Here is a 57,671-nt window from a genome sequence, read left to right on the forward strand (position 1 = left end):
CTCGCCCAAATGGATCCCGTGATCGTGGCCAGGATGCTGAATATGAAGCCGAGCTCAGCCGATGTTACCGATTTGACATCTGCCTTGATGTCTTTCTTTCGCAGATACGAGATACCGTACCACATCGACATAAAGAACGCGAGCACGGCGAGCCACGACATCGGGACATGGAAGAATATGATCCGCGCTTTCGGGCCGAGGCCCGGTATGTCGCCGATCGGCATGGCGAACCCGAACGCGACGACCGCGGCGATCCATATGCCCAATCCAATTTTCATCCAGTTTTTCATCAATCTCTCCATACGAAGTCAAACAGAACAATCGCAGCTGTTGTAACGACCACCGAATATGAAAGCATAATTTTAAAATCGTCAAGTGCTTCAACGAGTCCCGCGCCTTCAACAGATAGTCTTGTCGCGTCAATAACGCTCATCAAAAGCGGAAGTAGAATCGGGAACGAAAGAACGGGGTAAAGGGTGCCTTTCGAATTCGCCTTCGAGATAATGGCTGCGATGAACGTTGACGCCGACGCGAGTCCGAAACTCCCGAGCAGAATGGTCACCACGAAAATCAGAGGCGCCCGCACCACAAACGAAGGCATCGTCAACATATAGACGATGACGATCATTGCGTTGAGAAGATAAATCAGAAGGGCGTTGAAAGACAATTTCCCTACAAAGACAGACAGGGGAGTTGCCCACAGCTGGAGCGTCATTGTCGTGCCTCGCTCTTCTTCGCTGACGAAGGACCGCGACAGTCCGCTCATGGCTGCAAAGAAAATAATGATCCACAGAATTCCGGCGGATAATCCCGGTGAAATACTTTCACCGGCAGTAGAAAACAGTATGATAGAAAGCGTAACGACGACGAACATAATGAGCGAATTAAGCGCATATCGGGTTCGCAACTCACTATGGAGATCTTTGGTAAAGACTGCAGCGGCACCTCTCATGGAATCCAAGATAATTTTACTGCGAATTATCTTCAAGGAAGCGAGTGCCGACACAATTTAGAGTACCTCGTTGCGCATGACCTGATTCAGCGTCTAATTGTGAATCCCAAAACTAAATGCGCTTGGTGATTAGAGATGAGAATTCGTCATGTTCGTCGAGCCGCCATCTCGGGCTTCAAAAGCGCTCTTTCGTTGGAACGGGATCACTCGGGAACTGGTTACACCCATGATGTAATACAGTCACAGACTTCAGGTATTTCTTGTAGACCTCGCCGCGAAGTATTAAATTTACACGTTTCGGAGAGGTGCGAGAGTGGTTTCCCGAAGGTCCGAAGGACTCCTTTGGAGGACTCCTTCGGAGGAATCGGCCGGACTCGATCTCGAGAAAAGAGCTTGTGGGACGGTGAAGAATGATGTGCGACAAATTCTGTGAAATGATGAGGGAGTTGTGTTTTCTACATATATTCTCCAAAGCCTGAGAGATTCAAGCTATTATTATGGACAGTGCAAAGATATTGAAAGACGACTTAAAGAACACAATAGCGGCAGATCTCAGTACACGAAGGGTCATGTGCCGTATGTTCTACTATATTTTGAGGAGTTCGAGACGAGGAAGGAGGCAGCAGCAAGAGAGAGATTCTTCAAGTCGATAGATGGCTACATATGGCTGAAGCATAAAGGGATCACGAAATAGAAGATTGGAGAGGTGCGAGAGTGGTTGAATCGGCCGGTCTCGAAAACCGGAATGCCCTTCGGGGTATCGAGGGTTCGAATCCCTCCCTCTCCGCGGCTCTTTTTGGCGAAGGTTTTTCCGGAGAGGTGCAGGAGTGGCTTAACTGGCACGCCTGGAGAGCGTGAGTGCAGGCAACTGTACCGTGGGTTCGAATCCCACCCTCTCCGCATAGTTTTCATCTCGGTCTGAGGGGTTAGCCGGTAGTAATTTTGTAAATGTGCTCGCCTTGCAATAATGGACTGGAACTCAAAATAAGTCGTTTTTACCGTCATGAGGGTGAGACAACCGCAATTCTTGATTTTTACTTTGGACGGGAATATCTTCCATCAGGCTGACAAGACATGAGCACAGACGAATTCGATTACACATTCGACGACGAGTACGACGAATTTGAGAAGCGCAATATCAACGAGGAGATAAAGCGGCTTCGAAGGGAAGAGCCGAATTTCTCGAGCATTGCAGCGCTCGAAGAAATAGTCGACTATTTCATGAGTCAGGAAAAATATGAAGACGCTCTCTTCTTCGCAAACAAGCTCATCGATGTCATGCCGGCAAGCGCGGAGAACTGGTTCAGACGCGGCGAGATCAGTGAGGCTCTCGGCAAGTTCGACGATGCGCTCCATGATTATGGAAAAGCACTCGAGTACAACCCGATCGAAGTAGACGCCCTCATCGGAAAGGCAAGCTGCCTCCAGGTACTGGACAGATTTGAAGAGGCTCTCGACACGGTTGAACGGGCGCTGGACATCGACCCCGGCAGTTACGAGGCATTGATGAACCAGGGGATTATACTCGAGAAGCTTCAACGCTATGATGATGCGTCAAAAGTTTTCAAGTACCTGACTGAACTCGATTCGTCGGACAAAGACGCCTGGTTTGAGCTGGCGTACTGTTACGACTATCTCGATTTGCCGGAGAAATCGATGAGGTGCTACGACAGGGTGATCGAGCTCGATCCGTATAACCACAGAGCCTGGTACAACCGCGGGATTGCATTGAACGCGCTGGGGAAATACCAGACCGCGGTCGAAAGTTACGACATGGCGATCGCGATCGACGAGAAGTTCGGTGCCGCATGGTACAACCGGAGTAATGCCCTCCTCAGCATGGGCAAGCTCCGCGAGGCGATCGAAAGCTATAAAATAACCTTGAAGTACGAGCCTAAGGATGTTGCGAGCTGGCATAATATGGCGACGGCTTACGAGGAGCTCGGCGAGTACAAAGACGCAGTGAGATGTTATACCGAGGGTTTGAAAATAGATCCCGAGCATGTCGAGTCTCTGTTTGGTCGGGCGGTTTGTTACGATGCGCTCAGCATGTACAGGAAAGCGCTCTCGGATTTCAACCGGGCTGCGGAGCTCAATGACACTGACGCAGATGTTTGGCATGCAAGAGGAGATGTTGAGTTTACCCTGGAGCTGTTTGCTGACGCGGTTAGGAGTTACACCAGGGTGACGGAACTGGACAAGGATAATGTCGACGGATGGCTGGATCTCGGCGACGCTCTTGTGGAATGTGAGAAGTTTCAGGAGGCGCTGAAATCTTACGATAAGGCTATTTCTCTGTCGCCTGAATGGGGAGAAGTGTATTACCAGAAGTGCAAATGCTGTCTGGAAATCGGCTCTTTCCCTGAAGCCATCGCCTGCGCGAGAAAGTCACTCGAGTTGGAGCCTCATAAAATAAATACATTCTTCCAGGATTTCGGGCAGATTCAGCATTCGAATCCTGAAATACTTATTAAGTTCGTATTCCCGGTGTATGAGTGGTTGGTGAATGAAAAGAAGTACAAAGAGTCACGCTAGACTCGTAGGCATAATAGGCCACCCGATCTCCCACAGCTGGTCGCCAGAGATCCACGAGACAGCATTCAAGCTCACAAAACAGAGCTATTCTTATCTCGCGTTCGACGTTCTGCCGAAGAATTTGCGAGAAGCATTGAGAGGAATGGTCGCTCTCGGAATTGTCGGCCTGAATGTCACGGTACCGCATAAAGAAGCGGTTATCGCGTTCCTCGACGAAGTCTCTTCGGATGCCAGACTGGTTGGCGCAGTGAACACGGTATATGTAGAGAACGACTCCCTTGTAGGTCATAATACAGATGTCGACGGAGTGGTGGAGGCCTTGAAACCTTATCGTGATGAGCTCGCCGACCAGAGCGTGACGATCTTCGGTGCGGGCGGGGGCGCTCGCGCGGTGGTTTACTCTCTTCTCACTTATTTTCACCCGGCCCAGATCTTCGTTATAAACCGCGACACGTCGCGTGCTGAGCTGTTGAGAAAGTTCTTCCTTGATTCGCAGAACTATCCGCACATCAAAGTAGTCGAGCTCCATAATCCTGAAGAGGCGAGCGCCATTGAAATGAGTCGACTTGTCGTGAACGCGACGCCGGTGGGTATGACCCCGTCCACCGATGAAAGTATGCTCAGCGGAGATTACAAAGACTTCGAGGGGAAGATTTTCTTCGATCTCGTGTACAACCCCGTCATGACTCAATTCCTGAAGATCGCGAAACGGAAGAACGCGATCGTGGTCAACGGCATAGAGATGCTGTACAATCAGGCGGCGAAGGCGTTCGAACTGTGGACAGGCATACCGATGCCGCTCGAGAAAGTCCGTGCGAAGCTTGATCGGAGATTCATGGGGACGAATCTCGAAAAGGTCAAGGCCTGAGTCAGGACTTTTTACCTGCCATCAGCGCGTCGATTATCACCAATGCGTCATCCAGAGGATGAACCGAGAAGGGATCCGATTCTCGCCGCGTGACGCTCGTCGCCAGCCTCTGTGCCGCCGCGCGGACATTACTCGGGAAATCAACCATGCCGGCAATTCTTACCAGCACTTCCGAGGTGCTCATCGGCCCGGCCGGGTTTCGAGCAAGGGTGAATGCTTTTCCTACGGCTCTCCTCGCGCACACCCGTGCTTTCCCCTCGTTCCCTTCGTCGAGTGACTGCCGCACCAGCGCGAGCTCGTCAAGAACGTCCTGCGGCAAGTCAGGCGTCACCGTTGGCACCCCGCGCATGAGGTGAAAGGTACTCGGAGAGGTATTTAGCCGTGTACGACTTCTTGTTCTCAATGACGGTATGTGGAGATCCTTCTGCGACGATGTACCCTCCCATGTCCCCACCCTCCGGCCCGAGATCGATGATCCAGTCCGCACACTTTACAACGTCCAGATTATGTTCCACTACTATGACCGTATTGCCTTTGTCGACGAGCTTCTGGAGTAAGTCGAGAAGAATTCTTATGTCCTCGAAGTGAAGGCCCGTAGTAGGTTCGTCGAGTATGTAAAGCGTTTTTCCGGTCGCGACTTTTGAAAGTTCAGTTGCAAGTTTCACGCGCTGTGCCTCTCCTCCCGAAAGTGTGGTCGAAGACTGACCAAGTCTGATGTAGCCCAGGCCCACTTCATTCATGGTTCTGAGTTTCCTGTTTATTGCAGGTATGTCTTCAAACAGGCTCATCGCATCTTCGACGGTCATTTCGAGAACGTCAGCGATAGTCTTGCCTTTGTATCTTACGTCAAGTGTCGCCGCGCTGAAGCGCTTGCCGTTGCAAACCTCGCACTTTACGTAAACGTCGGGTAGGAAGCTCATTTCGATTTTCCTGAGTCCATCTCCTTCACATGCGGGGCATCGTCCTTCCTGGACGTTAAACGAGAATCTGCCGGGCCTGTAACCTCGTATCTTTGATTCGGGAAGCTGGGCGAACAGATCACGTATGGCCGTGAATACACCTACATAGGTCGCGGGATTCGATCTCGGAGTCCGGCCGATCGGCGATTGGTCGACATCGACAACTTTGTCAATCAGATCCATTCCGGATATGGATTTGTAGGGAAGGGGTTGGTCAGCAAGTCGGTAAAAATATTTTCCCAGAATCCTGTAAAGAGTGTCGTTGATCAAACTTGATTTCCCCGAACCGCTTACGCCTGTAATGCAAATGAACGAACCTATAGGAAACTTTATTTCGATGTTCTTGAGATTATTGCCTGTCGCGCCTTTCAAGACGATGAACGAACCGTTCGGTGTTCTCAACTCCTTTTCCGGTCTGACGGGTATCTCCTTTTCATTTCTAAGGTAAGCCGCTGTGAGTGAATTTTCCTTCTCGGAAAGAAGCTCCGAAAGGGTGCCAGCTTTCACCAGTCTCCCGCCGTGCTCGCCGGCGCCTGGTCCAAGATCAACGATGTAATCGGCATTCTCCATCGTTTCCCTGTCGTGTTCCACGACGATAACCGTATTACCAAGATCGCGGAGTGCTTTAAGTGAATTGATCAGCCGCAAATTGTCGCGCTGGTGCAGACCGATCGAGGGTTCGTCAATCACGTAAAGCACTCCTGTCAATTGCGATCCGATCTGTGTGGCGAGCCGGATCCGCTGCGATTCACCTCCCGACAATGAACCCGAGGACCGGTTGATATTCAGGTAGTTCAACCCGACATTTAGCAGAAACCTCAACCTCGTCCGTATTTCGTGGAGAATCGGCTGGGAGATCTTCTGGGCCCTTCTGTCAAGTTTGAGGTCTTCGAATTTAGTCGCAACCTTATCAAGCGAATCTTTGACCACCGCACCAATAGTGAGTTCCTCTTTTGCCGCATCGATGATCCTGACGAATCTGCTTTCCGCCCGAAGTCTCGATCCGTTGCATTCGTTGCACTCGGTAAGAGGGAGGTTCGCTTCAACATTCCGAAATTCATTTCCGAAATACACTTCGAAGTCGAGATTCTGGAGCATCGGTATCAAGCCTTCGAATTTTGTCGCGAGATTTGAGATCGACACTCCGGAGAATTTCACACCCTTCGTCGAGTTCTTGGGATTCTTCCCGAAAAAGAGGAGACTCCGGACCTCCGAGTCGAATTCTTTGAAAGGAGTATTCGTATTGACCTTGAACGGCTCAAGGACGCTGTTCAAAAGGCTCAGGAGGAAGAAATCTTCGCGCTTCGGAAATAGGAGCGCGCCATCGGTGATCGAGAGGTTCGGATCCACCACGAGCGCATCTGATGTGATGTTCCTGCTCAAGCCCGTGCCGTTGCACGTCCTGCACATTCCGAATTTGGAGTTGAATGAAAAAGAATTGGGTGCAAGGTCAGGATAACTTCTCCCGCATTTCGGACACGACCTGAGGCGGCTGTAAAACTGATCTCGTTTCGTGTCGTGATCGAATACGATTATTCTCCCGCTTCCTCGTTCCAGTGCAAGCTTGAGAGATTCTCTCAGTCGCGTGAGCGCTTTCTTCTGTATGCGGAGTTTATCGATGACCAGCTCGATGGTGTGAGTGCCGTATCTCGACAACTCGAGCCCGTCCTTCAAATCGCGCAGACTCCCATCCGTTCTGACCTGCACGAATCCTTCGGCGAGAAGTTCCCTAAACAGCTCGCGGTAATGGCCCTTTCTGCCGATCACAAGAGGGGCGAGAAGCAATATGTTTTTGCCGTTGAAGTCGGACATCAGTGACTGGAGAATTTGATCTGGAGTTTGTTGTTCGACCGGAATGTTGCAGTCCACGCAGAACTGGGTTCCCACTTTTGCGAAAAGAAGTCTGATATAGTCGTAGATTTCCGTAACGGTCCCCACAGTCGAGTGAGGATTCGAACTTATTGTCTTCTGGTCGATGGCGACTGACGGACTCAACCCCTCGATGAGGTCGACTTCGGGCCTCTCGAGTATCTGGAGAAATTGCCGCGCGTAGGCCATCATGGTTTCAAGGTATCGGCGCTGCCCCTCGGCATAAATCGTATCGAATGCGAGGGAAGACTTTCCGCTTCCGCTCAGGCCCGTGATGACGATGAACTTGTCGCGAGGTAGATCGAGATCGATTGATTTGAGGTTATGTTGTCGCGCGCCTCGAATTATGATCTTGCTTGTATCGGGGATCTTCTTCATCTGAACCGTGAATTTATCCAGAATGATATAGAGATTCAATCCGGAAAATCGAGACCATCGTCGCAACGAAAATTTGAGGCTCAACTCAACGCCCCGGGAACAATCAATGGTCACTCTTCTTGGCATAAGATGCCGGAGCAGTAGTTCAATAGAGCTCACAATTTGTTAAATTCATAAAATATGAAGTCTCTCGATTGTGCAATCTTTTACGAGTGGGAATACGACCGTGACTTTGTGTCCATGCTTGAAGAAAAACTCCGCTCGGCGGATTTAAGTCATGAAGTATTCACGCCCGCAGATTTCGAACAAGTCCGCGCAGGATTAGATCCTAGCCAGCTCTCCTTCAAGACTGTAATTGACAGGGCTTCCGACGTTGACGAGCGATGCGAAGCGGTAATGGCATTTGTAGCGGCGCACGGGACTCGCATAATTAACGATCCGGTCAGAATGCGTCATGCAATTGACAAAGCATCGATGCATCTCGAATTCATTACCGAAGGTATTTACGTGCCATACACCATCATTGTGTCTCCGTTTAATGCCGAGGAGGAAATACGGTTAAGCCTCAGCGAGCTCGCGAAGTTAGGACGACCGTTCATAATAAAGCCAGCAAACACGACAGGTGGCGGGATCGGCGTCGTCACGGGTGCCGAAGATCTTCATGACGTCATCGAAACTCGCAAACACCACAAGGACGACAAGTATCTCCTGCAACAGAGAATAGAACCTGTGGCCATCGATGGGCGAAGGGCATGGTTCAGACCGTTCTACGTCTTTGGCGAAGTGTTCATATGCTGGTGGGATGACCTGACCCATATTTATATTGCAGCGAGTAATGCTGAGATCGAAAAGTTCGGTCTGAGAGAAATGGAGAAAGTCGTGAGGAAGATACACAATGTCTGCCGTCTTGATTTTTTCTCCCCTGAAATCGCTGCAACCTCGGAGGGGAAATTTATTGTTATAGATTATGTGAATGACATGTGCGATATGCGCCTCAAATCAGCCCATTATGACGGCGTGCCGGACGAAATTGTAAATCTAGTGACGGACCGGTTAGTGTCGGAAATAAAAAGTATTGCGGGAAGAGAATAAGTGGAAGACACCGAATTCTTGCCTCACGAAAGCGGGTATAACGACGCGGTGTTTTCCGTGGTGGATGTCGAAACGACGGGAGCGACGGCGGCGGATGACAGGATAATCGAGTTTGCCGCTTTCAAAGTGAGAGGCGGAAAGATCGTGGACGAATTTTCGACGCTCATCAATCCGGGCCGGCATATTCCGAACTTCATCAGGAACATGACCGGGATCAGCAATGAAATGGTTTACGGAGCTCCGTCGTTCAGCGGGACGGCCGTCAAGATCGCAGAATTCCTGCAGGGCACTGTCTTCACCGCTCATAACTCACCTTTCGATTACGGATTTGTGAAGAGCGAGATGACAAGGGCGGGGATAGATTTTGACATGCCCCAGCTCTGTACCAGGAAATTGAGCTCCAGGATACTTGCAGATCTGCCGAGGAAGGCGCTCGATCAGGTGTGCCATCATCTTGGCATCAGGATAAATAACCGCCATCGCGCGTTCGGTGACGCGCGCGCAACGGCGCATTTGCTCGTTGAACTTCTCGAGCTGATTGTAGAGAAGCATGAAATTGTCACGCTGGAAGAGTTGCTGCGTTTTCAGAGCATTCCTCACAGGATCGATCCGCATAAGAATCAAAACGTTTTTCGAAAAGCAATGGCAACGGCACCCAATGCTCCAGGGGTATATCGCGTGCTCGGCCCCTCGGAGGAAGTCATTTACGCAGGGAAAGCCAAGAATCTAAAAATGCGGATGGCTTCATATCTTACGGAAAATGCGAAGGACGCCGACAAAATACGGAGAATGCTTAGAGAGGCCGTTTCAGTCGAATGGGAGAGAACATCGTCTGAGCTGCATGCGCTGCTCAGGGAACTTCAGCTGATACGACGACTCAAACCGCCCTTTAACTCACAACTTGTCAATTCACGTCGTTTCCCGTTCATCAAGATTTCATCTTCGTTGGATTTCGACCGGCTCGATGTGGTCTATGAATTGGAGGAGGAAGGGAAATACTATGGCCCTTTCGAAAATTCTTATGTAGCAGAACAGGTTCTATCAGCGGCCGACCGCTACTTCAAACTCGTGAAATGCGATAATGAATTCGTGGAACCTTTCGACCCCTGTCTCTATTTCTACATCGACCGGTGCATGGCCCCGTGCAGGGGGGACATCACGAACGATAAGTATAGCGAAGAGGTCCGTGCCGTGGAAGAATTCCTGTCGGGCTCGTTCGATAAACTCACTAATGATCTGAGGCTTCGTCTCGATGAACTCTCGAAAAAACTTGAGTTTGAAGACGCGGCAGAACTGCGCGATCTGATCGCAGTTCTTGAGAGGACATCACTTCGTCTCAAGCTTATTGACGGACCGGTAACAAGGGCAAACTTTCTGTGTGGATGGCTTAAGGGCGAGTGTTATGAGCTTTATAGGGTCAAACGCGGCCTCGTTACAGGCCCGGCCATAGTGCCTGCGGGAGAACTGGTGAGCGGCCTTTCCACACTTCTCAACGAGTCTTCCGTAATTTCAGGCGACTACGTTCCATTGCGGATCCTCCTGAACCACTCGCTCAAGGAGCAAAGGGGATTCATCAAGATTGGTCTTAACACTCATCAGGATGTTGAAGAGCTTGCCGCGAAAATAAAAACCGCTGCCGTGTAATCAGTCGACAGCGGTTCAAAATTAATTGGAGATAAATCGGGGCTAACTAAAGTTGCTTCAGAAAATCCTTCGCTCTTGTAGCGTATTGCGATTTCGGGTCGACTTTCACGAGCTCCTCCCAGGTCGCCCGGGCCTTATCTTTGTCTCCGAGGCGAACATAGGTCATACCTAACATCAGGTACGCGGCTCCCCGCTTCCAACTTTTCGGGTAACTGAGTGCGGTGTTGAACGCGTCCAATGCATCATTGTATTTCCTCATGGCGTAGTAGCACTCACCCAGCCAGTAATGGGTGTTGCTCAGCATTGAGCTGTCCACAGAACTCGCCGCCAGGTTTTTCAGGTCCGCGACCGCATCTTTGTATTTGTGCGACTTGAATGCCGCGAGCGCGCCGTCATACTTCCGTTGGAATTCCGATTTCGTGGTCACTGTTGTTTCGGTCATCGATTGTTTTTCGACTTCCGCTCTCCTGGCGATTAAGTCTCTGTTGATTTGCTTCTGCACCGTCAGTTCGGAATCGAGGGAAGTGGCGCGGTTCTGCAAATCGACTAAGTCCCCCCACTGCTGACTGCTCTGACCAAGCTTGGATGTCAGGTCCGCAACCTTGGCATTGAGCGCCTTCTTGTCTTGCTCTAGCTGAGCGTTCGACTTCCTCAAGCCGGCGTTCTCCGTTTGCAACCTCTGATTATCTGTCTTCACGGAATCAAGCGTCGCTGACTCGGCTGTAGCCTGGGCTGCCTCTTCACTTGTGCCACATCCGCTCAAGAACAAACCAGTTGCAAGCAAGACACTTACGAAAATGAATGATGCCCCCTGCAGTAGAAGTTTCATATATTTTCCCTCCTCGAAGTTTTGGTTTGCGAACTCGAATGAAGTTAGAACAGCACCCCCTAAAAGTCAAGAAAATATGTCAATCACAAGGTGGACAAGGAAATGGTACACGCATATTAATCGTCAGAGTGGATATTTGAATTCCCGTGTCACCACAATTCGTTAGTCGCGGTGTATGTTGGCTTTTTTCTGTTTGAATAGATAGATTCTAACGATGATTCGCAAATCGGACGATCCGGACCGTGGCACGGGCAGTGGTTTCCTCAAGTATGAGTTCCACGTTTTAAGGAGCGCGAGGGAAAATTACGGGATAGAGGATCCATTTTTCGGAATTACGGGCGACGTCGTTTTCTCGAACCCGCAAGCAGCACAGAAGTTTGCGTCAGCCGTCAACGATAAGAAGAACTCCGAACGAGACAAAAACCGATCAGCCGCTAATCTGGAGACGAAACAGCTCAGCCCCTCGGAGCTGAACGCACTCGGGTTGATGCATGAGATACTTCATTTCATTGTCGACGCCTACGTGAGCGATGCGAATCCCTCCGCGTTTCAAAATCTCCAGAACTGGATTTTTGAAAGGATAGGTCCGGCTCAAGCGGAAGGATGCTGGGGGGAATTCGTCACGATGTATCCACCAACACCGGTCTACAAATCGCAAATCGCTCCCGTCGAGTACCTGAGAGGGAAGACCGCCGGAACTGATAACAGACATATCGTCCTCGCAGAGCTAATCCTGCTTTGGTTGGAGAATCGAAATCCTGCTTACGATCCGATCAGGGAGCTGATTGACGATTCCAAATTGAAAGCGAGGACGAATTATGAAAACGTTCTTGACGACACCAGGAGATTCTTCGAAACTCAACCAGGGTACGGTCCTGGTAACGATTCACTTATTAACATGCTCCTCGCTCCGATCGAGGCTCATCCTGAATCTATAGCGGATCAACTTCAGTTCATCGTGACGAAGTGGAGAGAAATTCTCGCGCGCTCTCCCTACCTACTTCGCTTGCTTGGCGCAATCGACTTTATCCGTGAAGAAGGCAAATACTATCTGATGCTCGCGCAGGCGAATGCGGATAAATTGAAAATACCCGGAGTTCGCCAGTCACAGTTTGCCGGTTTTGGCGACACGGGGTCGGCTCCGGTGCTGGAGTTTCGAGACTTGGAGCCGGAGAATTTTAGTGCTGATCTCAACTGGATGCCACGGCTTGTGCTCATTGCGAAAAATGCATACGTGTGGCTCGATCAGCTTAGCAGGAAATATGGCCGTTCGGTTTATCGTCTCGATCAGATCCCGGATGAGGAGCTCGATGTTCTTGCCGACAGAGGATTTAGCGGGCTCTGGCTCATAGGAATCTGGCGGCGAAGCCATGCCTCGGAACGAATCAAGCATTTAAACGGCAATCCGGATGCGATCGCGTCCGCCTATTCACTCGACTCATACGACATTTCGGACGATCTAGGGGGGGAAGAGGCGTATCGTAATCTGCGAAATCGTGGTCTAAGCCGGGGGATAAGGCTTGCGAGCGACATGGTGCCGAATCATATGGGAATAGACTCTCCCTGGGTAATCGAGCACCCCGATTGGTTTCTCAAATCTGACTTTCTCCCTTTCCCAGGCTATTCGTTTAACGGACCCGATCTAAGCAGCGATCAGCGCGTAGGTGTTTTCCTCGAGGACGGATATTGGTCCAAGCGCGACGCGGCCGTGGTGTTTAAGCGGCTCGACAGATGGACCAATGACGTCAGATTCATTTATCATGGAAACGACGGCACACACATGCCATGGAACGATACCGCTCAACTCGATTTCACGAAACGCGAGGTACGAGAAGCAGTCATTCAGTCTATTCTTCACGTCGCACGACTCTTTCCGATTATCCGCTTCGACGCCGCGATGGTCCTGAGCAAAAAACATTATCAAAGACTTTGGTTTCCTGAACCCGGGACCGGCGGCGCCATTCCGTCTCGTTCTAATTTTTCGATGACCAAAGAACAATTCGACAGCGTCATACCCGTTGAATTCTGGAGAGAGGTAGTTGAAAGGGTCCAGAAGGAAGCTCCCGACACACTTCTGCTCGCGGAAGCATTCTGGCTTATGGAAGGTTACTTCGTCAGGACACTGGGTATGCATCGTGTCTATAACAGCGCCTTCATGAATATGCTCAAGCGTGAGGAGAATGCGAATTACAGGCAGGTACTTAAGAACATACTCGAGTACAACCCGCAGATACTCAAGCGCTTCGTAAACTTTCTGAACAACCCGGATGAGGAAACCGCTATCGCGCAGTTCGGAAAGGACGACAAGTACTTTGGCGTTTGTATCATGATGTGTACTATGCCCGGCCTTCCGATGTTCGGTCACGGGCAGATCGAAGGGTTCACCGAAAAATATGGAATGGAATATCGTAAAGCGTACCGTGACGAATCTCCCGACGACAATCTGGTGGCCAGGCACGCCCGCGAGATATTCCCTCTCCTCCGAAGACGGCAGGAATTCAGCGAGGTTGAGAATTTTCATCTTTATGATTTTTATTCGGGCAATATTAATGAAGACGTTTTTGCGTACAGCAACAATTATGACGGACGTCGCAGCCTGGTGATCTACAATAATCGATATTCTCACGCTGCCGGCTGGATAACGAAGTCGGTGGGCTTCGTCGATCACGGCGGAAGAATTGTTCAATGTACGCTTGCCGATGGTCTGTCGCTCAGCCGGAGCAGGAAGAGTTATCTGATATTCAGAGATCTTTTGAGCGGGCTCGAGTATGTGCGCTCGACAGGTGGTATCAGGAAGGAAGGTCTTTTTATTGAACTTGGAGCGTACAAGTGCAATGTCTTTGTGGATTTTCGGGAAGTTGAGTCTACTGCCGACAGGCCGTATGATGAATTCTGTACGACTCTGGCCGGCAAGGGCGTCGGCGACATCGATGACGAGTTGGTAAACTTCAAGCTTAGGGAAGTGCATACTGCGATCTACGAAGCTGCTAACGCCGGCAGCCTGAGATATCTGACTGAGCCGCTTGGAAGAGGAGGCTCAATCCAAAAATGGAATGCTGCGCTGAAACAGAAAACCGAGCGACTTGCAGAAGCGGTCAAGAACTATCTCCGTTCACGAGCCGGGACAGAGGGCTGGGTTCAGGAGAAACTCAGACTCTTCAAAATATTGACATCAATCCCAACGGTCACTACGAGTACTGCTACAAAACGCTATTTCAAGAATTGGACGTCAAGCAATCCGGATCCGACGCTTCCAGGTTTGAGATTGACTTTGATTTGGATGTTCATCTCAGGTATTGAAAAGCTAAGTGATGACAAATCGATAACCGCGTTGAGTCTCACACATGACTTGCGGCTTGATGCTCAGATCAGGAAATGCTTCGGAGAACTTGGCGTAAGTGACGGCCTGTTACAGTATGAGATGAGAATTCTAAATGAGATTCTGGGTGATTTGGGAATAGAGGATCATCTTGAGGCAAGGCTTGAGGTTACACTGCTGACGCTGCTCCGGCGGATTACGACGCAGGACCTTCTTGCTGTGCACGAATATGAAGGTTCACGCTGGTTCAACAAAGAGAGATTCCAGGAGTTGTTGAGTCATGTCGCCATCACGACGGCCATCACCATGTCTGCACGGCACCGTGGTGGTTCTCTGGAAACATATTTGGGCGAAGCGCTGGATGAGTCAGCCAGCTCCGCATCAAAGCTGGAAAAGGCAGCATCGGAGGTAGGTTACAAGTTCGATGAATTTATGGGTACGCTCGAGCCAGCAATTAATGAATCGAAAACATCCATGAAGAGATCGCGCTGAGTTGCCTGAATGATATCCTGCTCATTCTCCTTGAGAATTCCGGGATGAGCTTGGAAAATATCTGCGGCCCGCGATTGACGGGCAAAGGAACAGCATCTCTCCATATTGCTTTTTCGCTTCGAAAGTGAAAACTTGTTGAAGCGGCCAGATTGAAAAGTGTAACGGAGCCTTGGCGCGAATGCGAAGTTTTCCGTGGCGAGCACGAACTACCTGGAATGATTTAGCGCAAACCGTCTCGAGGGCATGAATTAAGTAAACAGAAAGGAATTCTTGTGCAGTCAGATCTCAGTGAATCCTCGCAGAAAAGTTATTTCGTGTCCATAAGTATAATTGGACTCCTCTTTTTCATATTTGGATTTGTTACCTGGCTTAACGGATCCTTGATACCATTTCTGAAGATCGCCTGTGAGCTCAACCAAGCCGAAGCATATTTGGTTTCACTCGCATTTTATATTTCATACACGCTCATGGCACTCCCGATGTCGGCCGTTTTACTTAAGACCGGCTACAAGAACGGAATGGTCCTCGGGCTGGTCGGCATGGCGGTCGGCGCGCTAATTTTCATTCCCGCCGCACATACGAGAATATATGCCATTTTCCTTCTTGGACTTTTCGTAATGGGAGCCGGATTGACAATCCTTCAGACTGCCTCGAACCCTTACATCGTTGTGATCGGTCCGAGGAAGAGTGCTGCGGTGCGAATTGGCTTCATGGGGGTTGCCAACAAAGCGGCGGGTGTCTTGAGTCCTTTGATATTTACTGCACTTATGCTGCATGGGATAAGTCAATACAGCGATGCCAATCTGAAGTTGCTCAGTTCTTCTGATAGAATGAATGCGTTCAACGAGTTAGCAAATCGACTAATATGGCCGTACATAATAATGGCGATAATTCTTGTTTTGCTTGCTGCGATGATAAAATTCTCTCCGTTGCCTGAATTAAACACTGACGATGATGAAACTACCGGTAGTTCAGTGACGGACAGGACCAGCATCTTCCAATTTCCTCATCTGATTCTCGGAGCAATCGCTCTTTTCTTCTATGTGGGAGTTGAGGTAATGGCGGCGGATACAATCGGTCTCTACGGAAGATCTCTCGGTATCTCGTTCTTCGGTAAGCTCACATCGTACACAATGGCGTTCATGGTGATAGGCTACTTGGTGGGGATTGTTACGATCCCAAAGATAATCAAGCAGGAAACCGCTCTCGTTTTGTCTGCAATACTGGGACTTCTGTTTAGTCTCGGAGTAATGCTGACTTCAACCACCAGCTTCGGCATTTCCGGGATCCTGCTCGGCTGGCTTGGCGTTTCTCCTGTGCCGAACTCCGTTCTCTTTGTTGCAATGTTGGGTTTTGCGAATGCAATGGTGTGGCCGACCATTTGGCCGCTCGCACTCGAAGGGCTCGGCAGATTTACCAAGATTGGGTCCGCGATACTTATCATGGCAATTGCCGGCGGCGCAATAATTCCACCGTTGTATGGTCTTCTTTCCGATTCTTATTCACCACAGCTGTCTTACTGGATATTGCTCCCGTCGTATTTCGCTATTCTATTGTATGCTGCTAAGGGACACAAGATGAGATCGTGGAAAACGTCAGGAGTTGCGAGTTGATCATCGGGTCTATACAATAATAAGTCGTCATAATGTATTGGAAAGGATTTGCACACGTGTCAACGTGGGAACAACAAATCTTCACGGATCATAATTTCGGATATCATTGGGGATCCGTTTGTTTTCTCCGCATCTGTGTGCTGATGCCTCTCTCGGGATAAGTGAACTTCTCGCGCGGAGTTCAAGAGAGTCTCATGTAGGCAATGAAGTGATTCGAGAGTACATCCGGAAGCATAGAAGAGAATACACCCACGATCTTCTTGATGAAGCCAACGTGGACCGTGATCCTTATCGGCAGTTTGAGAACTGGCTCGAAGTTGCATTCAAGGCCGAGCTCCCCGACCCTCATGCGATGGTTCTTGCAACTGTGAGTCGCGATGGAAGACCGTCTGCGCGCGTGGTACTCCTGAGAGATCTCGATGCCAAAGGAATAATTTTCTACACGAACTACGACAGCAGGAAGGGATTGGAGTTGGCCGCGAATCCTCACGCCTCTGCCGTTTTCTTCTGGCAAGAACTCGATAGGCAAGTGCGAGTGGAAGGCACAGTCGAAAAAATCACGGAAGCCGAGTCGGATAAATATTTCCGCTCCCGCCCGAGGGAGAGTCAGATCTCCGCCTGGGCTTCGGCTCAGAGTACCATGATAGATAGCCGCGCGCAGCTAGACGCGCTCTTCGAGAAATTTAAAAATGAATTTCGGAATAAATCTGTCCCCAGGCCCCCGAACTGGGGAGGACTTAGACTCTGTCCCGATCGGTTTGAATTCTGGCAGGGAAGACCAAACAGGCTTCACGACAGAATAAAGTACCAACTCATAGATACGAATCGGTGGGAATTGTCACGGCTCGCTCCATGATCGGGAATTCATCCGTTTGATCCCGAAGTTGATCCCGGGCGAAATTTTTCTCGCTTAACCGATGGATTATTGATTTTTTTTTGGCATCTTACATTATCACGTGACCACCAAATTCCTTTCAATATTCGTCTTACTCTTGTGCTCATTTGCTCTTTCGGCAGCAGAAGTCGCACTTTATTCACTTACCTCGTCGAACGAGAAGATGCCCGGAAGAGTCGCCATGAAACTACTTGGTTCCCCGCAGCTGTTGCTTACAACTATTCTCGTGTCGAACGCAGTGGCGGTCTTTTTGCTTACACTGTTAGGTGCGTCGCTGGCAATGGATTTTGCCTCGCAGCTTTCGCTGAACAAGACAATGGCGGTCGTCGTCGAGGTCATTATTATATCCGGCACGCTCATTATCCTCGCCGATGCCGTTCCAAAAGTGATCGCGGCGCGAAATCCAAAGCTCGTCATCCGACTCAGTCTCCCGCTTCTTCTCGCTTTGGTATTGGTCGAAAGCCCGTTTGTCATTCCCTTGAATAAGTTTCTCTCGAGAATAACGGCGAGGAGGAATCGGCCGACCCTGTCGATCGACAACAAAGGCCTCAAAACTCTATCTCAAATTGCCGGTCATGCGGGAGTCATAGAAGAGCAGGAGGCGGAACTGCTTCGAAAAATATCTGACCTCGGGGAGAAGAATGTACGTGGCGCGATGACACCCAGAACGCAGATTGTCAGCGTATCCGTCGACTGCGGGCTCAAAGAAATAGTCGACGCGTTTAATCAAAGCGAACATTCCAGGCTTCCGGTCTACTCGAACGCATCCGACAATATCATAGGCGTGGTCTACGCGAGGGATGTCCTTCCATTGATGAGGAAGAGGAACAAGGGCCGGAAATTTGACACAAGCTCGATAATGAGAAAGCCGATCTTTGTTCCTGAAAGCCAGTCAATCGAAAACCTCCTCGATACATTCAGGTCTAACAGGGTCCACATAGCAATGGTGGTCGATGAATTCGGTGGTCTTGCGGGGCTGGTTACGCTTTCCGATGTCGTAAGGGAAATCTTTGGAACCGGCGGCGAGATGCCGAGGGAAGGAACCCGCGTCGTCAGGCAAAAGGATGGGAGTCTGCTGATTAAAGGCGGGTCAAAGCTCGAGGATGTGGCGGCTGAGGTAGGGGGCCTCGACCTGGATTATCAACCTGAAGATACCGTTTCCTCGCTTCTGATAAGTCGTCATGGGTCTGTACCGAGGGTTGGCACCCGATTGGAAATTGGGAAATTCATTTTCGAGATCGAACAGGCCACCCCCAAAGCAATTCTCCAGGTCAGGCTCCGCCAATCGGATCCGCTTCCGGTTGAAAGGAGCGATTAAAGTCAAACCGATAATTTTCCTGGTGGGCTTCATGGGAAGCGGAAAATCCACAATAGGCCCTCAGCTCGCAAGGAAACTCCGTTACACATTCATCGATCTGGACAGAATGATAGAGGCGAATGAAAAGTCCGTTGTGTCCGAAATTTTTGCACGGAAAGGCGAAGCGTATTTTCGTGAGCTTGAATCCAGGACTCTCGATGAAGTATGCAAAACCGGAGGCGGACTCGTCGTTGCGCTGGGAGGTGGGGCCGTGACTGATTCGCGAAACAGAACCACGATGAAGAAGTTCGGCACGACCGTGTACCTTGAAACACGTTTTGAAAATATATTTGAGAGAGTCAAGAGGGATTCTTCAAGACCGATGCTCCTTGGCCCGGACAGCAACCGTCTCGATGAACCGGCGTTGAAAGCAAAGATTCGTTCGCTTCTATCCGGGCGGGAACGGTTCTATCTCGAATCTGATTTAAGAGTTAATACGGCCGACAAGACCGTCATACAATGTGCGAAAGAAATCGAGGCGAGACTAAGGGGGATGTAAACATGAGTGTGCTGAGCTATCGCGCAAATGCATCGCGTGTCCAGATCCATATCACGGACTCGAACTCAATTCTGCAATCTGAAATTCGAGGAGCACCGAAGCCGGCTGTGGTCGTGGATTCAAGAGTGGCGGAGCTTTACCGTGAACTGCTTGTTGACATCGAGAGTACCGGCGAAGCGGTTGTGAAACTGTTTGATTCCAAAGAGGAGAACAAGACGCTTGCAAAAGCGGAAGAGCTCCTGGACTTTTTCCTTCAACAGAACATTCGCAGGGATTCTGTTCTCTTTGCTATCGGGGGCGGAATTGTCGGCGATCTGGCCGGATTTGTCGCAGCGATTTTCCAGAGAGGGATTGAGTACGTTCACGTCCCAACTACACTCCTGGCGATGGTAGACAGTTCCGTCGGTGGAAAAGTCGGAGTGAACAACAGTTTCGGAAAGAATATGGTAGGTGCGTTTCATCAGCCGAGATCGATTCTGATGAATACCCGGTTCCTTGACACGCTGCCTAAGGAAGAACTTGTCTGTGGACTTGGCGAGGTCGTGAAGTACGGTGTGCTCAGGGGAGAAGCGTTCTTCGATTTCCTGGAAACAAATCATGCAAGACTCCTCAATAGGGACAAGCGTACACTTCAACGGACGATCAAAATGTCGGTTGAAACAAAGAAGCGATATATCGAACGGGATGTGAGGGAAACCGGGATCAGGGCGCATCTCAACCTCGGACATACGATCGGTCACGCACTTGAATCCGCCACCGGGTATGGGACGTTCAAACACGGTGAGGCAGTTCTGATAGGTCTCGTCGCTGAGTCACATGTGGCAATGCATATGAAGCTCCTTCGGCCTTCGGGGTTTGAGCGTATCCTCACAATGGTGAGACAAATCGCGCAACACAAGAGCGCACGGGTCTCCATTGATGCCGTAATCAAAAAGCTGATTTTCGACAAGAAAGTAAGATCAGGAAAGGTCCGTTTCGTCCTTCCAGCTGCGATCGGGAAAGTCGTGATAAGAGACGACGTTCCGACCGAAGCGGTCTCGGATTCACTCAGGTTTGTTGCTGCTGACGGTTTCCTTTCGATCGCCTGAGGGTTTTGTTATCATAAAGTATTCGGGAGCAACATGACAACGTATAAACAAAGCGGCGTCAACATAGACGAGGCGGAAGAGCTCGTCGGTAGGATCAAACCTCTCGCGAAAAGGACTTTCAATAATGACGTATTGTCGGAGATAGGTTTCTTCGGCGGATTCTACAACGGCAAATTCAAGGGATACAAAAATCCCGTGCTTGTTTCGAGCGTCGACGGCGTCGGAACGAAAGTGAAGATCGCGATTGAAATGGGTAAGCACGACACTATCGGTCAGGACCTCGTCAATCATTGTGTGAACGACATCGGGGTTGGGGGCGCGAAACCGCTTTTCTTCCTGGATTATTTTGCGTGCGGAAAACTAAACGCCGATGTAGCGGAACAGGTGATTACTGGACTCGCAACCGCCTGCCGGGAAAACGGCGTCGCACTCATCGGCGGTGAAACAGCTGAAATGCCTGGCGTGTATTCGGAAAAAGACTACGATTTAGCAGGCACCATTGTCGGCGTCGTGGATAAATCGTGCGTGATAGATGGGAGTAAGGTAAAGAAAGGAGACGTGCTTCTTGGAATACCATCGACAGGACTGCACACAAATGGATACTCGCTTGCGAGGAAAACGCTGCTGTCTCAATACCATCTCGACACTCACATCGACGAGCTTGGTGAAACTGTCGGAGAAGCGCTCCTGAGAACACACCGGTCATATTCTGAACTGATTAGGTTTGTCACCGCGAAGTTCACAGTCCACGGGATGTCGCATATTACGGGAGGAGGAATTGTCGGGAACACGATCAGGGTGATTCGAAAACCTCATGAGTTCAATGTAACCTGGGGAAGTTGGGAAGTGCCGCCGATCTTCAGAATGATTCAATCAATCGGTAATGTCCCCGACGAAGACGCGAGACGAACATTGAATATGGGAATCGGATTGGTCATAATTGTTCCACCCCGGGACGCCGATAAGGTGATATCAGCGCTGAAGAAGAAAGGCGAGACAGCATTTCCAATCGGTGAGGTTTTAAAATAGAAAACATTTCTTGAAGACCCGTGCCACTCGTCTCACATAAGATTTCCCGGATTTGCAGAGCCGTAGTTTACTGCATCTCAAGGAAGGTGATGTGAAACTGTGAGTGGCTCAGGCGGCAGGGGGCGCACACCTTGAAGACCAGGATTCATAAGAGGCGACCTGCGAAGATTCGCAAACCTTCGCAGGCTGCCCAAACAATTACCAGATCTTAGCTCTAACGTCTTCCGCTCTGTACATGGGGTCAGCAGGCTTGCATCCAAACGCATCGTAGAATGGAGGGAAATCAGAAACCGGTCCATTGCACCTATACTCGTTTGGAGAGTGCGGGTCTACTATTATCCGCTGCCTCAGCGCCTGGGGTGTATCATTCTCGCGCCACATCTGAGCCCATGCAAGGAAGAACCTTTGCTCGGGTGTGAATCCGTCTATCTTTTCCGGACGCGATTTTCCTTTCAGAGTGTTCTCGAATGCCTGGAACGCTATCGAGACGCCACCGAGGTCCGCGATGTTTTCACCTTCAGTTAGTTTCCCGTTGACATGGAGAGAGTCGAGGACAGTGTAGCCGTTGAACTGGTCAACCAGAATTTCCGCTTTCTTCTTGAAATTCGCCTCGTCGTCAGCAGTCCACCAGTTCGCGAGATTGCCCTTTGCGTCGAACTGGCTTCCTTCATCGTCGAAGCCATGTGTCATCTCATGTCCTATGACCGCACCCATACCGCCGTAGTTGACCGCATCATCCGCATTCGGGTTGAAGAAAGGCGGCTGCATAATGCCGGCAGGAAAAACTACCTCGTTCATGAACGGGTTGTAATACGCGTTGACAGTCGGCGGTGTCATTCCCCACTCGGTCCGATCGACCGGCTTGCCGATCTTGTTGATCTCATAATCGGTATTGAATTCATTTGCCCGAATCACGTTGAGAACGTAGGGGCCTCTGTCTATTTTGAGTCCAGCATATGACTTCCACTTATCCGGATAACCGATCTTGTTAACTATCGCCTTGAGCTTGTCAAGTGCTTGCTTTCTAGTCGCTTCACTCATCCAGCTTAGGTCCTTTATTCGTTCTGAGAAAGCGGCCTCCAGATTATTGACCATCTCGAGTGCACGACTCTTTGCCGATGGGGAGAAATTCTCTGCGACGTAAAGCTTACCTAGTGAGAAGCCGATCGATCCGTCGACCTCGCCGAGAACTCGTTTCCATCGCGGCTGGAGCTCCTTGGTCCCCGTGAGGACCTTTCCGTAGAAATTGAATCTCTCATCGACGAATTTCTGCGAAAGGTATGGCGCCATTGCATTGATCAGGTGCCAACGCAAATAGACTTTCCATTTCGCGATCGGAATTTCGGCCAGCATTTTTCCGACTTCCGAAAGGAATTTAGGTTGAGAAACGTTTATCTCATTGACATCATGGAGATTATATGATTCGATATAACGATTCCATGAAAAGTCAGGAGTGATTGCGTTGACTTCGGTAAGTGACATCATGTGGTACGTCGCCTTGGGGTCGCGCTGCTCAACACGAGTCATCGATGCTTCAGCCAGGCGGTGCTCGATGGTCATGATAGTACTGGCCTCATCCGCTGCGGTGTCATTCGGGTCTCCAAGAAGTGCGAGCATTTTTTCCACGTAGTTCGAGTATTCACCCAGGATTTCCTGGGATTGTTTGTCGGTCTTTGTGTAATAGTCACGATCGGGCAGACTCAATCCTGCCTGGTGCACGAAGCCGATCATTCTCTCACTGTTCTTATAGTCCTGTTCAGAAGAGAAGCGGAATAGTATGTTCACTCCGATATTCTGGAGATTTGCAATGACTTGCCTCAAATCGTCGAGGTTCTTTATTGACTCTATCTGCCTTAAGTACGGGGTAAGAGGTTCGGCCCCCTGCGATTCAACAGTGTTCGTGTCCATTCCGCTGAAGTAGAAATCTCCTACCAGCTGCGCGTCACTTCCCATTGGCGCATTAGCCTGTGAAGAAGTCTTTTCGGCAATAGAGTGGAGTATGTTCATGTTGCGGTCGTAGAGTTCAGTAAAGCTCCCCCAGCGGCTGAATTCCGGTGGAATGGGGTTTCGTTTCAGCCAACCGCCATTAGCGTACAGATAGAAGTTCTGAGACGGTGAAACGGTTGTGTCAATGTTGGTGGGATCAAGCGGTGGTATCATGGCACTACCTTCTTTAACCTGCGCGCTCGATAATGAGCATAGCGCGAGTGCAATAAGAGTCCCCAGCCCGATTTGACTGAGGTTCAAACGAAAGAATTTCATTTTGGATCCTTTCCATTCGTGTTGGCAAGATTGAAATAGAGACGGGCGCGAACAATTTTGGTTACCGTTTAGGATTCCACGGCCATGTTTGGCAAACAAAAACCTTCCTGATCGAGAACTTTTTACTACTCATTCCTTTCCGTGGACACTAATCGAATGTTGTTATGTTTGCTCAATTTACTAAACGCGATACAATTAACAACCGTTTAGGGAATGCGGCATTGGTTTTTAGCGTTCCGCGACGAAATTGGAGGAAATCTATTTAGTGTTCCTTTGAACGAAAGAGCGAACCAAAGCTGCCGCGGCATGTGGCGGAGTGGCCCTGAAGTCTCGCGACTAGGGCTGTGAAGGGAAGGTGACTTTATCCGGAAATTCTAAGGACTGAAGTGAAGGGTCCGAGCTCCCTCGAATAGATTATTTGTCTCATCTTGATCCGAATGGATGTGATTCTTGGGTAACTCACTCAAGCGCTCTGTCTGACTTCGGAGCATGGAACTCACAATGTCAGCAATTTGCAATTTCATTAGCCATTAGGGCATCGAGTCTAAGATAATGTCTCTAATTTGTGCTTTGCCTTAATAGAAGCGGCTAATTTAAGACACTGCGCAGATAGATTGCATTTTAGGAGGAGTGAAAATAACTTTTACCAGTGACTAGTCTGCAGGGAAAAACCGCAATTGTGACAGGCGGAGCAGTGGGGATTCGGATCGCTGAATCGTTCCTTAGCGCCGGGACCAACGTTGCCCTTGTGTTCAGAAATGCGTCCAGAAAAAAAAGTGTTGACGAGAATTTCGCGCGATTTCCCCATTCATTTCTTTCAATAAATGTCGACCTTTCGGATCATGGTGCGGCGAATCAGGCGACTGCCGCCACGAAAGCGAGATTCGGCAGCGTCGATTTTCTTCTTAATGCACTTGGCGGATGGCTCGGTGGAAAGAAACTTCACGAACATACAAATGATGAACTAGACGAGATGCTTTCGATGGATCTCGTTCCGACGTTCAACATCATGGCTGCCGTAATTCCCGTAATGGTAGAACAACACTTCGGACGAATTGTGAATTTCATCTCGCTCCAGGTCTTCGGAACGGGGAAAGGGAACTCGGTTTATGTCGCCTCAAAATCGGCGGTACTCGCGTTGACGAAGGCCGCGGCAGAAGAATACAAGAATTCCGGAATAGCGGTGTATGCGGTGGCGCCATTGACAATTGACACGGAGAGCAACAGGAAAGGGATGCCCGGAGCTGACACGAGCAAGTGGGTCACGATCGATGAGATCGTCGACTCGCTCTTTTTCTTGTGCGGGGCCGGAGACTCATCTAACGGAACAGTAATAAAATTCCCGGGGAAATTATAATGACGCTAAAAGAGACCATTGACAACCACATCAAAGTCGCCATGCTCAAGCGGGATTCAAGGCGGCTTGACACCTTAAGAATGATCAAAACAAAATTGGTCGAGAAAGAGGTTGAAAGGCGCGGGACGGGAAGCGGGGTGACGGCCGAGGATGAAATGCAAGTGCTCCTCACTTCCGCCAAAATGCGCAAAGAGGCAATTGAAGAATTCGACAAAGCAGGAAGAAAAGATCTTGCGGACAAAGAGCGGGCAGAGCTTGAAATAGTCCAGGAGTATCTTCCGAAGCAAATGAGCCGCGAGGAAATCGTGAAGTTCGTGGCTGATCTTGCCGTCAAAGTCGATGCGAAGACGCAGGCCGATTTCGGCAAGCTGATGAGTGCCGCGATGAAAGAGCTGAAAGGCAAGGTCGACGGCAAAATTGTTCAGGAGGTAGTTAAAGCAAAGCTGGGATGACAACATGGTAAGCGGGTTCGACATTATTCTCGTTACAGCCCTTGTGGCTTTTACTGTGAATGGATTTGCTAAAGGTTTGATAAGCAAAGTCCTCTCACTGGCAGCGCTTCTGGGTGGAGTGATTATTGCCGCAAAATACGGCATGGACCTATCACAATTCTTGAGCAGGCTCGTCGGAATCGGCGACATACTGAGCGGCGTTATCTGCATTTCGCTCATCTTCATAGTATTGTTTGTCGCCGCAGGGATGCTCGCGCGAGCATTCAAGAAAATCTCGATCATCCAGATCTGGGACAAGACGGGCGGAGCTGTTTTCGGTCTCGTGGAAGGAGCGCTGATCTTGAGCCTGCTCCTATTGCTTCTCGCAGTGTTCGACATACCGGCGCCCGGTCCGTCGCTCGACAGATCGTTTTCGTACAAGCCGCTGAAATCATTTGCACCGACTCTGTACCGTTCGTTCCTATCCAGATCAAGCGTCGAGTATTTAGACAGATTCTTCTTTTCCGGACAATCCGAGAATAAATGATCCAACGCTCGGAAGAACTTCAACACTCGTTCGAGAAACTGGAATTTCCAAAACTTTTATCTTACCTGAGGTCGATCTGTCAAACTGAGATCGGGTCGCAGTATTTCGACTCGCTGCCGGTATTTTCCGATAAGGGCGGACTCGAGAAGGAGTACCGGCTTGTCGATCAGGCCCATTCGCTCTGCGTGGGAAATGTGTTCCCGGACCTGACAGGAGTGAAAGATGTCCGGGGTTCACTTGCACGCGCGTCCAAAGAGGGTAGCTTCATTTCAGGAAAGGAACTACACAACGTTGCACATTTGCTCCACGTCGTTGATCTCGCACGAAAAAGTCTCCTGAAACATAAAAACGACCTCTCCGACATATCGGAGATCGGATTCAGGCTGTACCCCGATACTATTTTGGGGTTCAATATCAACCGGGCGATCGACGACGAGGGAAACGTACGAGATGGAGCGAGCAAGGAGCTTCACACGATACGAATCAGCCTCAACCGTGTCCACGGAAACCTGAGGAAGAAGATCATTTCGATTGCCCGCTCGTTCGCGGAAATGGAGTATTCCGAAGATGACATATTCACCCAGCGCGATGGACGACTGGTTCTGCCGGTGAAGTCTGAATTCAAAAGACAAATTCCCGGTCTGATTCACGGTTCGAGCGCAACGGGTCAGACGGTATTCATTGAACCCTCGGAAGCCGTGGATTTGAATAACGAGATAATCTCGCTGCAGTTTGAGGAGCAGAGAGAAATCGAGAGAATTTTGAAAGACCTCACTGAAAGGGTGAGGGCCGTAGTTCATCAGCTCCTTCAAGATGTCGAGGTGCTTGCTTATTTGGATTCGCTTTACGCGAGGGCAACATATGCGATGAGGCTCTCCGCGATAGTGCCTGCGGTCGGGTCTACGAGCGTTCCGAGGCTGGTAAAAGCGCGACACCCGCTCCTCGCAATCAAAATGGGGAGGGACAAAGTAGTACCGGTCGACATGTTTCTCGATGATGCCACGCGAGTTGTCGTCATAAGCGGACCGAATTCAGGCGGGAAGACCGTTACGCTGAAAACAGTGGGTCTGTTTGTTATTTGCAATCTCACCGCGATACCGCTTACCGCTGATCCCGGCACCGAGTTACCGATCTACGAGCGTATTTTCACCGAGATTGGCGACGAGCAGTCCATCGAGAACGACCTGAGTACTTTCACTTCCCGTATCAAACATTTTGTAGGCGTGCTCGCGGCCGCTGACGAGAAATCTCTCGTCCTCGTGGACGAGTTCGGGGAAGAGACCGAGCCTGCCGAAGGAGCCGCGCTCGCCTCTGCGATCCTCGAGGAGTTGCGTGATGCAGGTGCGATGTCTTTCGTGACCACTCACAATTCCGGACTCAAGGTTTTCGCGAGCGATGCGAAGGCGATGATCAACGCCGCGATGGAGTTCGATCAAAAGACGCTTACTCCTACCTACAAGCTCGTGCTCGGAAGGCCCGGATCGAGTTACGCCTTCGAAATCGCGCAGCGTACGGGAATTAGTGTGCACATAATTGATCGCTCCCGCAAATACGTCGGCGAGGGACGGGCGAAGCTTGAAAATCTCCTCCTACGTGTTGAGCAGCTCGAAAACGAATTGCGGGACAGGGTAGCCGAAATAAAGAAGGAGCAGGAGCTTGCGGAGACGATGCGCCAGGAATACGAGCGCAAGGTTCACAGCGCAAGGAAGGAAGCGTCCGAGATAAAGTCGAAAGCCGTCGAAGAATCTGAAAGAATTGCACGTGAACTCAACAGCACGATTGAGAATCTTGTGAGAGAGATTCGAGAATCAAACGCCGACAGGGAGATCATAAAAGAAGCACATGCGAAAGCGGAGGAAGTCAAGAAGTCGCTGTCCGAAATGAGAATCAAGGAGACGTCGAAGAACAAACGGTTCGGCATAGGCGACCAGGTTGTACTCAAAGGCACTCTTCTTGCCGGGCATGTGACCGAGCGAGCGAATGACAAGGGAGAGCTCGTGGTCGACGTGAACGGATTGAAGATGCGGGTTCACGAAAGCGAACTCTCCGAAACCTCGGAAAAAAATCTCAAGAGGGATCAGACGGCCGTCGCCGTGCAATCAGGAATTTCAACAAAGGTCGATATCAGGGGAATGAGACCGTACGAGATCCAAACCACGGTAGAAAAGTTTCTTGACGCAGCTTATCTTGGCGGGCTCACACAAGTCGAGATTGTTCATGGCACGGGCACAGGGTCGTTGAAGCGGGCAGTAGAACAGCTCCTGAAAACTCATCCATTTGTGTCCACGTTTCGAGCCGGCGAGTATGGCGAAGGTGGACAGGGAGTCACAATCGTAACACTCAAAGCAGAGTGAGGTGGATAGCGGTCGTCCCGCACGGCCACTTCGGCATATGACAAGAGACCTCAGGAAAATTCTCGTCGCCAATCGCGGCGAGATAGCACTGCGAATAATGCGCACGATCCGTGAGATGGGGAGAGCATCGGTCGCCGTTTACTCGGACGTAGACATCGCGATGCCTTTTGTGTCATATGCGGATGAGGCTTACGCGCTCGGGGGAAATGACGCGCGCCAGACTTATCTGGACATCGATAAAATTGTCTCTATCGCGAAGAAGGCAAAGGTCGACGCAATTCACCCAGGCTACGGATTCCTTTCGGAGAATGAGGAGTTCGCGCTCGCTGTTGAACGGGCCGGAATCGTGTTCATAGGACCGGGTCATGCGGCAATAAGATCTATGGGTGACAAGACAGAAGCGAGAAAGCTCGTCGCGCAGAGCGGCGTCCCGATTGTGCCGGGCACATCAGATCCCGTTGCTGATGTGCAGGCTGCCGTGAAGGTCGCGTCGCAGATCGGATATCCGCTCATCATCAAAGCGGCCGCGGGCGGTGGTGGAAAGGGAATGAGACTCGTGTCCGAACGGGGTCAGCTCGATTCAAGTCTCAGGGGGGCACAATCGGAGGCGCTTTCGGCATTTGGAGATGGTAGAGTTTTCATCGAGAAATATGTTTCGAATCCGCGGCACATCGAATTCCAGATTCTCGCAGACGGGTCGGGAAATGTCATTCACCTTTTCGAAAGAGAGTGTTCGATACAGCGTCGGCATCAGAAAGTTATCGAAGAAACTCCGTCGGTTCTGCTCGACGATAAATTGAGGGAAGAAATGGGGAGCGCGGCGGTAAATGCTGCAAAAGCTTGTGGCTATGTGAACGCCGGCACTGTGGAGTTCATAATGGGCGGGGATGGTAAATTCTATTTTCTCGAGATGAATACAAGACTGCAGGTCGAACATGCTGTCACGGAGATGACAGTCGGCCTGGACCTCGTCAGGGAGCAAATCAATATTGCCGAAGGACGCGCAGTTGATCTCCGGCAGGTCGACGTGAAACGAAAGGGACACGCCATCGAATGCCGTATCTACGCCGAAGACGTTTATAATGATTTTCTTCCGGTCACAGGTAAGTTGAAACTCGTGCGTCCGCCTTTCGGTAACTGGGTCAGAGTAGACTCAGGCGTGGAGACGGGAAGCGAAATATCTGTCTTTTATGATCCCATGATCGCCAAGCTGGTCGTGTTGGATACCACGAGAGATTTGGCGATTCGGAAAATGATTCGTGCGCTGAGTGAGTTTGTAATCCTGGGAGTTGAGACGACAATTCCGTTCTGTAAGTTCGTGATGGAGAGCGACGCCTTCATTCGCGGTGACTATTCGACTCACTTTGTCGAAGAATCGTGGAACGGACGAGGCGCACAGATGGCAGGCGGAAAGAGAAACGGCCTTGAAGTCGCGGCGATCCTGGCCGCGTCTGAACTCTCTCGCAATCCCGACGAAACCGGACGCCAAGGTGGAACCGTCACAAAGAGATCGACATGGCTGGATGGGAGGTTCGATTCCTGATGCCTGGAATTCTGATTGGCGACGAAATCATCCGTTTCCTCTCGGAGAACGGAACGGTGGTGATCAACAGCAAAGTTACAGGTTACCAGATCGTGGCCGACCGCGATGGGAAGATGATAATCAAACTCGGCGACTCAATCAGAGAGGTGTTGTACTCGACTGAAGCCGGGACAACGGAATTCTATTTACAAGGCACCAGGAGCTCCTTTAGGGCGTTGACTGACCGCGCTTTGCTTCTCAGGACTCTGCGGCCGGCGGAAGCAGATGCAGGATTGTCTGCCGATTTGAAAGCCCCGATGCCCGGTATGGTGGTAAGGGTCAGCGTCAGGGAGGGAGAGAAAGTGGCCAGAGGAACTCCCATGGTGATCCTCGAAGCGATGAAGATGGAAAATGAGATCAGAGCTCCGCGGGACGCATTTGTCGAGAGCGTCGCGGTCAGAGAAGGGATGGCCGTCGAAAAGGACCAGGTCCTGCTTAAGCTTCGCTAAATTTTTTCATACACCTCCCGAATGAGGAACTTTTTTCGCCGGGGGGTATTGAAAGATATGAATGACTGATATATATTTTTCGCTGAGGTTCTTAGAGAGGACTGCAGTTGAGCAGCACCAGAGTTGTAAGGTATTCTGATATTATCACTCAACCTATTTTAATCGTTTAATTTCGGATGATCACCCGCGGAGAGTTCTCTTCACGGCGATGGCATCATATTATACTAGTTTCATGTCTCACCATTATGGAGCAGAGTTGAAAGTTCTGTGCCATCATGCTTCACGCCGTTGGCCTTTATCCTGTCGATTGAAATTTGTCCCGATTGTGTACGTAATCAATTCCCCGGTGAGCATTTCTAGATGAACAGAACACTACTCGAATACACGCTCCGGGTTCGTGTTCCGGTTCTTGTCTTTGTCGCGCTTCTCTCTTTGACCGTGACATATTTCGTATCCCGGCCGGCGAGGGAAGGTATCGGTTATGCGCCTATACAACCGATAGCTTTCTCACACAAGCTTCATGCAGGAACAATGAAGATCGATTGCGCCTACTGCCACATCGGCGTCTATCGGTCAAGAATTGCAGTCGTTCCTCCGCCGAGTACTTGCATGAATTGCCACACCATTGCCATGAAGACCCGCCCGGAAATCGTCAAGCTCACGAAGTATTACGAAGAGAATAAGCCGATTCCCTGGCAGCGTGTCCACAAACTTCCCGATTATGTTTATTTTAGCCACAGCTTTCACGTCAACACGGGAATCAGGTGTCAGGATTGTCACGGCAATGTCCAGGATATGGATATTGTTAAACAAGTATCTTCATTTGTCATGTCTGCGTGCCTCGACTGCCACAGGAATGCGGCCACTCGTCTCTCGTATATTCGGAACGTCAAGCCGGGACCGACGTACTGCGCCGCGTGTCATAGATAGGAAGCGAATAAAAATGATAAAATTCGAAAATGTGAAATTAGCTGACGGCCGCCGGAGGAGGAAGATCCTCGGCATCATGGGCCTGGGCACGCTCGGGCTGATTATAATGAACTCGCTTCCGTTCAAAATAATTTCGCGAAGATCCTCAAGAGTTCATGGTGCAAAATCACGAGTTGCTATAAATGAATTGGCTGTGAAACGGAACAAGAAGGTAATCTAAATGGCTGACTCGCAGAAATATGGTCCCGTGAAAGGTCAATTCTACTGGAAGAGTCTCAGGGAATTTCATAACGATCCCGCGACCGTCGAGGCAAAAGCGAATGAATTCATGGCCGGAGTGACGGACGATTTCAAGTTGTCGGGACTCTCTGATATTTCCCGCCGAAAGTTCCTCGCGCTTCTCACTGCTTCCGCTTCATTCGCGGCGGCAAGCTGCTCATCGTACGAGAACAAGGGAGAAGTGATTCCATACAACAAAGAACCCGTAGGAGTCATCCCGGGCGTTGCCAATTACTACGCGTCCACATGCACAGGCTGCAAGAACGCGTGCGGCATACTTGTCAAGACCAGGGAAGGCCGCCCGATCAAGATCAATGGGAACGATGAGCATCCGGTTAACAAGGGAAAGATTTGTGCCCGCGGTCAGGCCTCCATCCTCAATCTTTACGATCCTGAGAGGATCAAGGATCCTCAGAAGAAATCCGGCGGATCATTTTCGACATTGTCATGGACGTCTGCTGACGAAGAGATAATTCATGCTTTGAGAAACGCTTCGTCGGCGGGAAAAGAAATAGCTATCATTGCCCATACATTTTTGTCACCGAGCGGCAAAGACATCCTCGACCAGTTCGTCGATAAATATCGCACCACGAAACTCTACTCGTACGAGCTCTTCAACGACGTAAACCGGCAGGTGGCCTGGCTAAGATCGTACAACTCAGGTGACTTTCCATTGATAGCCTGGGACAAGGCAAAATTAATCCTCACACTCGAGGCCGACATTCTCGGCAACGAAGGGCATACAATCGAGCAGACGAGATTGTTTGCTTCAACCAGGAACAAAGGGGACCTTCCAAACTTCAGTCGCCTCGTGTCGGCCGAATCAGGCATGAGCATCACCGGGATGAATGCGGATATTCGCCTTCGACTCAAGCCCGCACTACAATACGAATTTGTGCTCGCCCTGCTGAATGAATTTGTCGTTCAAAAACAGATTTCAAGATTCGCTTTGGACAAGAATATCGTCGGCGCACTTCAAGGACATTCAATCAATGCCTTTGCGGCAGAAAACGGGATTGACGGTAGCACACTCGATAGTATTGTCGGCTACATGACTAAATACAGGAGCACCTCCATCGTTTATGCCGGTGACCGGCTTCCCGAACCCGTCCATGTGGCGGTCAATTTGCTGAATGAGGTTCTTGGAAGTACTTCGCTCTATAGAACGGATCAATCTCGCGTCACGGTAGGACGTTATTCGACCCCCGACGAGCTAAAGGGGCTCGTTTCCAAAATGAATGACGGAAACGTTGGAGCAGTTATCCATTATGAAACGAATCCTGTTTTTCATTTTCCGCAAGACCTTGGATATTCTACCGCCCTGGGCAAAGTCCCCGCTGTTGTTACAATGGCTCAGGCCGAGAATGAATCTTCAGCAGTCAGTGATTGGGTCCTCCCTACAACACACGATCTTGAGTCATGGAACGATTTCAAAACGAGGACAGGGTTCCGTAGTCTTCAGCAACCTGTGATATATCCGTTGTTCCAGTCGCGACAAAAAGAAGCCGTGTTGCTTACATGGATTTCCGGAAACAGCGCAACGTACCGGGACGCAATTTACCACGACTATCTGATGAACTCATGGGAGAAGAAGATATATCCTTCGCTGAAACTCGCCGTTGATTTCAAGACTTTCTGGTACAGCGCGCTTCACGATGGTGTAAGTGTTGACATTGACAGGCCGCAACCGACTGGTACTTTCAAAACTGAATCGTTCACCTCTCTTAAAGCCGCGCCAAACGATAACGGGTACTCCGTGGTCCTGGCGGAAAGCTACCTGCTCGGTGACGGACGATTTGCGAATAACGGTTGGCTGCAGGAGCTTCCTCATCCTGTGACCAAAGTTGTCTGGGACAATTATGCCGCGATTTCACCGACGAGTGCGAAGCAGCTCGGTGTCGACTATAATGATTTGATTGAGGTGCTGGTTGACGGACGCGAAGTTAAACTCCCAGTCTTCGTCCAGCCGGGGATGGCCGACAAATTGATTGCTGTTGAACTTGGTTACGGGAGGAAGAAGGCGGGGACTGTCGGTTCTGACGTCGGGGTGAATGCACTCGAGCTGGTGAGTTTTGTCGCTTCCTTCAGTCCGTGGATATACACCGGGGCAAAGATCACCAAGTCCGGTGAAAGTTATCCTCTTATCACGACGATGGAGCACAATTTCATTGAAGAGCCGATGACGCGAGAGATGCAATCGAGCCGCGGCATTATCCGCGAAGGCACTGTCGAGGAATTTGAGAAGGATCCGGGCTTCATCCGTAAAGAGCGCGAAGAGGCGAAACCGACAACGATATACAAGAATTTCAATTACAACGATATCAAGTGGGCGATGTCCATCGACTTGAACAAGTGCACCGGATGCAGCGCTTGTGTTATTTCATGTAACGTCGAAAACAATATTCCTGTCGTCGGCAAGGACCAGGTGGCAGTGAGTCGCGAGATGCAATGGCTCAGGATAGACCGCTACTACTCGGGTGACCCGGTTATTCCGAAGATTAGTTTGCAGCCGATGCTTTGCCAGCAATGCGACGACGCTCCCTGTGAGAACGTCTGTCCAGTTGGCGCGACCACTCACAGTCCCGACGGTCTGAACATGATGGTTTACAACAGGTGCGTGGGCACACGGTATTGCTCCAACAACTGTCCGTACAAGGTCAGGCGATTCAACTTTTTTAATTTCAGAAAACATTATGAGGGCGGCTACTTTGAAATGGAGCCCGCGCCTTTGGTGAGTAATCCTGAAGTCACCGTCCGCACGCGCGGTGTCATGGAGAAATGCACTTTCTGTGTTCAGCGGATCGTCGAGGGACGCCAGGAAGCCCTGCAGGACGGGCGCACGTTCAAGGGAAGTGACGTCATCACAGCATGCCAGGAAGCATGTCCCGCTGATGCGATCGTGTTCGGTGATGCTAACGACAAGTCCTCCGAAGTAGCCAAGATGCGCGAACATCCGCTGGGTTATTATGTTCTCGAACAGCTGGACACCAAGCCCAACGTCACCTACCTGGCAAAGCTCAAGAATATCTGACCGGAGACCAATCTTGGATGTAGTCGACTACACTAAATCGCCGCCGCTTGTAGAAGGGAATCCAACTCTCGCCCAGCTGGATGATTCCGTCGCAAGACCCATGGAGAAACGGCCGTCGAAAAAGTTTTACGCCGCGCTTGCGGTTACTTTGTCGATGCTCCTGACGGGCGGAGTTGCGCTTGCCTACACATTCTATTACGGCATAGGAATGTGGGGGAATAACATTCCGGTAGGATGGGCTTTCGACATAACAAATTTCGTGTTCTGGATCGGAATAGGACATGCTGGTACACTGATATCGGCGATCCTGTTCTTGTTCAGACAAAGATGGCGGACCGCAATCGCGCGAACCGCGGAAGCGATGACGATCTTTGCCGTCATGTGCGCAGGAATCTTCCCGGTCATTCACCTGGGACGTCCGTGGTACATGCCTTTCGTGTTCCCTTATCCCAATCAGCACGGAGTCTGGATAAATTTCAATTCGCCGCTCGTCTGGGACGTGTTCGCCGTTTCCACTTACTTCACAGTGTCGTTGATGTTCTGGTACGTCGGATTGATACCTGATCTCGCGACGATGCGCGATAGGACCGCGAGCAAGATAAAGAAGACGATTTATTCGATACTGAGTCTCGGCTGGAGATTTTCGAACAGGCATTGGCAGCATTACGAGAAAGTGTACGTGATTCTTGCCGGACTCGCCACGCCGCTCGTCCTCTCTGTACACAGCATCGTGAGTTTCGATTTTGCCGTCTCGATATTGCCGGGATGGCACACGACTATTTTCCCGCCGTACTTTGTCGCCGGAGCAATCTTTTCTGGATTCGGAATGGTAATGACTGTTTTGATAATTGTCCGAAAAGTATTCGACCTCGAGCATATCATAACCAAAGATCACCTCGACAAGATGGCGAAAGTCACATTGCTCACAAGCATGATGGTTGCTTATGCGTATCTGCTTGAGCCGTTTATCGCTTGGTACAGCGGCGACCCGGTGGACTGGTATCTCGTTATCGCACGCGCGACGGGGCATTACGCGGTTGGTTTCTGGGTGACGATGGCCTGCAATGTTTTTATCCCACAGCTTTTCTGGTTCAAGAAAGTGAGAAGGTCGGTCCCCGTCCTCTTCGTGATCTCGCTCCTTATCAATGTCGGCATGTGGCTCGAGAGATATATAATCATCGTGACGTCCCTTTATAGAGACTTCCTTCCTTCGTCATGGCACATTTACACGCCGACGATTTTTGACTTCGGGATTCTAATCGGTAGTTTCGGATTGTTCTTCACGCTCGTTTTGCTTTTCTCACGAACTCTTCCTGTAATCTCCATGTCTGAAATAAAAGGTGTCACAGAATCGGCTCATCCCGCCGCACAACATAACGGTGCCGGACATGAGTGAGAGGAAATTATACGGCATAACCGCACTCTTCAACGAGCCCGGTAAAGTGCTTGCCGCGTCGAAAGCGGTTGCGGGTGAAGGGTACAAGAAGTTCGATACGTACACCCCGTACCCGATTCATGGACTTGACAATGCGATGAAATTGAAACCGTCCCGAATCGGCGTGGTGACGTTCGTCCTGTCAATGATTGGTGTCGTATCACTTCTACTTTTCACCTGGTGGACAAATTCAGTCGATTATCCTCTCTGGGTGGGAGGGAAACCGTATTTTGCGTGGCCGTCTTACGTGCCGCTCATGTTCGAGATGGGAGTTTTATTCAGCGCCGTGTCGACAGTGATTGCTTTGCTTGCGATCTGGCTCGGATTGCCGCGCAACAGTCACCCACTGCAAGATACGGAGTTTCTGAAACGCGTCTCAGACGACAGTTTTGGCGTCTGCATCGAGGCTGCCGATCCGAAATTCGACGAGAGGAAAACCCGGGCACTCCTCGAAAGCCTCGGCGCTCTGAAAGTTGAAATTGCGTTTTATGATGTGAAGACAATTTCCCTCAAGGAAGCTGTCCTCGATCCGAAGTTCATAGCGGCAATCATAATCGTGGCCATCGCCTCTTCCGGCGCAGCATATTTCGGACTTAATAAGATGCTCCTCATGCGGCCGTGGAGCTCGCTCAACGACCAGGAAAAAGTCAATCCTGAAACGCGGAGCGCTTTCTACCAGGACGGTTTCGGAATGAGGCCGCCGGTTGATGGCACCGTGGCGAGGAACCAGATGCCGTATGAGTTTACCAATGATCTCGTCTCCGCAGGGAAATATATAAAGAATCCTATTCTTCCGACCTCGCATGTGATGGAAGTGGGACAAAGAGACTTCAACACGTATTGCAGTCCATGTCACGGTTATTTCGCCGAGGGTGACAGCCGCCTTCAAGGCCAGTTCCCAAATCCGCCGAGTCTGCAATCCGATAGTCTAAGGCTTGCTCCTGACGGACTTTTTTATGAAGTCATAACGAATGGCTACCAGGGAGTGATGCCAGCATACTCGAGACAGATCCCGAGAGACGAGCGCTGGGCGATAATCTGGTACATCCGCGCCCTTCAAAAGGCAAATCATGCGGAGGGAGCGAGCACGAAATGAATATTTCAGATCGATCTTCTTCTCAAAATCCCGTCAGGGTTCCCGCATCTTATTCGAAAATCGGTCAGGTTCTATTGTTCGTCGGCATCGTTCTGACTGTCGTCTCGTTTGTCTCAAACCTGAAACACGCGTTCTTCGGATTGATTATGACATTGACCTACGTGACGACGATTGGAATCGGCGCTTTTTTCTGGGTTGGAGTGGAGTATGTGAGCTCGGCAATCTGGAGTACCCCGATGAGGAGACCATTTGAATTCCTGGCGGGCGTGATACCTTACTTGATTTTCCTTGCACTCCCGCTTCTATTCAATATCGGGACTGTCTTCGAGTGGGCCCACCGAGGAGCGTTCAAAAGTGATCCGTCGATGCTTCTCAGGGCTCCTTATCTTAACGTCCCGTTTTTTGTCGTTCGAGCTGTCATCGTTTTTGCGGTCTGGCTTCTGTTTTACTTTCTGGTAATACGCAACTCAAAACTACAGGACAAATCCCGGGACCAGAACCTGACAACCAAGAATATCAGGCTGTCTGCCGCTTTCATGCCGATCTTTGCGTTGACGATCACGGTTTTTGCTATCGACTGGTTGATGAGCCTTGTACCTGATTGGTTCTCGACAATTTTTGGAGTCTATCTCTTTGCGGGCTCCGCGGTCGCATCGATGGCGTTTGCAACTCTCCTTATCGTTTTGTTAAATGAAAAAAATAATTTTCCGGTTAAGCTGACTCCCGATCATTATTACAACCTGGGCGCGCTTCTATTTGCGTTCTTAAATTTTTGGGCGTATATAGGTTTCAGCCAGTTCATGCTGCAATGGTACGGGAATCTGAGGGAAGAGACGTTGTGGTTCATACCGAGAATCCACGGCAGCTGGGCGATTGTATCCATCGTGCTTGTATTGTTCCAATTCATAGTGCCGTTCTTCGCGCTCATTACGCGCGATTCAAAGATGAATCCGAAGCGGCTTGTGTTCATGTCCATCTGGCTTCTCGTCGCGCACGCAATCGACATTTACTGGATGGTAATGCCTGTATACAATACCTCTTCGGCGACCTTCGGTTGGAGTGAAATTGCTTTCCCGGTCCTTTCGGTTGGAATAATTCTCACTGTTTTCGGACTGAAAGGACGGAAGAATAACCTCGTTCCGGTGGGCGATCCGAAGCTGAAGAGGGGGCTGGAGTTTCATATTTGAGAAAGCAGGACAGCAGGTCAAATGGTCAGCAGCAAATACGAAATTGATAATGGATCGATGATGAAAAAGGAAGAACCAGAGTGAGCATCGAGAACAGGGAACATGAAGCCGAGCGCGAGAGGCAGTCAGTCTTTGTTAGGAAAGTTTGGCTCTCACCTCTTTTCTATGTTTACTTCTTGAGCGTGTTGACGGCGCTCGGGATGCTGTACATCCACCGTGAAAATATGGTGAACCGTAATTCTATTTCGCCCGATATCGCCGTCGATTCATTATACAACGCGCCCATCGACAGCATGCCTCCCGGTCCAGCAAGCTCGGGTACCAAGATCGACTTGTCCACTCTCCTCCAACCATCCAAGCCCCAGCTTGATAAGGGCGGACAACTATTCAAGGTCGATTGCTCGCCTTGCCATGGACTCGGTGGAAAGGGGGATGGTCCGGCGTCTGCATCTTTAAATCCCAAGCCGCGTGATTTCCAGTCGAGCACCGGGTGGAAAAACGGACGACTTCTCTCGCAGATGTTCAAAACCGTTTCGGAGGGTATTCCGGGAAGTGCGATGGTTTCCTTTGCGGGAAGCCTTCCCGCAAGCGACCGGCTCGCAATCATCGATTATATCAGATCTTCCTTCGGAGAATTTCCGAAAGATACGCCTGAGCAGCTCGAAGCTATGAACAAGACTTACCACCTCGAAAAGGTTCAGGCTCCGGCTATTCACATAACCGTAAACGACGCCGTGAGGCAAATCGAAGAAAGTGCGATCCCACAGGTTCGGACTGCGACCGCTGTAATGGCGTACGTCTCTGTACATCCGGCTGACGACGGCAGCAAGATATTCAATGGAGTTGTAGCTGACAAACGACGAGCCCTCGACATGCTGGCCGGCTCCGGGTTCTGGAGCAAAAGTCAGTCTGATTTTGTTAACATAGTTACACAAGATGCGGTACAGAATGGATTCGATCCGAAGGTTGCACAACTTAATACACAGCAGATGCAGATTCTCTACAATTATCTCAAAGCCCTTTTTTCAAATCAAAATCTTTCTGGAAGTCAAGATGCGAAAGGTTAAGTCCGGAACCATTCCCCAACTTTCTGCTGTCGTGGTCCTCACGATACTTTTCAACGGCATGTCGGTATTTGCCGAGGTGCCGCCCAAGCATACTGAAGTTGGGATCGATGAGAAACTCGGGGAGACAATTCCGCTTAATCTCTCATTTACTGACGAGCGCGGCCAGGCAATAACTCTCCGTCAGATCGCTGATGGAAAACCGCTCATCATCGACATGGCATACTACACATGTCCCGGGATTTGCGACAATGTGCTCGCAGGGCTGGCGGATGTCCTCGACAGGGTAAACGCTGAACCCGGAAAGGACTACCGAGTCGCAACAATCAGTTTCGATCCGGATGATAAACCGGACGTCGCTTCCGCTAAGAAGGAACAATACTGGGGACTCATGAAGAGATCTTTTCCTTCAAGCGATTGGAGATTTCTTACTGGCGACAGCGCTACGATTCACACGTTGACAAACGCTCTGGGGTTCTACTTCAAGCGGGATGAGCACTTGAAGTTCACGCATCCCACAGCACTGATCGTGGTGGACAAGGAAGGCAAACTCATCAGGTATATCCAGGGAACCACGTTCACGCCTGTAGACTTAAAGATGGCACTGATGGAAGCGAACGCGGGCACGCCAGAGAAGATCATAAGCAGTGTCCTGGCCGTTTGCTTCAGTCACGATCCGCAGAGCAACCAGCTCGTTTTCAACATAATGCAGATAGTCGGAGTGAGCACCCTCGTGTTTCTGGCAGGGTTTATCATCTTCCTGAAATCAAAAAAGAAAGTTGGAAGGACCAAGGTGTTAAGTTAATGGCAGATGTAGCATTACGCCCTCAGGACGTTGCGGAAGGATATCTTAGGAACGAGGGGAAGAGAAAGGGAATCGCCGCCTGGATTTTTTCCACAGATCATAAGCGAATTGGAATTCTCTATCTGATTTCACTCTTCACATTCTTCAGCGTCGGCGTGATCCTCGGAGTCCTGATGAGACTCGAGATGCTTCAGCCGGGTGGTAAACTTTTCGACGCGCAGGATTACAACGCCCTCTTCACTCTCCATGGCGTGATCATGATATTCCTGTTCGTGATCCCCGGGATACCTGCCACGCTTGGAAACTTCTTCCTTCCCCTCCAGATCGGCGCGAGAGATGTTGCTTTTCCGAGGTTGAATCTTTTATCGTGGTACCTGTATGTAACAGGCGCCATTGTAATTCTCCTTTCACTATTTCAGCACGGTCTTCCCGATACAGGCTGGACATTTTACATTCCATACAGTGTGCGAACCGGCACCGATGTCACAATGGCGGTATTTGGTGTGTTCATTCTTGGATTCTCGTCGATACTGACCGGGATGAATTTCCTGACAACGATCCACCGGCTGCGAGCTCCGGGAATGACGTTCTTCAAGATGCCGCTGTTTGTCTGGGCATTGTATGCCACAGCCTGGATCCAGGTGATAGCGACTCCGGTTCTGGCTATCACTCTCCTGCTCATTATTGTCGAAAGGATTTTTGGCGTCGGAATATTCGACCCCTCAAAAGGCGGAGATCCGGTACTGTACCAGCATATGTTCTGGATATACTCTCACCCGGCGGTATACATAATGATCCTTCCGCCGATGGGTGTCGTCTCTGAAATAATCGCGACATTTTCTCACAGAACGATTTTCGGATACAAGATGGTCGCGATGTCGAGTCTCGCGATAGCCTTTATAGGTTATCTCGTATGGGGCCACCACATGTTCATTGCAGGTATGACGACAACCGCCGATTTCGTCTTCTCGCTTCTTACCTTTCTGGTCGCGATTCCCAGCGGGATCAAAGTATTTAACTGGGTCGCGACGATGTACAAGGGTTCGATCGATCTGCAGCCGCCCTTTCTCTATACGATGGCGTTCGTGTTCCTCTTTTCGATCGGAGGATTGACCGGGCTCGTGCTCGGCTCGCTCGCAACGGACCAGCACGTAACCGCCACTTATTTTGTCGTCGGGCATTTCCATTATATAATCTTCGGCGGCGGCGTGTTCATCTTTTTCGGCGCGTTGCATTACTGGCTCCCGAAAATGTTTGGCAGGATGTACAGCAGGAAGATCGCGAACTGGGCTCTCGGGATCCTGTTCGTTGGATTCAATATGCTCTATTTCCCGATGCTGGTTCTCGGTTACGAGGGAATGCCGCGGAGATATTTTACATATCTCATCCAGTACGAAACATGGCAGCGGATTTCGGTCGTCGGCTCGTGGATACTCGTCACCGGACTGATACTCATGTTCGTGAATCTCATCCACGGGATCTTCCGCGGAGAGAGATGCGGCGATAACCCATGGGGTGGTACAACTCTCGAGTGGACGATCCCGTCGCCGCCGCCGACTGAAAACTTCGAGCATATTCCGGTGATTACACATGAACCCTATTATCATCCGGAGGCGGACAATTGAGCCAGCTTAGTGAATCGATTCACCCTGCCGTCGCTCACGAGGCGCATCATAAAGATATCGAAGGCGCAAAAATGGGGATGTGGCTCTTCCTCCTGACAGAGCTGCTCCTTTTCGCGGGGCTGTTCCTCGTATATTCCGTCTACCGATATCTCCACTCGGCAGATTTTCACAAAGCAGGACTCGAAACTCACACTCTGCTCGGCACGCTGAACACAATGGTGCTTCTCACCAGCAGTTTAACCATGGTCCTCTCGATTGCCGCTATTCAGCGCGGGAAGAAATGGCTGTCGGCAGGATTCCTGTCATCGACCATTCTCCTTGGCTTCGTGTTTCTGATCGTAAAATATTTCGAGTGGACATCCGAAATTGCGAAGGGCATCTATCCCGCGTCGCCGGTTCTGTTGAGCAGGAGTAACGGCGAGATTCTCTTTTTCGGTCTCTACTACACGATGACGGGTCTTCACGGACTTCATGTAATCGCCGGGATGATAGTGCTGAGCTTCATGCTTGTATTCCTGCTCAGGAACAAGATCACCAGCAACGATTTCATTAAACTCGAGAACGCAGGATTATACTGGCACCTTGTCGATATCATCTGGATTTTCCTTTTCCCACTTTTCTATTTGATCAACTGAGGATTGTGAATGGAATCTCACGAAACCAAGAAGCATTCTGAACCAATTAATTATGGAACATACATTCTCGTGTGGCTCGCCCTCATCGCGCTTACCGCTACGACGGCGGTCGTCTCAGGAATAAATCTCGCCGCATTCACTGTCGTCGTGGCACTTCTGATCGCTTTATCGAAAGCCTCACTTGTGGTGAATATTTTTATGCATATAAAATTTGAGGAGAAGATATTCAAAGTATTTCTTGCCATTGCCGGATTCACCTTGATTGTGATTTTCTCTCTCACGTTTTCTGATATGTTTTTCAGGAGGTGAGGCCCTAATGCTTCCGGATGCACAACACCACGCCCTCGCTGTAGACGATATCATGAAGTTTATCGTGGTGACGGACGTGATACTCCTGGTACTCGTCGTGGGCGTAATGCTTTATTTCGCGTACAAGTACAACAAGAAGCGACACCCACGCGCCGTAAACATCCGAGAGAATGTACCACTCGAAGTAATCTGGACTGTCGTTCCGATCGGACTGGTCATGGTGATGTTCTATTTCGGTTGGGAGGGGTATCTGCAGACGCTGATAGTCCCGAGTAACGCCATGCCGGTGAAAGTCATCGCGAGACAGTGGAACTGGAGTTTCCAGTATGAAAACGGGAAGACCTCCGATACACTTTATCTCCCTCAAGGTCGTCCGGTCAAGTTCCTCATGACTTCCCTCGACGTCATCCATGGATTTTATATACCTGCTTTTCGTGAGAAACAAGATGTCCTCCCGGGACGGGTCAGGGAAATGGTGTTGTATCCCGAGGAGACCGGGACATACGAGATCACATGCAGCATGTACTGCGGGCTCAACCACGCATTAATGGCCACGAAAATGGTCGTGATGCCTGCGGGCCAGTTTGACAAATGGATAATAAAGGGCGTACCTCAAACTCCTGTCGTAAATGCAGCGGCAGGTAAGTAGGCGATGAGCGTGGCAGAACCCAATCAGCGAGCGATCGCAGATACGATCGAGCGTGATTACAATACGAGAACTATCGTTGCCAATTCGCTCTTAAGTTCAGGAAGACTGCGCGAGCTTGTCGATGCGTTTCTTGAGCTGATAAAAATCAGGATCACTTTTTTCGTCGGAATGTCGGCGATGTTCGGATACATTCTGGCTTCGAGCAGTTTTTCGCTCTCGTTCATCCTGCCGGTGCTCGGAATTTTTATCCTGTCGTGTGGTTCGGCCGTATTGAACCACTACCAGGAAAGACACACGGACTCTCTAATGCACCGCACGAGCAGGCGTCCTCTGCCCGCTGGAACCGTCAGACCTTCGGTGGCTCTCTGGCTAACTATTGTGCTCGCGGTTTCGGGGAGCGCGCTTGTGTACGCGACTTCAAACCTCCCCGCTCTTGGCTTTTCGCTCATGGCGTTTCTCTGGTACAACGCCATATACACGCCTCTGAAAAAAGTGACCGCCTTCGCGGTCATCCCCGGTTCTCTTGTCGGGTCTCTTCCGGTGATCGCCGGCTGGGCGGCGGCTGGAGGAAATGTCGTCGACGGCAGACTCCTCTCTGTTGCGAGCTTCTTCTTTGTCTGGCAGATTCCTCATTTCTGGCTCCTCATGGATATTTACCAGACCGATTACGAGCGCGCAGGCTTCCCGGTGATCGGCAAGTACCTGAGCAAATCTGCATTTGGGATCCTCACATTCGCCTCGATCATCGTTCTCGTGGCGTCCTCCGCCGCGTTCGTCATCTCAGGGTTGACCGGAGGTCCGGTTGTCGCACTTGCTCTCGCTTCTCTTGGTGCCTGGCTTGTTAAGGGAACGTATCAAATCGTTCCCGGAAAGGGAGACAAACGGATCGACAAGACGGCATTCCTTAAAATTAATATTTATGTCCTCGCTGTGACACTGATCGTAATGATCGACAAAGTTTTGAGGTTCATATAATGGCGGAGGTTCGGTCTAAATGAATTTTCTTTCGCGACTCGTCATTCCAGAATCAACAGAACATCTGGCACTTCTTCGATACCTTCTCGTCGTCGTTTCGATCTTGATCGTCACGTATTCGAGTATAGCACTAATCGCATCGACTGCTTCGGCCGTTCTCGATTCATACGGGCGAAGGAAGGGGCATGGAACGTTTTCGAGATTCGCACGCGATCTCGCCGACCTGGCTGCTCCAGGGCCGGGAGTAGTGATCTCACTCGCAGTAATTCCACTCATCACAATTATTCTGGCGTACACCCAGCTCTTTTCCGGAACTGATATCGGGATCCCGCTCTTCCTGACAGCGGCGGCAGTATTTTATTTTACGGGGTTTTACTTCTTGGTTTCTTACAAGAAGTCTTTTCACCTGGACTCCATCTACAACGCCTACGGAAAATTAGCAGGTTCTCACAGGAACGAAATTGACAGCAATGTAGCGGACGACTTCGAGGCGTTTGGGCGGAAGGCGGCCTCCGCACGCATGAGGGCGGGCCGGAGGGCGGCAATACTATTATGGATCGCTACATGGATATTCGTCGGCTCAGTTCGATATGCATTTCATCCGTCGGGGTGGGCATCGTCGGAATTCGTGACGATCCTTTTGTCGGGCGGAACATTTGTGAGTCTCCTTAACTATCTCGTATCCGCCCTCCTGATTGCAAGCGCTTCGGTCCTTTTCTTCTTCTTCAAATGGGAGAAAGGGATAGCGATTTCGGCGGACGAAGAGTACAGATCTTTCGTGAAAAGGTTGGTGCTTCCTGTCGGGCTTGTTGCCGTTGCGCTGGAGCCGGTTCTGATTTTCTTCGACATCCGGAGTCTCCCGCAGACAGGCATATCGTCTGCAACTTTCGGGCTGGCCGGAGTATCGCTGCTGTTAGCCTTCATCCTGCTCCATCTTTTTTATTCTATGATCAAAGAGTCGGATGTCAACGTCGGCCATTACATATTCGTGGGAGTCATATTGATGGTGGTCATCTGGGCAGCCAAAGACGAAATAGCTCTCAGTTACGCTACAAGGAATCATGATCAGGTGCTTGGTCAGAGATATGAGACGATGCTGGCGGAGCTGAATCCTGAGACGGCAGCACCAGTAGTTAGCGGGGAAGACATTTATAGCGGCCGCTGCAGCGCATGTCATAGATTCGATATCAGGCTTGTCGGACCACCGTACAACCAGACTCTTCCGAATTTTGTTGGGAAGATGGATTCACTCGAAGATTTTATCATGAACCCGCGCCAGGTTGTGGCGGGATATCCGCCCATGCCGAACCAGGGCTTGAAGCCGGCCGAAGTCAAGGCGGTCGCGGAATATATTATGGGCGTTTATCTGAAATCACATCCGCAAGCTGCGGGCAAGGATACGACAAAGGCTAAGATCTAAGGCCAAACGATGAGCCGACAGATTGATTTCGTCTGCCGGACGAGATGATATTAGTACAGGAGGAGAGGAAAAATGAAAACTATCCGATTTGTCATTGCGTTGTTCTTTCTTTTATTAGGGAATGACTTGACCTTTGGCCAATCCGGTTCGATCTCAGGCACAGTGAAGTTCACAGGCACTTTGCCGGAGATGAAACCTTACAAAGTAACATACAACATTGACGTCTGCGGCGGAGACAAGTCGCTCGACAGGCTCATCGTGGGAAGCGACAGCGGAGTCCAATATGCCTTGATCCACATCGAGGGTCTTGCCGGGAAGAAGGAAACTGTGTCTCCTTCCAAATATGTCGTCGACCAATCGGACTGTGAATACGCTCCTCATCTTCTTCTTGTCGATCATGGGGACAAGTTCACAGTAGCCAACAGCGATCCGCTGTTCCATAACGTTCACGTTTATTTCGCAGAGAATCATGCATCTGCGTTTAATATTGCAGAGCCCGTGAAGGGAATGAAGGTAGTTCAGCGCGTCAAGAAGCCGGGCATGTACCTGCTCGAATGCGATGTCCACCCGTGGATGAACTGTTATGTCTACGTTGGTGGTGACGGCTATGCAGCCATAACAGACACATCCGGAAAATTCACGATACCCAACGTTCCTCCGGGCAAATACAAGATTACAATGTGGCATGAAGGGTGGGACACCAAGATTTCAGCGGGGAAGCCCGAATTCTCCGAACCTGTGGAGGTCACGCAAGATGTTACGGTAGTAGCGGGAAAGACCGCGACTGCAGATTTTTCTTTGAAATAAGAGTTAAGCGGTACACGGCGACAGTGGGTAAATAGCGAGTAGTCGCCGAATCAAGAAAAAGCCGGAGTGAAGATGAAACGTCCATACACGAGTCTTCTGATCAATGCGCTAAGTGCGATCGCATTCTTGTCCGTCCTGCCGGGAAAGTCCGATGCGATCCCTCTATTCGCAAGGAAGTACCATGTAAGTTGTTTCAGATGTCATTCAGCCCCGCCGGTCCTCAACGACTTTGGAAGACGTTTCCAGATAAACGGATACCAGCTTCCTGGCACAGACGAGTCGGAACCCATATGGGCACAAGAACCCCTGTCGCTTTCGTTCGTCTTTTATCCTTCATTCGTTTATGCGCACCAGGTGACGACTGTCGGCACGACCGAGACAACTTCTGACAAGCTGGCATTTGAGCCGAGTGGTCTTGATCTGTTTACCGCAGGAACGATAGCGAAACACCTGAGTTATTTTCTCGCTGCTCCGATCGGTATAAGCGGACCGGGCCAGTTCTCTCCTTCGATCGAGACTATGAGTATCATGTTCAACAATCTTCTCGGGCCGGATGGGGAAAGCAATCTCAACTTCAGGTTCGGCAGATACAGGCTTTTCAATACTTTTCCCGACAATACATCTCTGGTCGAGTCGGCTGACTACCTGATATACGATTACGAGCCGGTGACGCCGCTCCAGGGGTCGCTGCTCCTATCGGAGCCTCAATGGGCGGCGTCTGTCTACGGATTTTTCCCGCAGCTTGTCGACGGTTTAAGATATGAGGCGGCTATAAGCAACGGAACCTCGGGTGACATTTCACTCAAGGACAACGAGGCAGCATTCCTGATGCTTGAACAGACTGCATATGTCGATAATGCTCCGTTCCGGCTCGGCGTCTTCTATTACGGCGGGAAGCAAATGCTTATCGACAGCACTTCGAACAAACTGAGCAGGGCGGGCGTGGCCGTCGAAATCAACGACCCCTGGACAAAGAGATTTGATCTGTCGTTTGAATATGCCTCAGGGTCAGACGACAACGTAGCTGGATTGAAACAGACTTTCACGGGAGGATTCACAGGCTTGAACGTGTTGATCGTTCCCGAGAAGTTTTTCATTTACGGGAGGTATGACTTCACAAGTGTCAAAGAGACTACTGAGAAGCAAAACCAATATACCGGCGGTCTGAGATACCATTTTGCCGCCAATGTTGGCGCGTATCTGGAAGTGAGTCTGCTCGACGACAAGACGCCGTCTGCTGCGACTGATATCAAGTCGACTCAGCTGACGCTCGGCACGATGGTCGGATTCTAAGGAGGATGAGACATGATGAACCACATTGAGAGAAAGGTAGTAGCGGCAGTTGCGGCCTTTGTCCTGGCGGCGGCCTTCTATGCCTGTTCGTCGAGCGGCAGCGCTTCCGGCGTGGCAAGCGTCGAACGGGGAAAAGAAGTGTACCATGAAGCATGCGCGCCGTGCCACGGCAATGACGGCGACGGGAATGGCCCCGTGTCGGTCTCACTCCGGACGAAACCGCGTGATTTCAATAAGGGTATCTATAAATTTCGGAGTACCGCTTCCGGACAGCTTCCCACAGACTACGATCTCCTGAGGATCATTAATTCAGGTATCTACCACACCGCGATGCCTTCGTTCAACCAGATGAGCGTGACCGACCAGTATTCAGTCGTACAGTATTTGAAATCACTTTCACCGATGTTCAGCGACTCGAGCCAGTATCCTCTCGACACAGTAGAAGTAACGGAGCCGGTCCCATACACCTATTCAAGCATCGAGGAGGGGCGGCAGGTGTATCTCACTATGCATTGCTGGGCCTGTCACGGCGCAGCCGGAGAAGGAGACGGGCCATCGGCACCCACAGTCACGGATGACGAGGGAAACCATATCGAGCCGACAAACCTCACTAATCCGTGGGACCTGAAAGTCGCGAGGACTCCTGAAAAAATATACCTGGTTCTCAGCACCGGCATAAACGGTACTCCGATGCCCTCCTTCTCCCAGATTCTCAGCGATCACGACAGGTGGAACCTGGCAAACTATGTGTACTCGCTGTCGCACGCTGACAGATATTATGACGGGAAGCAGACCTCCGATTTGAAATAACCAGCGGCTTGAGATTCTAGAGTTGCGCGATGATCGACATGAGGAGACGTGAAAAATTCTTGTCGACCCTTCTGCCGATGTCCGTCACTTCCTTATGCAAGAGTTTTTGCGGCCTGATGCCGGTACTATAATTGGTCAGGCAGCTTATCCCCATTACTTCCATTCCTGCGTATCTCGCGAACATAGCCTCGTGAATGGTCGACATCCCGATAGCATCGCCGCCGATTTGCCTGTAGAACTTCACCTCAGCCTCGGTTTCGTACGTCGGTCCGGTCAACCCGATGTACGTACCCCGTTCAAGCGGGACGCCCGTTTCTAGCGACGCCTTCGAAGCAATTTGAATAAGTCTCCGATCGTAAACCGGATTCAAGTTGGTTACCGGTACCTGAAGATCAGCAAGGACGCTTCCCGACGTAAGGTTTATCTGATCGTCGATCAACATAAGGCTGCCGGGTGAAAAAGTGGTTTTGAGTATTCCGGCGGCATTTGTCAGGATAATTCTCTTTATTCCGAGCAGATGAGACACGATCGCCGTGACAGACGCGTCGATCGTCGACACTGTCTCGTAATAGTGAACGCGCCCGCTGAAAACAAGAATCCTTCGTCTCCCAAGATACGCACTCACGATTTCACCCCTGTGTCCTGGTACGCTGGAGGCCGGGTAGCCGGGAATGTGCGCGGTACTCAGTGCGAACTTCTTTTCGAGGTGATTCGTGAAGCCGCCCAGTCCGCTCCCGAGGACGACGGCGATGTCAAAAATTCTTGTCCGGCTGACCGGGTCTCGCCTGAAGAAGTGCTCACCTATGAAATCTGCCTGTTGCGAGAAGGGAAGTTCCATTACTTCTCCTTTTCATACGGAATGCCATCGGCCGCGGGTGCAACTGCTTTTCCGATAAATCCCGCGAGGACAACGATGGTGGCCACGTAAGGGATCATTTGTATGAATTGTGTCGGGAGGCCCGCGCCTTGAAGCTGGATCTGCAGACTCTCGGCAAATCCGAAAAGGAGGCAGGCGGCTGCCGCACCGAGCGGGTTCCACTTTCCCACGATCATCGCCGCGAGAGCTATGAATCCGCGCCCCGCAGACATGCCGTCTGTAAACGAACGCTGGTCGAATGCAAGCCATGCCCCCGATAATCCTGCCAGCAGACCGCTTATCATGACGCCGTAGTACCTGTAACGTGGTACGCTTATCCCGACTGTGTCTGCCGCTTCAGGATTTTCTCCGACCGATCTGAGCCGCAAGCCGAATCTTGATCTGAAGATTATAAAGTGGCTGGCAATCACGGCGAGTATCGTAAATATCACAAGCGGATTTCCGAAAAGCCCGGAGATCTCGGGTGAGGCGCTGCCGAAAGGAAGAGAAATGACGGGAAGGCCCGCGATCCTGTCCGAATTGCTCGAGCTGTGAAAAATTATTTGGAGCACGAACTTCGTGATACCGACCGCGAACAAGTTGATGGCAACTCCGGATATTATTTGGTCTGCCTTGATGTTGATCGAGATTATCGCATGGAGCAGGGAGGTGAGAAGGCCTCCGGCCAGTCCGCAGGCGATCCCGAAAAGAGGGCTGCCTGTATAATAAGTCCCAACGGTAGCACTGAAGGCGCCGTTAAGCATAATTCCTTCAAGCGCGATGTTCGTCACTCCGCCTCGCTCGCTGTAAACTCCGCCGAGCGACGCGAGCGCATAAGGTACAGTGATCCTCACCGTCTGGGCGAGAAACGCGAGTGAAAGAATCTGGCTTATCATGAGCTACAGTTGTGAATCCTTAATCTGATTTTCGAATCAAAGACCGATGTACCGTAATTCATATTTTAGAATTCAAAATCTAAAACTCTTCATCTTTCATTCAGTCGGCGCAATCTTGCGCTTCTTCAGGATATCGACGAGAGTATTCCGGAAGATCTTGTTGGACGATATTACGAATATGATTACGATTGCCTGCAGGATGCTGACAAGCTCCTTCGGGACCATCGTGTTTATAACGAGCCCGCCATAGTCGAGCATGCCAAAGAGAAGTGCGGCGAGAATAACACCGTAAGGATTGTTAAGTCCGAGAAGCGCAACCGCAATCCCCATAAACCCGATCCCGCTTGAAAATCCTTCTTCGTAATAGTATTTATATCCCATGACGAAATTTGTGCCGACAAGTCCGGCGATCGCGCCGCCAATCGTCATGCTGAGGATAATATTCCTGGAGACACTGATCCCGCCGTACTCCGCGGCTTTCGGATTCAAGCCGACGACCCGGAGCTCATAACCTTTTCTTGTCCTGTTGACATAATAGGACACGAAAACCGCGGCCAGCAGAGCAATTATTATTGAAAAGTTTACAGGCGATCCCTCGAAGCCGGTCAAGAATTTATCGAATCGTGGAAGGGTTCCCGCGGGAGATATCGGCGGTGTGTGAACGGTTGCCGGGACGTTGTACACGTTCGTCACGAAATAACTCACGAGAGCGGCCGCTATGAAGTTAAGCATGATCGTATTGATGACTTCGTGTGCCCCTGCTTTTGCCTTCAGATAACCCGGTATGAATCCCCAAACTCCGCCGCCGACCAGACCCGCAAGGATGAGCAGGGGAACTTCAAGGACGGCGGGCACTCCGAATGTTTTCATCCCGACTAATGCAGTCAGGAACGCTCCCATCTGAAGTTGTCCTTCCGCTCCGATATTGAAGAGTCCTGCCTTGAAACAGACCGCGACCGAAAGTCCCGCGAAGATGAGAGGTGTCGTCTTGAAGAGGAGCTGACCGATTCCGTACGAACTTCCGAGAGTTTGAGAGAAGAGAACGGAATACACTTCGATCGGATTCTTGCCGACACCGACGATGAAAATTGCGCCGACCGCGAATGAGAGTATAACCGCCAGCAGCGGAATCAAAAAATTCTGAGTGAGCGGATGTTCAAGCAGGGATCTTTTCGTCATTGCCTTTCGATCCAGTCATATATAATCCAAGCTCGCTCTCCTGAACTTTATTGTCAGGGAATATCCTTGTGATCTTCCCGCCGTACATGACGGCTATTCTATCCGACAAACCGAGTATCTCGTTGAGATCTGCCGACACGAGGAGTATTGCAATTCCCGCGTCTCGCGAGGCGATCAGAGTTCTGTGAATGAATTCGATACCACCGATGTCGACTCCGCGCGTCGGTTGACTGGCGATGATTACCTTCGCGTTCCGTGAAAGCTCGCGCGCGATTATCACTTTCTGCTGGTTTCCTCCTGAAAGTCCGCGCGTGTGAACCTCGGGGTCGGGCGGCCGGATGTCGTATCTTTCGATCAAGTTTCTGGCGTTTTCTTTTATCTTCGCCCGGTCGAGAGAAAAAGGTCCACCGAACTGCGGCCGATTATGTAATCCGAGAATCAGATTTTCGCAGATCGACATGTCGATGACGAGTCCTCGTTTTATCCGGTCTTCGGGAACATGAGCGATTCCATTTTCGAATACTTCACGCACTGTATGAGATGAAATCTCCGTCCCGTCAAGCATTATAGAACCTGTCGCGGGCTTGCTTAGTCCCGCGATACATTCGATGAGCTGCGATTGGCCGTTCCCTTCGACGCCGGCGATGCCGAGGATCTCTCCCGATGCAACCTCGAAAGAAACGTCCGAAAGAACGGATACGCCGCGCCGGTCGACGAAGCTCAGATTCCTCACCTGGAGTGCCGGCTTTGATTTCTTAGCCGCGCCTTTCTCCACCCGAAGTAGAACTGGCCTGCCCACCATTAACTGCGCGATTTCCTGCGGGTTAGTTCTTGCTGTCTCGAGCTCGCCAACCATCCTTCCTTTCCTCATTACCGAAATGCGGTCGCTTATTTCCATCACTTCATTGAGCTTGTGCGTGATGAGAATGATCGTTTTCCCCTCATCTCTTAATCCACGAAGGATCTTGAATAGCTGGGTAGACTCCTGCGGCGTCAGGACAGCAGTCGGTTCGTCAAGTATGAGCACTTCCGCCTTGCGATAGATCGCCTTAAGTATTTCCACTCTTTGCTGGACTCCGACACCGACATGCTCGACTCTTTCATCGAGCGGAACATGCAGTGAAAATTTTTCGGCAATTGCTTCGACCTTGGAAGCCGATTTCTTCAGGTCCATGAGTAAATGCCGCGTTGTCTCCATACCGAGTACGATGTTCTCAAGAACCGTCAGAGTCGGAACGAGCATGAAGTGCTGGTGGACCATTCCGATCCCGAGCTTTATGGAATCGTGAGGCGATCTGATCACCACCTTCTTCCCGTGCACCATGATGCTGCCGGAGTCGGGCTGGTACAAGCCGTATAGAGTTTCCATCAGCGTGGTCTTGCCCGCTCCGTTTTCTCCGACAAGAGCATGTATCGAACCCGCGACGACTCTCAGCGTAACGTCGTCGTTGGCGACCGTGCGCGCGAAGCGCTTCGTGATGTCGAGTAGTTCTATGGCGTAGGGCATTGGGATGACTAGCAATCAGAAATCAGCAGTCAGCAGTCAGCAATCAGCTATCAGCGGTTAGCTATTAGTAGTGGCTATTGGCTAAAAGCTAAAAAACTAATTGCTGCAGGCTGATCTACTCAATCGGCACTTTTATTTTTCCGTTTATGATGTCCTGTCTGAGCGATTCGACCTTGTCGTAAACGCTCTGCGGAATGAGCGGCTTGTTGTTCTCATCGTACACGAAACCGATCCCGTCGTCAGCCAGTCCGAAAACGTCAGCCCTACCTCCGTCAAACTTGCCCTGCTTCCATTCCTTGATGATGTCGAATACGGCTATGTTGCCTTTCTTTACCATGCTTGTAAGGACATACCCCGGCGCTTCTTTCCACTGGTCCATATCGACGCCGATCGCGAACTTTTTCATATCCTTTGCCGCTACAAAGACACCGAGACCTGTCACTCCGGAAGCATGATAGATAATGTCAGCGCCCTGGGAATACTGGCTGAGGGCAAGCTCTTTACCCTTGGCGGGATTCTTAAACGCGTCGCCCGTGACTCCGGCATATCCGACGATTGTCTTTGCACGGGGGTTCACATACTTTACGCCGGCTTCGTAACCTGCCTGAAATTTCTTAATCAGCGGCGATTCCATCCCTCCTACAAACCCGACAGTATTCGTCTTCGTGATAAGTCCGGCGAGCGCGCCGACAAGGAACGATCCTTCTTCCTCGCGGAACTCTATCGCGATCAGATTGGGAGGAAGCGTCTTCGTCGGATCATAAGAATAATCGATGCATGCAAATTTCTTATCGAGAAAATCTTTCGCAACGTTCGTGATGTCGTCGGTAAATATGAATCCGACTCCAAATATGAGTCCGATACTTTTCTGACTCGCCAGTTGACGAAGTGCGGACTCACGGTCTGAACCGCCGCTCGGCTCGATATACTGATACTGGACGCCGAGACTGTCTTTTGCGGTCTGCAACCCGAGATACGCCGCGTCGTTGAACGACTTGTCACCTCTACCGCCTACATCGAAAACGAGGCCGACTTCGCTGTTAGGCGTTGCGCTGGGTTGCCCTTTGCCACAGGATTGAAGAAGAAGAGCGGGAGTGAAAAGTGCCATCATGATAAAGGTCAATTTAGTCATTCTCTCTACTCCATTGGATGGGGAATGAGGTGCGAGGGTAGTACAGGCACACAGGTACAGAGGCAACAAAGGCGAAAAGCAAATTATGGCAAGTACTCTTTATCAATTAAGTTTACTCAAAAGAGCACTTAGCATTCGTTCAAGCTCTCGACTCTTTTCATGAATCACGTCGAACTCGCATTGACCCAGATAATTCAGGTTCGACGCAATCTGGAGCTGAGTTTGTATTTCAAACGTAGAGCCCATTGCAATCCTGAGAAACCGAACATAGTCGCCGGTGGATCTGCGCCCGTAACCTTCTGCAATATTGCTCGGTACCGAAACAGAACAGCGTCGCATTTGAGAGATAAGACCAAACTGTTCATCTTTTGGAAAACATTTCGTCATTTTATAAATGTCGGTAACGAATGAAATCGATTTCTGCCAGACAATCAGATCCCTATAGGTCTTAATAGATTTCCTCTCCGTTTCAACTTTCATTTGCAAACGCCTCCTTCTTCATCCGCTTTGTCCCTTTGTTACCTTTGTGCCTCCGTCCCTTAGTAACTTCTTTGCCTTTTCTCCCCATCCTACTCCGGAACCACGAAACACTTTCTGCATCTCGCTTCATAAATATCCTTCGCACCCACCAACACGCGTTCGCCCTGCTGAGTTTTGCGCTGCGTCCTGTCGGCGGGGTTGCCACATATGACGCAGATGGCGAGAGTTTTTGTGATATACTCGGCGACAGAGAGAAGTTGGGGAATCGGTTCGAAAGGCTTGCCGCGGAAGTCCTGGTCAAGCCCCGCGACGATTACTCTTTTTCCCGCGGATGCAAGAGATTCGCACACCTGAACGAGCTCCATCCCGAAAAACTGCCCTTCATCGATTCCGATCACTTGCGCGTCTTTCGCGAGGAAAGGGACATCTAGTGCCGAATCGACGACAATCGATTTCAGCCGGTCATCGCTGTGGGATACAATATGGTCGTCACTGTAGCGCTTATCGATTCGGGGTTTGAATATCGCCACATTCTGTCTTGCGATTTCGGCGCGCCTCAGTCGGCGTATCAGCTCCTCAGTCTTTCCGCTGAACATGCATCCACAGATCACCTCGATCCAGCCGGTGTCCCGCGGAGCATAGTGTATGCTAATCTCCTCGCCCAACTTGGTCTTCTCCCGTATTGAAAAGCGTGTTAGATGTGAATGCATCAGGCAAGAGAGTCGACAATTTCGTTTTTCTTATCTCGCCCTTCTTGTTCGTCATCAAGACTTCAACGTCCCCTGCCAGTTCGAACAAAACCTGTCGGCATGCTCCGCATGGAGTGCAGAAATCCTTCGCGTCCGAGACGATGGCAATTCTGGTGAATTTAGATTCGCCGGCGTTGATAGCATTCCACACCGCGATCCGTTCGGCGCACATGGATAAGCCGTAACTACTCGATTCGATATTGAAAGCAGGGTAGATTGTTCCGCCCTCCGCCTCGATTGCCGCCCCGACCCGAAAATGTGAGAACTTTGCCTCCGAGTTTTCCTTCGCTTCGTTTGCAATCGCGATAAGCTCGGATACAGGCGTACTGGATTTTTTCGGCATGCAAAAAAATATACCAGCGCCCCCGTAGAAAATCAAGGATTTCAGCCCTTGAGTAGTCGGCTATTTTTACGCTACTGAAATGTCCCATCGTTGAGTATTCTACGGCGTTCAAAAAAAACACAAATGTCATTCCCTTATGTTAAAAGTCCAGTAGGTGGCCGCCTCCTCCTCTGTCATTCCCGCGAACGCGGGAATCCACCGTTCAGTTTGCGAGAATCCTGTGAAGTCGAGAGGTGCCTCCATCTTGAGAAATGGATTCCCGCTAGAAACATGCGGGAATGACAGTGAGAGAATTTGTCAATGTCACTTCACTTTGAAAGTAGCCCACTGCTAGCCCTTGAGTTTGTGTACCGCTGCGGTCCTAATTCTGTGAGCTCCGCTCTTTGCTCTTCAGCTGTCACTCTAGCCAGGACGAGTTCCGTTGTGCAACGAATGAGCTGTCGCGCTCCGATGGAGTTCAACTGCGAAACAACCAAGAGCCTACTTCTCGTCATACCGGGTGAATGAGTTCGCGCGAGTAATTCGCACGGATGAACGAGTGGAGGAATCTTTTGCATGACTCTACAAAAGTATCATTGAGGAGTACTCTGGAAGATTTCTCGTCGTCACTTACCCATTGCTTGTCCGACTCATCGAAATGACAGGGGGTGTTTTGCAGTGTCATTCCGACCGAACGAATCTGTCCGAGTAATCGGACGGATGAGTGAGTGGAGGAATCTTTTACAGGACTCTAGGAAAGCATCATTGAGGAGTATTTGAGAAGATTCCCCGTCGTCACAAGGTCGATGCTCGCACGACTCCTCGGAATGACAGATTGATTGTTTTCCCTCGTTCCGCCGCTTCACGAGTGAACGTAACAGCGACAGGGTTCCACCTCAAAGCAGAGGAACCTGGAAAAATCAATGCATTCGAACTTCGGTACCCGCGCCGGCTCCCACATATCTGTACACCGTCGGCCAGTTCAACCCTCTTCCAAAATCAGAAGAAAAATAGATCGAATGATTGATTACCGCCAGATCAATTATATCCCCGCGCAACGAGAAGAGCTTCCTTGGTTCTGTTGAATGCAATCCGCTGATCGAAGGTATTGTCCAGATGTCAGTTGTGTCTTCGACCTCTTCACTTACATAAAACGTATCTTCGTCTGCACAAATGTGCGACACCGGAAAGTTCAAGTGCTGGACGGATTCCCGCCGGCTCCTCAAATTGTACGTGACGATGGAGGACTGGCCGTTCAGTGAATCGACCACAAGCACTAACTCATCGTCGATGCTGCTGTTGAACGCGCCGCATGATAGTCGGAACGGAAGAAATGAGACAGTATCGGTTATTGACACTCGCCGGCCTTCGATCTCAATCGCATAAAGACTACCGTTCCTGACGAATGCGCCCCTGTCTCCGTCGATGCTGATCATCGGACTTGTGCCTTCGAACTCGGTCAATTTTCCCTGAGAATTGAATCCGCAGAATGTCTTGCCGTCATCGATTGTCCCGAATCCCGAAACCTTACCAAACCTGTCTGCTGCATATGAAAAACAATCACCATACTTCGGATCTCTGGATCCATCTGATGGTGAAAATGTCCTTCCATCCGAATCATATGTAATTGCAGTTATGGAGGTTCTCCCAGCGGCCGGAGAAAACGAAGGCCTTTCACGCAACTTAGCATCCATCGCCGGCACAATCGGAGGTGCAGCAGACATTTGAACGGAGTGGTCGCCGAAATACAAAGTGAGCGCTACGGCCGCTATCAATCCCCCTGTGATCGCTCCACGCACT

The 57,671-nt window shown here is 50.4% G+C and carries 50 protein-coding genes and 2 tRNA genes (2 of these 52 running past the window's edge); 37 read left to right on the forward strand and 15 right to left on the reverse strand.

Features of this window, described 5'->3' with window-relative positions:
• Both VIS48_14680 and VIS48_14685 read right to left on the reverse strand, forming a co-directional pair.
• Positions 1–290, reverse strand: the 5' portion of a protein-coding gene (locus tag VIS48_14680) for a cytochrome c biogenesis protein (GenBank protein ID HEY9167398.1). 388 nt of this gene lie to the left of the window's left edge; 290 of the gene's 678 nt are visible here — the first part of the coding sequence; it begins with the start codon at positions 288–290; its stop codon lies off the left edge, out of view.
• Positions 290–952 carry a heme exporter protein CcmB gene (locus tag VIS48_14685; GenBank protein HEY9167399.1) on the reverse strand — a complete coding sequence of 221 codons (663 nt, stop codon included), beginning with the start codon at positions 950–952 and terminating at the stop codon, positions 290–292. The genes VIS48_14680 and VIS48_14685 overlap by 1 nt, the downstream gene beginning before the upstream one ends.
• 448 nt (positions 953–1,400) lie before the next feature.
• On the opposite strand from VIS48_14685, the gene VIS48_14690 reads away from it, so the two are divergent.
• From VIS48_14690 to aroE, 5 genes are all read left to right on the forward strand, one after another.
• Complete coding sequence (locus tag VIS48_14690; protein HEY9167400.1) at positions 1,401–1,646, forward strand: GIY-YIG nuclease family protein; 246 nt, start codon at positions 1,401–1,403, stop codon at positions 1,644–1,646.
• A gap of 6 nt (positions 1,647–1,652) precedes the next feature.
• Positions 1,653–1,739, forward strand: a tRNA-Ser gene (locus tag VIS48_14695).
• A 26-nt stretch (positions 1,740–1,765) separates the two neighbouring features.
• Positions 1,766–1,852: transfer RNA gene (locus VIS48_14700), tRNA-Ser, on the forward strand.
• A gap of 174 nt (positions 1,853–2,026) precedes the next feature.
• Positions 2,027–3,487 (forward strand): tetratricopeptide repeat protein, encoded by a 1,461-nt coding sequence (locus tag VIS48_14705; protein HEY9167401.1) that lies wholly within the window; start codon positions 2,027–2,029, stop codon positions 3,485–3,487.
• Positions 3,459–4,355 (forward strand): shikimate dehydrogenase, encoded by an 897-nt coding sequence (gene aroE / locus VIS48_14710; GenBank protein ID HEY9167402.1) that lies wholly within the window; start codon positions 3,459–3,461, stop codon positions 4,353–4,355. The genes VIS48_14705 and aroE overlap by 29 nt, the downstream gene beginning before the upstream one ends.
• A gap of 1 nt (position 4,356) precedes the next feature.
• On the opposite strand, the gene VIS48_14715 is transcribed toward aroE, so the two are convergent.
• Both VIS48_14715 and uvrA read right to left on the reverse strand, forming a co-directional pair.
• The gene (locus tag VIS48_14715; GenBank protein HEY9167403.1) at positions 4,357–4,686 is read right to left on the reverse strand and encodes a hypothetical protein; all 330 of its coding nucleotides are present in this window, start codon (positions 4,684–4,686) and stop codon (positions 4,357–4,359) included.
• A complete protein-coding gene (gene uvrA / locus VIS48_14720; protein HEY9167404.1) occupies positions 4,676–7,561 on the reverse strand; it encodes an excinuclease ABC subunit UvrA in 2,886 nt (961 codons plus the stop codon). Before uvrA ends, VIS48_14715 begins: the two co-directional genes overlap by 11 nt.
• Before the next feature lie 180 nt (positions 7,562–7,741).
• Between uvrA and VIS48_14725 the strand changes: the two genes are divergently transcribed.
• Complete coding sequence (locus VIS48_14725; protein HEY9167405.1) at positions 7,742–8,653, forward strand: hypothetical protein; 912 nt, start codon at positions 7,742–7,744, stop codon at positions 8,651–8,653.
• Positions 8,654–10,297 carry an exonuclease domain-containing protein gene (locus tag VIS48_14730; protein ID HEY9167406.1) on the forward strand — a complete coding sequence of 548 codons (1,644 nt, stop codon included), beginning with the start codon at positions 8,654–8,656 and terminating at the stop codon, positions 10,295–10,297.
• Positions 10,298–10,343: 46 nt separating this feature from the next.
• On the opposite strand, the gene VIS48_14735 is transcribed toward VIS48_14730, so the two are convergent.
• Positions 10,344–11,126, reverse strand: coding sequence for a tetratricopeptide repeat protein (locus VIS48_14735; GenBank protein ID HEY9167407.1), 783 nt, complete (start codon positions 11,124–11,126; stop codon positions 10,344–10,346).
• A gap of 214 nt (positions 11,127–11,340) precedes the next feature.
• On the opposite strand from VIS48_14735, the gene VIS48_14740 reads away from it, so the two are divergent.
• The 7 genes from VIS48_14740 to purM all read left to right on the forward strand — a co-directional run bounded on the left by VIS48_14740 (position 11,341) and on the right by purM (position 21,418).
• On the forward strand, positions 11,341–14,937 hold the full coding sequence (locus tag VIS48_14740) for an alpha-amylase family glycosyl hydrolase (protein ID HEY9167408.1): 3,597 nt from the start codon (positions 11,341–11,343) through the stop codon (positions 14,935–14,937).
• A gap of 272 nt (positions 14,938–15,209) precedes the next feature.
• Entirely contained in the window at positions 15,210–16,550 is a 1,341-nt protein-coding gene (locus VIS48_14745) for a sugar MFS transporter (GenBank protein ID HEY9167409.1), read from the forward strand.
• A 211-nt stretch (positions 16,551–16,761) separates the two neighbouring features.
• Positions 16,762–17,406: a pyridoxamine 5'-phosphate oxidase gene (gene pdxH, locus VIS48_14750; protein ID HEY9167410.1), complete on the forward strand. Its 645-nt coding sequence runs from the start codon at positions 16,762–16,764 to the stop codon at positions 17,404–17,406.
• Between the two features lie 100 nt (positions 17,407–17,506).
• Positions 17,507–18,763, forward strand: a complete 1,257-nt coding sequence (locus tag VIS48_14755) for a hemolysin family protein (protein HEY9167411.1) — start codon at positions 17,507–17,509, stop codon at positions 18,761–18,763.
• Between the two features lie 31 nt (positions 18,764–18,794).
• Entirely contained in the window at positions 18,795–19,301 is a 507-nt protein-coding gene (locus VIS48_14760) for a shikimate kinase (protein ID HEY9167412.1), read from the forward strand.
• A gap of 2 nt (positions 19,302–19,303) precedes the next feature.
• Positions 19,304–20,389, forward strand: coding sequence for a 3-dehydroquinate synthase (gene aroB / locus VIS48_14765; protein ID HEY9167413.1), 1,086 nt, complete (start codon positions 19,304–19,306; stop codon positions 20,387–20,389).
• 33 nt (positions 20,390–20,422) lie between these two features.
• Positions 20,423–21,418: a phosphoribosylformylglycinamidine cyclo-ligase gene (purM, locus tag VIS48_14770; protein HEY9167414.1), complete on the forward strand. Its 996-nt coding sequence runs from the start codon at positions 20,423–20,425 to the stop codon at positions 21,416–21,418.
• A gap of 198 nt (positions 21,419–21,616) precedes the next feature.
• On the opposite strand, the gene VIS48_14775 is transcribed toward purM, so the two are convergent.
• Positions 21,617–23,680 (reverse strand): M13 family metallopeptidase, encoded by a 2,064-nt coding sequence (locus VIS48_14775; protein HEY9167415.1) that lies wholly within the window; start codon positions 23,678–23,680, stop codon positions 21,617–21,619.
• Between the two features lie 679 nt (positions 23,681–24,359).
• Between VIS48_14775 and VIS48_14780 the strand changes: the two genes are divergently transcribed.
• The 23 genes from VIS48_14780 (at position 24,360) to VIS48_14890 (ending at position 48,750) form a co-directional block, all read left to right on the forward strand.
• The gene (locus VIS48_14780; GenBank protein ID HEY9167416.1) at positions 24,360–25,037 is read left to right on the forward strand and encodes an SDR family oxidoreductase; all 678 of its coding nucleotides are present in this window, start codon (positions 24,360–24,362) and stop codon (positions 25,035–25,037) included.
• On the forward strand, positions 25,037–25,489 hold the full coding sequence (locus VIS48_14785; protein ID HEY9167417.1) for a GatB/YqeY domain-containing protein: 453 nt from the start codon (positions 25,037–25,039) through the stop codon (positions 25,487–25,489). Before VIS48_14780 ends, VIS48_14785 begins: the two co-directional genes overlap by 1 nt.
• A gap of 4 nt (positions 25,490–25,493) precedes the next feature.
• Positions 25,494–26,015 (forward strand): CvpA family protein, encoded by a 522-nt coding sequence (locus VIS48_14790; GenBank protein ID HEY9167418.1) that lies wholly within the window; start codon positions 25,494–25,496, stop codon positions 26,013–26,015.
• A complete protein-coding gene (locus VIS48_14795) occupies positions 26,012–28,369 on the forward strand; it encodes an endonuclease MutS2 (protein HEY9167419.1) in 2,358 nt (785 codons plus the stop codon). The genes VIS48_14790 and VIS48_14795 overlap by 4 nt, the downstream gene beginning before the upstream one ends.
• A gap of 37 nt (positions 28,370–28,406) precedes the next feature.
• A complete protein-coding gene (locus VIS48_14800) occupies positions 28,407–29,912 on the forward strand; it encodes an acetyl-CoA carboxylase biotin carboxylase subunit (GenBank protein ID HEY9167420.1) in 1,506 nt (501 codons plus the stop codon).
• On the forward strand, positions 29,912–30,400 hold the full coding sequence (locus VIS48_14805; GenBank protein ID HEY9167421.1) for an acetyl-CoA carboxylase biotin carboxyl carrier protein subunit: 489 nt from the start codon (positions 29,912–29,914) through the stop codon (positions 30,398–30,400). Before VIS48_14800 ends, VIS48_14805 begins: the two co-directional genes overlap by 1 nt.
• 360 nt (positions 30,401–30,760) lie before the next feature.
• On the forward strand, positions 30,761–31,330 hold the full coding sequence (locus tag VIS48_14810; GenBank protein ID HEY9167422.1) for a cytochrome c3 family protein: 570 nt from the start codon (positions 30,761–30,763) through the stop codon (positions 31,328–31,330).
• A 13-nt stretch (positions 31,331–31,343) separates the two neighbouring features.
• A complete protein-coding gene (locus VIS48_14815; protein ID HEY9167423.1) occupies positions 31,344–31,550 on the forward strand; it encodes a hypothetical protein in 207 nt (68 codons plus the stop codon).
• Positions 31,551–34,640 carry a TAT-variant-translocated molybdopterin oxidoreductase gene (locus VIS48_14820; GenBank protein HEY9167424.1) on the forward strand — a complete coding sequence of 1,030 codons (3,090 nt, stop codon included), beginning with the start codon at positions 31,551–31,553 and terminating at the stop codon, positions 34,638–34,640.
• Between the two features lie 13 nt (positions 34,641–34,653).
• Positions 34,654–36,036, forward strand: a complete 1,383-nt coding sequence (gene nrfD, locus VIS48_14825) for an NrfD/PsrC family molybdoenzyme membrane anchor subunit (GenBank protein HEY9167425.1) — start codon at positions 34,654–34,656, stop codon at positions 36,034–36,036.
• Positions 36,029–37,171: a quinol:electron acceptor oxidoreductase subunit ActD gene (locus tag VIS48_14830; GenBank protein ID HEY9167426.1), complete on the forward strand. Its 1,143-nt coding sequence runs from the start codon at positions 36,029–36,031 to the stop codon at positions 37,169–37,171. The genes nrfD and VIS48_14830 overlap by 8 nt, the downstream gene beginning before the upstream one ends.
• Complete coding sequence (locus VIS48_14835) at positions 37,168–38,358, forward strand: quinol:cytochrome C oxidoreductase (GenBank protein HEY9167427.1); 1,191 nt, start codon at positions 37,168–37,170, stop codon at positions 38,356–38,358. The genes VIS48_14830 and VIS48_14835 overlap by 4 nt, the downstream gene beginning before the upstream one ends.
• Before the next feature lie 80 nt (positions 38,359–38,438).
• Positions 38,439–39,425: a cytochrome c gene (locus VIS48_14840; protein ID HEY9167428.1), complete on the forward strand. Its 987-nt coding sequence runs from the start codon at positions 38,439–38,441 to the stop codon at positions 39,423–39,425.
• Positions 39,412–40,227, forward strand: coding sequence for an SCO family protein (locus VIS48_14845; GenBank protein ID HEY9167429.1), 816 nt, complete (start codon positions 39,412–39,414; stop codon positions 40,225–40,227). Before VIS48_14840 ends, VIS48_14845 begins: the two co-directional genes overlap by 14 nt.
• Positions 40,227–41,852, forward strand: coding sequence for a cbb3-type cytochrome c oxidase subunit I (locus VIS48_14850; protein HEY9167430.1), 1,626 nt, complete (start codon positions 40,227–40,229; stop codon positions 41,850–41,852). Before VIS48_14845 ends, VIS48_14850 begins: the two co-directional genes overlap by 1 nt.
• Positions 41,849–42,487, forward strand: a complete 639-nt coding sequence (locus VIS48_14855) for a cytochrome c oxidase subunit 3 (GenBank protein HEY9167431.1) — start codon at positions 41,849–41,851, stop codon at positions 42,485–42,487. Before VIS48_14850 ends, VIS48_14855 begins: the two co-directional genes overlap by 4 nt.
• A 9-nt stretch (positions 42,488–42,496) precedes the next feature.
• Positions 42,497–42,796, forward strand: a complete 300-nt coding sequence (locus tag VIS48_14860; protein ID HEY9167432.1) for a cytochrome C oxidase subunit IV family protein — start codon at positions 42,497–42,499, stop codon at positions 42,794–42,796.
• A 7-nt stretch (positions 42,797–42,803) separates the two neighbouring features.
• Positions 42,804–43,445 carry a cytochrome c oxidase subunit II gene (gene coxB / locus VIS48_14865; GenBank protein ID HEY9167433.1) on the forward strand — a complete coding sequence of 214 codons (642 nt, stop codon included), beginning with the start codon at positions 42,804–42,806 and terminating at the stop codon, positions 43,443–43,445.
• 9 nt (positions 43,446–43,454) lie between these two features.
• On the forward strand, positions 43,455–44,420 hold the full coding sequence (locus tag VIS48_14870) for a protoheme IX farnesyltransferase (protein HEY9167434.1): 966 nt from the start codon (positions 43,455–43,457) through the stop codon (positions 44,418–44,420).
• Positions 44,421–44,439: 19 nt separating this feature from the next.
• Positions 44,440–45,840, forward strand: a complete 1,401-nt coding sequence (locus tag VIS48_14875; protein ID HEY9167435.1) for a cytochrome c — start codon at positions 44,440–44,442, stop codon at positions 45,838–45,840.
• 72 nt (positions 45,841–45,912) lie between these two features.
• Positions 45,913–46,647, forward strand: a complete 735-nt coding sequence (locus tag VIS48_14880) for a carboxypeptidase regulatory-like domain-containing protein (GenBank protein HEY9167436.1) — start codon at positions 45,913–45,915, stop codon at positions 46,645–46,647.
• Positions 46,648–46,719: 72 nt separating this feature from the next.
• A complete protein-coding gene (locus VIS48_14885) occupies positions 46,720–47,940 on the forward strand; it encodes a hypothetical protein (GenBank protein HEY9167437.1) in 1,221 nt (406 codons plus the stop codon).
• A gap of 12 nt (positions 47,941–47,952) precedes the next feature.
• Positions 47,953–48,750, forward strand: a complete 798-nt coding sequence (locus VIS48_14890) for a cytochrome c (protein ID HEY9167438.1) — start codon at positions 47,953–47,955, stop codon at positions 48,748–48,750.
• 16 nt (positions 48,751–48,766) lie between these two features.
• Here the strand turns inward: VIS48_14890 and VIS48_14895 are convergent, their stop codons facing one another.
• The 9 genes from VIS48_14895 to VIS48_14935 all read right to left on the reverse strand — a co-directional run.
• On the reverse strand, positions 48,767–49,588 hold the full coding sequence (locus VIS48_14895; GenBank protein ID HEY9167439.1) for a purine-nucleoside phosphorylase: 822 nt from the start codon (positions 49,586–49,588) through the stop codon (positions 48,767–48,769).
• Positions 49,588–50,502 (reverse strand): ABC transporter permease, encoded by a 915-nt coding sequence (locus VIS48_14900; protein ID HEY9167440.1) that lies wholly within the window; start codon positions 50,500–50,502, stop codon positions 49,588–49,590. Before VIS48_14900 ends, VIS48_14895 begins: the two co-directional genes overlap by 1 nt.
• Before the next feature lie 96 nt (positions 50,503–50,598).
• Positions 50,599–51,681 carry an ABC transporter permease gene (locus VIS48_14905; GenBank protein HEY9167441.1) on the reverse strand — a complete coding sequence of 361 codons (1,083 nt, stop codon included), beginning with the start codon at positions 51,679–51,681 and terminating at the stop codon, positions 50,599–50,601.
• Positions 51,659–53,203 carry an ABC transporter ATP-binding protein gene (locus tag VIS48_14910; GenBank protein HEY9167442.1) on the reverse strand — a complete coding sequence of 515 codons (1,545 nt, stop codon included), beginning with the start codon at positions 53,201–53,203 and terminating at the stop codon, positions 51,659–51,661. The genes VIS48_14905 and VIS48_14910 overlap by 23 nt, the downstream gene beginning before the upstream one ends.
• A gap of 100 nt (positions 53,204–53,303) precedes the next feature.
• The gene (locus VIS48_14915; protein ID HEY9167443.1) at positions 53,304–54,320 is read right to left on the reverse strand and encodes a BMP family ABC transporter substrate-binding protein; all 1,017 of its coding nucleotides are present in this window, start codon (positions 54,318–54,320) and stop codon (positions 53,304–53,306) included.
• Positions 54,321–54,422: 102 nt separating this feature from the next.
• Complete coding sequence (locus VIS48_14920; GenBank protein ID HEY9167444.1) at positions 54,423–54,800, reverse strand: four helix bundle protein; 378 nt, start codon at positions 54,798–54,800, stop codon at positions 54,423–54,425.
• 89 nt (positions 54,801–54,889) lie between these two features.
• Entirely contained in the window at positions 54,890–55,447 is a 558-nt protein-coding gene (locus VIS48_14925) for a thymidine kinase (GenBank protein ID HEY9167445.1), read from the reverse strand.
• Between the two features lies 1 nt (position 55,448).
• Positions 55,449–55,892 carry a cytidine deaminase gene (gene cdd / locus VIS48_14930; protein HEY9167446.1) on the reverse strand — a complete coding sequence of 148 codons (444 nt, stop codon included), beginning with the start codon at positions 55,890–55,892 and terminating at the stop codon, positions 55,449–55,451.
• A gap of 899 nt (positions 55,893–56,791) precedes the next feature.
• A protein-coding gene (locus VIS48_14935; protein ID HEY9167447.1) for a glycosyltransferase 87 family protein crosses the window boundary here: on the reverse strand, positions 56,792–57,671 show its 3' end. It continues 1,217 nt past the right edge of the window; 880 of the gene's 2,097 nt are visible here — the last part of the coding sequence; its start codon lies beyond the right edge, outside the window — the gene reads right to left on this strand; the stop codon is at positions 56,792–56,794.

This window comes from Candidatus Kryptoniota bacterium (genome assembly GCA_036567965.1).
GTDB lineage: Bacteria > Bacteroidota > Ignavibacteria > Kryptoniales > JAKASW01 > JAKASW01.

What these genes read in the sequence shown, in the direction of transcription:
- VIS48_14685 (HEY9167399.1), bottom strand. Translation starts at nt 952, where the DNA reads ATGAGAGGTGCCGCTGCAGTCTTTACCAAAGATCTCCATAGTGAGTTG.
- VIS48_14705 (HEY9167401.1), top strand. Translation starts at nt 2,027, where the DNA reads ATGAGCACAGACGAATTCGATTACACATTCGACGACGAGTACGACGAA.
- aroE (HEY9167402.1), top strand. Translation starts at nt 3,459, where the DNA reads ATGAAAAGAAGTACAAAGAGTCACGCTAGACTCGTAGGCATAATAGGC.
- uvrA (HEY9167404.1), bottom strand. Translation starts at nt 7,561, where the DNA reads ATGAAGAAGATCCCCGATACAAGCAAGATCATAATTCGAGGCGCGCGA.
- VIS48_14725 (HEY9167405.1), top strand. Translation starts at nt 7,742, where the DNA reads ATGAAGTCTCTCGATTGTGCAATCTTTTACGAGTGGGAATACGACCGT.
- VIS48_14735 (HEY9167407.1), bottom strand. Translation starts at nt 11,126, where the DNA reads ATGAAACTTCTACTGCAGGGGGCATCATTCATTTTCGTAAGTGTCTTG.
- VIS48_14740 (HEY9167408.1), top strand. Translation starts at nt 11,341, where the DNA reads ATGATTCGCAAATCGGACGATCCGGACCGTGGCACGGGCAGTGGTTTC.
- VIS48_14760 (HEY9167412.1), top strand. Translation starts at nt 18,795, where the DNA reads ATGGGAAGCGGAAAATCCACAATAGGCCCTCAGCTCGCAAGGAAACTC.
- aroB (HEY9167413.1), top strand. Translation starts at nt 19,304, where the DNA reads ATGAGTGTGCTGAGCTATCGCGCAAATGCATCGCGTGTCCAGATCCAT.
- purM (HEY9167414.1), top strand. Translation starts at nt 20,423, where the DNA reads ATGACAACGTATAAACAAAGCGGCGTCAACATAGACGAGGCGGAAGAG.
- VIS48_14775 (HEY9167415.1), bottom strand. Translation starts at nt 23,680, where the DNA reads ATGAAATTCTTTCGTTTGAACCTCAGTCAAATCGGGCTGGGGACTCTT.
- VIS48_14785 (HEY9167417.1), top strand. Translation starts at nt 25,037, where the DNA reads ATGACGCTAAAAGAGACCATTGACAACCACATCAAAGTCGCCATGCTC.
- VIS48_14790 (HEY9167418.1), top strand. Translation starts at nt 25,494, where the DNA reads ATGGTAAGCGGGTTCGACATTATTCTCGTTACAGCCCTTGTGGCTTTT.
- VIS48_14795 (HEY9167419.1), top strand. Translation starts at nt 26,012, where the DNA reads ATGATCCAACGCTCGGAAGAACTTCAACACTCGTTCGAGAAACTGGAA.
- VIS48_14800 (HEY9167420.1), top strand. Translation starts at nt 28,407, where the DNA reads ATGACAAGAGACCTCAGGAAAATTCTCGTCGCCAATCGCGGCGAGATA.
- VIS48_14805 (HEY9167421.1), top strand. Translation starts at nt 29,912, where the DNA reads ATGCCTGGAATTCTGATTGGCGACGAAATCATCCGTTTCCTCTCGGAG.
- VIS48_14810 (HEY9167422.1), top strand. Translation starts at nt 30,761, where the DNA reads ATGAACAGAACACTACTCGAATACACGCTCCGGGTTCGTGTTCCGGTT.
- VIS48_14815 (HEY9167423.1), top strand. Translation starts at nt 31,344, where the DNA reads ATGATAAAATTCGAAAATGTGAAATTAGCTGACGGCCGCCGGAGGAGG.
- VIS48_14820 (HEY9167424.1), top strand. Translation starts at nt 31,551, where the DNA reads ATGGCTGACTCGCAGAAATATGGTCCCGTGAAAGGTCAATTCTACTGG.
- VIS48_14830 (HEY9167426.1), top strand. Translation starts at nt 36,029, where the DNA reads ATGAGTGAGAGGAAATTATACGGCATAACCGCACTCTTCAACGAGCCC.
- VIS48_14835 (HEY9167427.1), top strand. Translation starts at nt 37,168, where the DNA reads ATGAATATTTCAGATCGATCTTCTTCTCAAAATCCCGTCAGGGTTCCC.
- VIS48_14845 (HEY9167429.1), top strand. Translation starts at nt 39,412, where the DNA reads ATGCGAAAGGTTAAGTCCGGAACCATTCCCCAACTTTCTGCTGTCGTG.
- VIS48_14850 (HEY9167430.1), top strand. Translation starts at nt 40,227, where the DNA reads ATGGCAGATGTAGCATTACGCCCTCAGGACGTTGCGGAAGGATATCTT.
- VIS48_14860 (HEY9167432.1), top strand. Translation starts at nt 42,497, where the DNA reads ATGGAATCTCACGAAACCAAGAAGCATTCTGAACCAATTAATTATGGA.
- coxB (HEY9167433.1), top strand. Translation starts at nt 42,804, where the DNA reads ATGCTTCCGGATGCACAACACCACGCCCTCGCTGTAGACGATATCATG.
- VIS48_14875 (HEY9167435.1), top strand. Translation starts at nt 44,440, where the DNA reads ATGAATTTTCTTTCGCGACTCGTCATTCCAGAATCAACAGAACATCTG.
- VIS48_14880 (HEY9167436.1), top strand. Translation starts at nt 45,913, where the DNA reads ATGAAAACTATCCGATTTGTCATTGCGTTGTTCTTTCTTTTATTAGGG.
- VIS48_14885 (HEY9167437.1), top strand. Translation starts at nt 46,720, where the DNA reads ATGAAACGTCCATACACGAGTCTTCTGATCAATGCGCTAAGTGCGATC.
- VIS48_14890 (HEY9167438.1), top strand. Translation starts at nt 47,953, where the DNA reads ATGATGAACCACATTGAGAGAAAGGTAGTAGCGGCAGTTGCGGCCTTT.
- VIS48_14895 (HEY9167439.1), bottom strand. Translation starts at nt 49,588, where the DNA reads ATGGAACTTCCCTTCTCGCAACAGGCAGATTTCATAGGTGAGCACTTC.
- VIS48_14900 (HEY9167440.1), bottom strand. Translation starts at nt 50,502, where the DNA reads ATGATAAGCCAGATTCTTTCACTCGCGTTTCTCGCCCAGACGGTGAGG.
- VIS48_14905 (HEY9167441.1), bottom strand. Translation starts at nt 51,681, where the DNA reads ATGACGAAAAGATCCCTGCTTGAACATCCGCTCACTCAGAATTTTTTG.
- VIS48_14915 (HEY9167443.1), bottom strand. Translation starts at nt 54,320, where the DNA reads ATGACTAAATTGACCTTTATCATGATGGCACTTTTCACTCCCGCTCTT.
- VIS48_14920 (HEY9167444.1), bottom strand. Translation starts at nt 54,800, where the DNA reads ATGAAAGTTGAAACGGAGAGGAAATCTATTAAGACCTATAGGGATCTG.
- cdd (HEY9167446.1), bottom strand. Translation starts at nt 55,892, where the DNA reads ATGCCGAAAAAATCCAGTACGCCTGTATCCGAGCTTATCGCGATTGCA.